The organism is Methylobacterium sp. Leaf125, assembly GCF_001423085.1.
Classification (GTDB): domain Bacteria; phylum Pseudomonadota; class Alphaproteobacteria; order Rhizobiales; family Beijerinckiaceae; genus Methylobacterium.
The window spans coordinates 55826-110568 of sequence record NZ_LMNU01000045.1 but is presented as its reverse complement, the minus strand read 5'-3'; the positions used below and the strand labels follow the sequence as shown (position 1 = coordinate 110568).

Genomic DNA, 54743 nt, shown 5'->3' with positions numbered 1-54743 from the left:
TGCTGGCCCGGGTCGGGCTCGATCCGCGCTTCGCCCAGCGCTACCCGCACCAGTTCTCCGGCGGTCAGCGCCAGCGCATCTGCATCGCCCGCGCCATCGCGCTGAAACCGAGCTTCATCGTCGCCGACGAGCCGATCGCCGCCCTCGACGTCTCGATCCAGGCCCAGGTCGTGAACCTGCTGCAGGACCTGCAGGACGAGCTCGGCATCTCGTACCTGTTCATCTCCCACGACCTGCGCATGGTGCGCTACCTGTGCCAGCGCGTCGCCGTGCTCTGGCACGGCCGGGTGGTGGAGCTCGCCGAGGCGGACGCCCTCTACGAGGACCCGCGCCACCCCTACACCCGGCGCCTCCTCAGCGCGGTGCCGGTGCCGAACCCCGTGGAGGAGCGCGCCCGCCTGCGCGCCGCCTCCCTCCTGCCCACGGCCGACCCGGATGCCACGGGCGGCCTGGTCGAGGTCGCCCCCGGCCACTGGGTCGCCGACACCCGCTACGCCTGATCCTCCAGGATTCGCTTCAAGGACCCGACGCCGTGAGAGATTTCTCGAAACCGGGCCGCTCGCCCGTCTATGCCGCCCAGGCCGCGGTCGCGACCTCCCACCCGCTCGCCTCGCTGGCGGCCATCGAGATCCTGAAGGCGGGGGGCAACGCCGTCGACGCCGCCATCGCGGCGGTGGCGGTGCAGGGCGTGGTCGAGCCGGCCATGACCGGGATCGGCGGCGACTGCTTCGCCCTCTATGCCCCGAAGGACGCTGCCGTTCCGATCACGCTGGACGGCTCCGGCCGCAGCCCCGCGGCCGCGCACGATGCCTGGTACGTGGAGAACGACGTGGCCATCGCGGCAACTTCGCCGCATGCGGTCACGGTACCGGGCGCCATCGCGGCCTGGGCGCGGCTGCTCGCCGACCACGGCACCCGCAGCCTCGGTGAACTGCTGCAGCCCGCGATCCGCTACGCCGAGGACGGCTACGCGGTCCAGCCGCGGGTCGCCTACGACTGGGCGCGCAACCGCGACAAGCTGCGGGCCGATCCGGGCTCGGCCGCCGCCTACCTGATCGACGGGGAGGCGCCGAAGGTCGGCACGATCATGCGCCACCCGAAGCTCGCCGCCACCTTGCGGCGCATCGCCGAGCACGGCGCCGCCGGCTTCTATGAAGGCCCCGTGGCCGAGGACATGGTCGCGCGCCTGCGCGACCTCGGCGGCCTGCACACCCTCGAGGACTTCGCCAGCGCCGCGCCCGAATACGTGACGCCGATCTCGACCCGCTACCGCGGCTACGACGTCTACGAGTGTCCGCCGAGCGGCCAGGGCCTCGCCGCCCTGATGATGCTCAACGTGCTGTCGCAGTACGACGTCGGCGCGCTCAGCGAGCTCGACCGGGTCCACCTCTTCGCCGAGGCCTGCAAGCAGGCCTACCACCACCGCGACGCGCTCTTCGCCGATCCGGTGGTCAACGCCGTGCCGGTCGAGCACCTGCTCTCCCAGGCCTGGCAGGCGCGGGCGCACGGCGCCATCGACATGGCCCGTGCCCAGGCGCCGGTGCTGTGGCCGGAGATCCGCCACACCGACACGGTCTACCTCTGCGTAGTCGACCGCGACGGCAACGCGATCTCGCTGATCAACTCGATCTTCCAGGGCTTCGGCAGCGGCATCACCGCGCCGGAGAGCGGCGTGCTGCTGCACAATCGCGGCTTCTCGTTCCGGGTCGAGCCGGGTCATCCCAACACCATCGCGCCGCGCAAGCGGCCGATGCACACCATCATCCCCGGCATGCTGATGCGCGACGGCGCGGTGGTGGCGCCCTTCGGCGTGATGGGAGGGCACTATCAGGCCATGGGCCACGTCGAACTGCTCACCGGCATCATCGACCGGGGCCTCGACGTGCAGGAGGCGCTGGATGCCCCGCGCAGCTTCGCCTATGGCGGCGGCGTCGAGTTCGAAGCCGGCTTCGCCCCGGGGCTCGCCGAGGGGCTGGCCGCCCGCGGTCACATCACGGTGCCGGCCCCGGTCCAGATCGGCGGCGGCCAGATCATCTGGATCGACCCGGCGACGGGCATGCGTGCCGCCGGATCCGATCCGCGCAAGGACGGCTGCGCCCTCGGCTACTGAGGCGCGGGAAACCAGCTCACGGGTAGCGCACCGGCGCCGGCTGCTCGGGCAGGGGGATGAACTCGGATTCCCCCGGCACGGTGTCGAAGCGGGCTTGGCGCCAATCCTCCTTGGCCTGCTCGATCCGCTCGGGCCGCGAGGAGACGAAGTTCCACCAGAGATGGCGCGGGCCGTCCATCGGCTCGCCGCCCAGGACCATGAAGCGAGCGGTCTCGGTCGCCCGCACGCTGATCCGGTCGCCCGGCCGGAAGACGAGGAGCTGGCCCGGGCCGAACCCGTCCCCCGCGATCGCGATGGCGCCCGAGACCGTGTAAATCGCGCGCTCGTCGTAGGTCGGGTCGAGGGGCAGCACCGCGCCGGCCTCGAGCCGCACGTCGGCATAGACCATCGGGCTCGACGTCCGCACCGGCGATTTCGCCCCGAAGGCCTCGCCGGCGATCAGCCGGACGGTTTTGCCCTCGCCGGTGAGGATCGGCAGCGCATCCGCCTCGTAATGTTCGAAGGCCGGCGCGGTCTCCTCGTCCTTGCCGCTCAGCGCGACCCAGCTCTGGAGACCGAACAGGGTCGAGCCGGTCCGACGCAGGTCCGATCCGGTGCGCTCGGAATGGGTGATGCCGCGCCCGGCCGTCATCCAGTTCAGCTCGCCCGGCCGGATCGGCAGCGCGGTGCCGAGGCTGTCCCGGTGCATGATCTCGCCCTCGAACAGGTAGGTCACCGTCGACAGGCCGATATGCGGGTGGGGGCGCACGTCCATGCCCTGGCCGAGTAGGAACTCGGACGGGCCCATCTGGTCGAAGAAGATGAACGGGCCGACCATCCGGCACTCGGTCGACGGCAGGGCACGCCGCACCGCGAAGGAGCCGAGGTCCCGCGAGCGTGGCACGATCAGGGTCTTGATCGCGTCGCAGCTGAAGGGGTCGCCCGGGATCGGGTCGTCCGCACTGTGCCAGCTCATTCGATGTCCTCCTGCATCAGGGCCGCCAAGCCGGACCGGTCCCGCGCCGACCGTCGCGCCGGGCGTGCCGAGCCTAGCACGCGAGGCGGCTCCGGGTGCGGGCCGGTCACCTGTGGGGCCGGGGGGACGGGATGGATTGTCGAATCCAACTTTGCTTTGAACCTTCGCGCCGTGCCTCAGCGCTGGCGGGTCGCCGCCACGCCGATCTGGTCGGCCATGCGCACGAGGTCGGCCAGGGACCGGGCCTGCATCTTCTCCATCACCCGCCGCTTGTGGACCTTGGCGGTGATCTCGGTGATCCCGAGTTCGGCGGCGATCTGCTTGTTCATCAGGCCGCCGATGGCGCAGCGCAGGACGTCCAGTTCGCGCGGGGTCAGGGCCTGCAGGCGCTCGGCCACGGCCTCCCGGGCGCGATGGGCCTCCAGGGCCGCCGCATCGGCTGCGAGGGCCCGGTGCACGGCGTCGAGCAGAACCTCGGCCACCACCGGCTTCGTGAGGAACTCGCTCGCGCCGCCGCGCATCGCCCGCACCGTCATTGGGATGGTGCCGAAGCCGGTCAGGAAGATGATCGGCACGGTGCTGCCGGCCGAACGCAGGGCTTCCTGGACCGAGAGGCCGTTCTCCCCGGCAAGTCGAACGTCGAGGAGGATGCATTCCGGTGCGGTCCGGACCCGTGTCGCGGCGAGTCCAGCGGCATCTCCGTGACCGACCGCAAGCAATCCGCTCGACCGGCACAGGCGCATCAGCGCGCAGCGCAGGGCCGGATCATCGTCGACGATATGGACGGTCGCTTCGGACATCTTCCAGAGGAGTGCGAATACGCAGGGCTGGCTTACAAGATACGGACCAACCCGGTGCATCATCTGCGGCTTGGCCACTGCTGATCTGGGCCTGCCTATCACGGGTCGCGCGTGATGCCGAGGACGCTGCCCAGGCAGTGTTCGAACTGCTCGGCGTCGAAGGGCTTGGCGAGGTAGGCGAAGGCGCCCGAGGCCAGCGCCCGCGCGCGGCTGGCCTCGCTGGGATAGGCCGTCATCACGATGACGGGCAGCGTCGGCCGGCGCAGGCGCAGGAGGCGCAGGAGGTCGAGACCGCTCAGGCCCGGCATCTGCACGTCCGTGACGACGACGGCGATCCCCGCATCGTCCGCCGCCTTCAGGAGTGGCTCGGCCCCCGCGAAGGGAGCCGGGGCGTAGCCGAGGGAGCGGGCGAGCCGCGACAGGGCCGAGCGGATCGCCGGGTCGTCGTCCACGATGGCGACGACGGGCGCTCGCGGCGCCGAGTTCCGGGTGGAATCGCCCGCGGCGGATTCAGCCATGGGCGGGTCCGGCGACCGGGAGGGTGAAGTGGAAGGCGGCCCCGCCTCCGGGCGCGGCATCGGCCCAGATGTCGCCGCCATGCGCATCGATGAGGTTACGGCAGATCGCGAGCCCCATGCCCATCCCGCCCGCCTTGGTCGAGTGGAACGGCTCGAAGATCCGGGCGCGCCGCTCGGGCGCGATGCCGGGGCCGGTATCGCTGACGTCGACCGCCACCGCGTCGCCCGTGGCCCGGATCGTCACGGTGACGTCGCGCGGTCCGTCCCCCTCCGCCATCGCCTGGGCGGCGTTCAGGAGCAGGTTCACGAAGACCTGCTGCAGGCCAATCGCATCGGCGTCGATCCAGGGGATGTCCCCCTCCGCCGCGATGTGGACGGCGGCCCGGTGCAGGCGCAGCTCGCCCTCGACGAGCAAGTTCGCGTCGCGCGCCGCCTGGAGGAGATCGACGGCGGCGGAGGCGCGCGGGGCGTTGCCGAGATAGGACCGGGTCCGGGCGATCACGTCGCGGGCGCGGGTCGCCTCGGTCACGACGTCGTCGAGGGCCGCCGAGGCTTCGCCGATCTCCGGCACCGGGCGCCGCAGCCAGCGGGCGGCGGCCTGTGCGTTGGCCAGGATGGCCGCCAGGGGCGAATTGACCTCATGGGCGATGGAGGCACTCAGCGCTCCCACGGTGGTGATGCGGGAGGCGCGCGCTAGCGCGGTGTCGGCCAGGGCGAAGCGCTGCTGCGCCTGCTTGAAGGCCGTGACGTCGAGGGCCGTCACGACGATCTCGGAGAAGCCGGCCAGGTCCCGGGGCAGCATGGCGGTGAACAGCATGTCGACCTCGCTGCCGTCGGCGCGCACCACGTGGGCTTCCGAGCGGAAGAAGCGGTCGCCCCGGCCGAAGGCCACCAGCCACTGCACGAAGGTCTGGTCGGTGTCCGGCAGGAGACGGTCCAGGGGACCCAGAAAGGCCTCCTTGCCGGAGGCGCCCGTCTCCTCGACCGTGAAGCCGTTCACGTCGGTGACGATGACCTGCCGGCGCAGGGCACGCAGCGCCTCCGGCCGGCTGGCGAAGTGGGATTCGATGTCCACGGTGCCGGCCCGGCGCAGGGCCATCACCGCCTCGCCCGCCGCCGTCCAGTCCTCGCGCCACATCGAGATGCCGGAGCGCTCGAAGATGGCCGCCAGGCGCGTCTCGCTGATCCGGTGCCGCTGTGCCTGTCGGGCCGCCAGGGTGAGGGCCGCGCCCCCTGCCACGAGGGCGAGCCCGATCAACACCGCGGCCGATGCACCGCCCCCGGCCGCGGCGGCCCAGCCCGCGAGGCCGGCGAGGCCCAGGGGCGGCAGGATCAGCAGGGCCGCCGTGCCGACGGCCGCCGCCCAGGCCCGGCGCGGGCTCGTCGGTGCGGCCAGCATCCAGGCCGGCAGGTCGTCGCTGCCGATGGGCCCGTCATGGGCCGAGGCGGAGGCCCGGCTCGGCCAGCGGGAGAAGACCTGCCGCGACAGCGTCTGTCGCGACAGCATGGGGCCTGAGAACCGTTGCCGCGAGAAACCGTGCCGCATGCACCTCATCCACCGGGGTCCGCCAGGATAGCGGGCCCGCGCCCGGGGGTCTCCGATACACCTGTATAATGGCGCGCCCGGCGCATGGATTGCACGTTGCGGGCATGGATCTGCATCGGCACAGCGCGCACAAGTTTCCCCATGCCGGCCTGCTCGCGACCTCCCGGGGCCGGCAGTGGCAGGGCGTCGCGGCGGAGTTGCGCTCGCACCCGGCCGGCGACCTGCCGGCGATCGTGCCGACCCAGATGGAGATCACCCTGGCGACCCGCCGCATCCCGGGTGCGCATGTCAGTCGCAAGGGCGCCGGTCTCCGCCAGCGGACGGCGGTCGAGGCGGGGACGATCTGGCTCTGCCCCGTCGGCGTCGGGGAGGACGACATCAATATCTCGGCCCCGTTGAGCGAGATCCTGCACATCTACCTGCCGGCCGAGCGTTTCGCGGCCCTGGCGAACCTCTACGGCGATGCCCGCATCCGCGCCGACACCGTGCGTTACCTCGCCGATGTGCCGGACCCGCTCATCCGCCAGATCGGGCTGTCGATCCTGAGCGAACTCATTCAGGAATCCTCGGCCGGCCGGATGATGGTGGAGGCGGCGGCCCTCGCCCTCACGGCCCGGGTGGCACAGGCCTACGGGCATGACCGTCCGGACGGTGCCGATGCGGCCGGTGGCGATCACGACTGTCCCGAGCGCATCCAGCGGGCGATCGCCTTCATCCGCGACAACCTCGATCGCGACCTCAGCGTGACCGAACTCGCCGCCGCCGCCTGCCTCAGCCCGTTCCACTTCGCGCGCCTGTTCAAGCGCGTCACCGGCAAGACGCCCTACGGCTTCGTCAGCGCCGAGCGCCTGGCCCGCGCCCGCCGGCTCCTGGCCGAGCGCAAGCTGCCGCTGGTGGACGTCGCTCTCTCGTCCGGCTTCTCGAGCCAGGCCGCCTTCAGCACCGCGTTCAAGCGGGTCACGGGCTGCACGCCGGGGGAATACCGCCAGCTCTCGCCCTGAGGCGACCCGGCAAACAGCAGGATCGCGGAACGGCCGAGCAAGTCTGCGAAAGACCCTTGCCGCACCCCGCCGGCATGGTGTCCTCACCCGAAGGTCTGGTGTGGAGACGAGGATGCATCGGCCAGCCGACACCCCTGCGGTCCGGATCGCGATCCCGCCGCTGCTACGCAGCCGGCGGCCCGCCCCGGAGCCGGGCCTGCGCCCGCGCACGGTCGAACCCAAGCGTGAGTCCCGCTCCGACCCGGTCCGAACGACCCGTTCGCCGGTTCCGCAAACGGACGGCATCGTGGTCTCGGACCTCCGCGCGCGTGGACGCCCGGCGGCACCGCATCCGCAGCGCTACGGCGCCGGCTTGCTGATCCGGGTGCAGCTGGCGGATGAGGGAGGCTGGCCGGCGGGCGGTTGCTTCCGCCCCGCCCCCGAGCGCGTCTGCACCAGTTCCGTGACGCTCCTCGATCACCGCAACAGGCCCCCGGCCGCCGAGCGGGGCGGCGCGGTCCAGATCTGGCTGTCGCGCCGGATCCTCGCCGAGGTGGCCGAGAGCATGGGCCTCGGGGACATCGATCCGCTCGCGGCCCTGAAGCCGGTCGACGGCAAGGTCCTGGTCGACCCCACGATCCATGACCTCGCCGCCAGCGCCGCCGCCACCCTCGATCGGCCGGACCGCGGCGCGGCCGTCTTTCGCCTGCAGATCGGCCGGGCCATCGGGGCGCATCTGATCGGCCTCCATGCCGATCCGGGCCTCCATGCTCATCCGGGCCTCCTTGCTCATCCGGGCCTCGCCGCCGAGCCTGCCCGGGGCGGGCTCGCCCCCTGGCAGCTGCGCCGCGCCCAGGACCGCCTGCGCGCCGAGCTGGGCGACACGCCGAGCCTGCAGACCATCGCGGCGGAGTGCGGCCTCTCCGTCAGCCACTTCGCCCGGGCATTCCGCCAATCCCTCGGCGTGTCGCCCCATGCCTGGCTCGTCCGGCAGCGCATCGCCCGAGCCAAGATCCTCATGCGCGGGTCCGGCCCGTCGCTGGCCGAGATCGCGCTCGCCTGCGGGTTCGCCGACCAGAGCCACTTCACCCGCGTCTTCGTCCGCGAGGAGGGCATGAGCCCCGGCCGCTGGCGTCGGATGGTCGAGCCGCAGGAGCCGGGCGCGGATCGCCGAGATGTCTCGGCATGACCGTGTTTCGACGCGACCCTGCATCGGCGTCACGGCGTCTCGTCGTGACGGCGACTTGTCCTGGAAAGCGCCCTGGCGCGAGCGGGGCCGCGGCCCCATGATCGCGGAACCACCGGCCGGTCCCGGCACGCCGTGCCCGGCCCGGACGGCGACAGCAGGCAGCGAGGCGCGGACATGAACAGTCCCCTGCACCAGGACGAGACGCGCCGGTTCGCGCGGGCGCAGCTGCGCGGAGAGATGCTCGATTGGCTCCTCGCCGGAACCCGGGGGGAGCGCTTCCTCGACGATATCTTCGTGGCGTTCTGCCGGCGCCTGCGCGAGGCCGGGATCCCGGTGGCGCGGGGCACGATCCACCTGCGGACGCATCATCCCCTCTGGCTCGGAACCCGCATCCTCTGGCGCACCGGCGCGGCAGCCGCCGAGATGCAGAATTTCGAGTACGGCATCGTCGACACCGACCAGTTCAAGCTCAGCCCGGCCGCCGAGATCTTCAACGGCGCGGAGCGGGTCCGGAAGCGCCTGGAAGAGCCGGCGCAGCCGGCGACCGACTACGGGATCTACCGCGACCTGCGCGCGGAGGGCCTGACCGACTACGTCGCCTGGCCCCTGCACTACACCCTCGGCAAGAGCCACATCATCTCGTTCTCGGCCGATCGGTCCGGCGGGTTCGAGCCCGACGACCTCGATTTGCTGGCCTCGCTCCTGCCGGCTCTGTCGGTGGTGACGGAGGTCCGGCACAAGAACCGCCTGACCCGCCTGCTCCTCGACACCTATGTCGGACCGCATGCCAGCGAGATGATCCTCAACGGGGCCACCCGGCGCGGCAGCGGCGTCACCGTGGAGGCCGCCATCATGGTCATCGACCTGCGCGGCTTCACCGAGATCTCCGAGCTCTGGCCGCGCGACGATGTGATCTCCCTGCTGAACGACTACTTCGACGCGATCTCCCTGCCGATCGAGCGGCACGGGGGCGAAATCCTGAAGTTCATGGGCGACGGCCTGCTGGCGATCTTTCACCTCGATACGCCGGCCGCCTGCACCGCCGCGCAATCCGCCGCCCTGGAGGCGCGGGCCGCCATGCGGGCGCTGAACATCGCGCGGGCCGAGCGCGGACAGCCGCGCCTCGGCTACGGCATCGGCGTCAATGTCGGCGCGGTGATGTACGGCAATATCGGCTCGCGCTCGCGCCTCGACTTCACGATCATCGGGCCCGCCGTGAACGTGGCGGCCCGGCTGGAGAGCCTGACCAAGGTCCTCGACGTCAGCGTGCTGTTCTCGGGCGCCTTCGCGGCCCGCTCCAGCGACGGACACCAGCTCGTGCCCCTCGGGACCTTTCCCCTGCGCGGCGTCGGCGATCCCCTGGAGGTGCTGGCCTTTCCGGACGACGCCGAGGCCGATGCGTGACGCTGCGGTCCGTTCGCGGAAGCCGAGCGGTCTCCGGGAAGACACGGGCGCGGGAACGAGAAAGGCCAGCCTCGCGGCTGGCCTTCGGAAGCGTCGAAGCGGGATCGAGGCCGCTGCTTATTCTGCGGCGGTCATCTCGGGCGAGAAGTGGCCGCACCAGTCGGCCGAGCCGACCACCGGCCACAGGCCGTGATCCGACGGGCCCGGCTGGTTCACGGGCGGGTTGAAGCGGCACAGGCCCTCGTCAGCGGCCGCGGCGGCGCCGTTGACCTTGTGCTCGTCGAAGAACTTGCAGCTCTCGCACTTCGCGTTCGCCATGTCGGTGATCTCCATCCTGGGCGGCTCAGCGCCGTTCCTACTTACGAATTAGAACAGATCCAATGTAGGCGTCAATCGTTTTGTCGCGGGACGGTTCCCTGCGGGCGCCGGAGGATCGGGGATCGGAGCCTGAGGACACCGTGGCCGCGGGCGCCTCGGGCAGCACCGCCGCGTATTTCGGCCGGACGCGCTTTGGCCTATCAGGCCCTCATGTCCACCATGCCCGTCGCGCCCGACGACATCGCCCACGTCATCCAGGTCGCCCTCGCGCCCGCGTTCCTGCTGACGGCACTCGCGACACTCCTCAACGTCTTCTCGACGCGCCTCGGCCGCGTGGCCGACAAGGTCGATACCGCGGCAGCCGGCCTGCGAACCGCCGACGCCCACGAAGCCGTGCGCCTCTCCCGGCAATTGTCGTACCTGCGGCGGCGCTCCTTCGTGCTGGACGCGGCCGTGGTCCTGGCCTCCGCCGGCGCGGTGATGACCGGGATCGCGGTGCTGACCCTGTTCGTCGGGGCCTTGCGCGATGCCGCGACCGCCTCGATCCTGTTCGTCTGCTTCGGCGTGGCGCTGGTCTGCACGGTGGTCGCGGTCTGTGCCTTCCTCGTCGAGATCCTGATGGCCGGGCGCGGCATCCGGGACGAGGTCGACCGCCAGCAGGAGCATGCGGAGGAGCGCGGCGCCTCCTGAGCCGCGCGCGGACCGGCCTCGCTGCGGACGAGGGGCAGGCGTGCGCGCCAGCGGTCTCGATCATTGGGCCGCACCCTGATACGCGCCAGTCCGCCGGCAGGGATGGGACGAGGTCCGATGAGCGTCGAGACAGTGAAGGCGGAGGTGGTCGTCGTCGGGGGCGGCATGGTCGGGCTCGCCTCCGCGATCGCCCTGCGGGACCGGGGCCTCGACGTCCTGCTCTGCGACCCCGGGGAGGCGCGGGCCCGGACCTCCTACGGCAATGCCGGCGTGATCAGCCGGGGCTCGATCTTCCCGATGTCGAGCCCGGCCCTCTGGGCCAAGCTGCCGTCCTACCTGCGCAACGCTGACCGGGGCCTGCGCCTGCGCCACACCCACGTCGCCCGTGTGCTGCCCTGGACGGCGCATTTCCTGGCCTCCGCCCGGACCTCCGCCTGGGAGCGCGCCGCCGGTTCCCTCCTGCCGCTGACCAGCGCGGCGCTGCCCGCGCATCTCGCCCTGGCCGAGCGGGCGGGCGCCGGCCATCTGCTGCGCCGCTGCGGCTGGATCAAGCTCTACCGCACCCACGCCGCCTTCGCCGGCGCGGCCCTGGAGCGCGCGATCCTGGGCCGGCACGGCGTGTCCTTCGAAATCCTCGACCCGGACGACATCCGCGCCGCAGAGCCGGCCCTGATCCGGTCCTACGCCCAGGGCATGCTCCTGCCGGAAACCGGCGCGGTGAGCGATCCGGGCGGGCTGCTGGAGGCCTATCAACAGCTCTATCTCGGGCTCGGCGGGCGAACGCTCCGGATGGTTACGACGGGCCTCAAGCCCGAGGCGGAGGGCTGGTGCGTCCGCCACGACGGCGGCACGGTGCGGGCGCGCCAGGTCGTCCTGGCGGCCGGCGCCGCCTCCGGCGAGATCGCCCGCGGCCTCGGCTACCGCTTCGCCTTCGCGGCGGAGCGCGGCTATCACGCCCACTACGCCCTGCACCCCGAGAGCCCGCCCCTGACCCGCCCGGTCCTCGACACCGGCGCCGGCTCGATCATCGCGCCGATGGGGGAGGGGCGCGTGCGCGTGCTCTCCGGGGTCGAGCTCAATGCCCGCGAGGCGCCCCCCGACTACGTTCAGATCGAGGCCGCCGCACAGGAGGCGGGCGGAACGCTGCGCCTGGGCGCGAGCCTCGACAACCGTCCCTGGATGGGGGCGCGCCCCTCGACCCCGGACGGCCTGCCGGTAATCGGCCCGGCGCCCCGGCATCGCGGCCTGATCTTCGCGTTCGGCCACGGCCATATCGGCCTGTCGACGGGTCCGATCACGGGGCGCCTGGTGGCCGATCTCGCCACCGGGGCCCCGCCCGCCGTTCCGGTGGCGCCCTTCGCGCCGCAGCGTCTCCTGGGATGGCCGCGGTGGAACCCGGTGCAGGGGCGCCAGCGCGCGGATTGACGCCTCCCGCCGGAGGCGCCATGCCGGGGGGTAGCAACACTCCCTCGTCCGAGGACATCCGTCTCCATGCGCCTGAGCGTTCGCCTCGACGGGGGCCTGTGCCGCCGTTGGCACCTCCGGCTGATCGAACGTCTCCTGCACCGCCCCGGGCTGTCGGTGTCCCTCGACCTGTCGCCCGGACCCGGCGCCCTTCCGCCCAACGCCGCGCTGTTGTTCGAACTCGAGGCGATGCTGCGCCGGCTGCCGCGCACCGGGCCGGCCCTGCGGGTGGAGCGCGCGGATCTCCTGGCCCGTGCCTCAGCGGCTGTCGGGGCGCCCGACCTCATCCTCGACCTCTGCGGTGACGCGGTGGCCCCGCCCGGCGTCCCGGTCTGGCGGCTGGCCTTCGACGGGGCCAGCGGCGAGGCCGCCCTGCTCGCCTCGCTGCTGGCCGGGCGCCCGCCCGTGGTCAGCCTGACCGAGGGCGGCCGCGTCGTCGCCTCCGGGCGCGTCGGAACCGAGGCGCGGGGCATCATGCTCACCGCCTTCGAGGATGCCCTGGTTCGGACTACGAGCCTGATCCTGGCCGCCCTGGGCGGAGCGGGGCCGCGGCTCGCGTCCGACGGAACCCCCGTCCCGGGGCCGGCGCCGACGGGCTTCGCGGCGGCCGCCCTTGCGGCGCGTGCCGTCCGCACCTGCACCCGGATGGCGGGCCGCCTGCTCTACGCCCTCTGCACCTGGGCGCCCCATTGGCGGGTCGGCTGGCGCCGGCTCGAGGGTCCCGACCTCATCGACCTCCAGGCCCATCCGGAGACCGGCTGGAACACCCTGCGCGATGACGGGCGCCGCTTCTACGCCGATCCGTTCCCGATCACCGATGCCGCCGGCACGGTGCTGTTCGTGGAGGATTACAGCCACGTCCTGCAGAAGGGCGTGATCTCGGCCGTGCGCTTCGGTGCCGACGGCCCTCTCGGGGCGCCGGTGCCGGTGCTGGAGGCCGCCCACCACCTCTCCTATCCCTTCGTGTTCGCGGAGGGCGGCGCCTACTGGATGGTGCCCGAGAGCGGCGCCACCGGAACCCTCGACCTCTATCGCGCCACCGCCTTTCCCGGCGGCTGGGTGAAGGAGGCGACCCTGATCTCCGGCCTGAATGCCAGCGACCCGACCCTCCTCCGGCACGACGGCCGCTGGTGGCTGTTCGCGACGGTGCGGGACGACGGCGAGCAGGACGGCCCCTTCGCGGCCTGGGGGTCGTATTCCGACAGCCTGCACCTCTGGTCCGCGCCGGATTTTCGCGGGCCGTGGACCCCGCATCCCGCAAATCCGGTACTGATCGACATCGCCGCCGCCCGGTCCGGCGGCCGCATCGTCGCCCGGGACGGCGCCCTGTTCCGTCCGGTGCAGGATTGCCGCGACGGCTATGGCGGGGCGCTGGGCCTCGCTCGGATCCGACGCCTCGACGAGGCGGGCTATGCGCAGAGCGTGGAGATGATCCTGCGCTCGGGCCCACGCTTCCCGGGCACCGGTCTGCACACCCTCAACCGGACGACGCATTTTGAATTCATCGACGGTGCCGGACGCGTTCGCCGACGCTTCCGCAGCGGGACGGCCGTCGCTTCCGAAACCTGACGTTTCGCAGTCACTTACGTCATCACGGACATTTTAATCCCGGTCCAGGAACAATCACGTCCGCCCACGCTTGTGCCACCGCTGGTGGGGCGGGGTGTCCGGTCCCCCGCGCGCCCGATCTCACATCGTCCTGCTTCGAACGTCCGGAAGGGCCCCCTCATGGCCGAGCCGCTCTCCCCTCACACGGCTGCGATGCGAAATCCGTCGGCCCGCGCCCTGCGCGGTCTCGATGCCCTCAATTTCTTCCTCGCCGACGTCCGCGACGGCCTGGGTCCCTACCTGGCGATCTACCTGATCGCCGTGCGCGGCCCGGACCAGGGCTGGAACGAAGCGACCACCGGTCTGATCATGACCATCGCGGGCATCGCCGGCCTGGTCGCCCAGACGCCGGCCGGGGCGCTGATCGACCGGACCAACCACAAGCGCGCCATCGTCATCGCCGCCGCCGTGGCGGTGACCGTGAGCTGCCTCGTCCTGCCCTTCATCGCGAACTTCTACGTCGTGGCTGCGACCCAGTCGGTGGCCGGTATCGCCGGGGCGATCTTCCCGCCGGCCCTCGCCGCCATCACCCTCGGCGTCGTTGGCCCGAAGATGTTCGCCAAGCGCATCGGCCGCAACGAGGGCTACAACCATGCCGGCAATGCCGTCTCGGCCGCCATCGCAGGCGGCACGGCCTACTTCTTCGGACCGATCGTGGTGTTCTGGCTGATGGCCCTGCTGGCGGTTTGCAGCATCGGCGCCATGCTGATGGTGCCGGCCGATTCCATCGACGACGACCTGGCCCGCGGCCTCGACCAGACCGAGACGCAGGCCCGCACCGAGGGGCAGGAGGAGCCCTCCGGCCTCACCGCGCTCCTGAAGAACAAGTACCTGCTGGTGTTCGCGGTGCTGGCCGCGCTGTTCCACCTCTCGAACGCCGCGATGCTCACCTCGGTGGGCCAGCTGCTGACGAAGCTGTCCGGCAAGGACAACGCCACCTCGCTGATCGCGATCTGCATCGTGGCGGCACAGCTGGTGATGGTGCCGGTGGCGGTGTTCGTCGGCGCCAAGGCCGATGCGATCGGGCGCAAGCCGATCTTCCTCGCGGCCTTCGGCGTCCTGGCGATCCGCGGCGTGCTCTACACCCTGTCCGACAACCCGTTCTACCTCGTGGGCGTCCAGCTCCTCGACGGCGTCGGTGCGGGAATCTACGGTGCCCTCTTCCCGGTGATCGTGGCCGACCTGACCCGGGGTACCGGTCGCTTCAACGTCTCGCAGGGGGCGGTCGCCACGGCCCAGAGCCTGGGCGCGGCGCTCAGTGCGACACTCGCCGGCGTCATCATCGTCTCGGCGGGCTACTCCACCGCCTTCCTGTCCCTCGCAGCCATCGCGGGCCTGGGCTTCGCCCTCTACCTCTTCGCGATGCCGGAGACGCGGGGCTACGAGCCCGGCCGGTCCGGCGCCGATGGCGGCGGCCTGACGCCCGTCCCCGCGACGGCGGCCTGACCCGCATGAGCGCCACCGACGACATCCTCGCCTTCGCGCATATCGGCGACCTGCACCTGACCGACGCGGACGCCGACAACGCCCGCGACGTCCATGCGATCGTGGACCAGATCAACGCCGTGGACGGGCTCGATTTCGTCTACGTGCCCGGCGACAACGCCGATAACGGAACGCCCGAGCAGTACGCCCTGGTGCGGGCCGAACTCGACCGCCTGCGCCGGCCGGTCCACGTCATCACCGGCGACCACGACATGGAGGGCGGGAGCCTCGACGCGTTCTATCAGGGGCTCGGCGCGCCGCGCCTGCCCTATGCGGTGACGGTGTCGGGCAGCCGCTGCCTGTTCCTCGACATGTGCGGGCCGGGCTCCGGTGGGCCGGATTTCCGCCTCGGCGCCGAGCAGGTCGCCTGGCTCCGCCAGGAGGTCGATGCGGCCGGGGCGGCGGGACAGGACTGTGCCCTGTTCATGCACAGCTACCCCGCCGACCTGACGGGGGAGGGCGAGGCCGCAACGGTCGCCGCGCTCGTGCACGGCTCGCGCATCCGCCTCGTCGAGATGGGGCACACCCACTACAACGAGCTCGCCAATGACGGCCGGACCATCTACGCGGCGACCCGCTCGACGGGGCAGATCGAGGAGGGGCCGGTCGGCTACGCCATCGCGGCGATCGACCGGGGCGTGGTGAGCTGGCGCTTCAAGGAGCTGGCGCAGCGCTGGCCCTTCGTGGTGATCACCGCGCCGGCCGACCGCCGCCTCGCCCATGCCGAGGATCACATCGTCTCGGGCACCACCGAGATCCGTGCCCTGGTGCTCGGCGCCGGGCGGACCGCGGTCTGCGAGTTCAGCATCGATGGAGGTCCCTGGCGCCCGATGCGGCGCGCCGAGGGCGACCGCCGCTTCCGGGCCACCGTCGATTGGCCGGCGGGCGCCGGGCGCCTCACGGTCCGGGCACAGGATGCCGAGGGCGGCGTCGGCGAGGACCGGATCGAGCCGGCCGGCGATGCGAGCGCCCTGGTCACCTCCAAGGGCCTCGGCAGCGACGCCGATTCCGTCGGCGCCTGGCCGGACCGGGGCATCCTCGGCACCCAGCTCGGCCCGAACCGCAACGGGCGCCACTGGTGAGGCGCAACCGCCCCGCCTGACCCTACTCTCTTTCAAGGACGCCGAGCCCGATGGGTGCGCTGACGCTGACCCCGAACCTTGTCACATGGGCGATCGCCGCCGTGGCCACCCTGGGGGTGATCACCCGTCCGTTCTCATGGCCGGAGGCGATCTGGGCCGTGCTGGGCGCCGCGGCCCTCGTGGTGTTCGGCCTGATGCCGGCCGGGACCGCCTGGGAGGGCGTGCTCAAGGGGACGGACGTCTATCTCTTCCTCATCGGCATGATGCTGATGTCCGAGGTGGCGCGGAAGGAAGGGTTGTTCGACTGGCTCGCCAGCATCGCCGTGCGGGCGGCCAAGGGCTCGGCCACCCGCCTGTTCACCCTGATCTACGGGGTAGGCACGGTGGTGACGGTCTTCCTCTCCAACGATGCCTGCGCGGTGGTGTTGACCCCGGCCGTCTACGCCGCAACCAAGGCCGCCAAGGTCGAGAACCCGCTGCCCTACCTCCTGATCTGCGCCTTCATCGCCAATGCGGCGAGCTTCGTGCTGCCGATCTCGAACCCGGCCAATCTCGTGGTCTTCGCCGAGCACATGCCGCCGCTGACCCAGTGGCTGGCGATGTTCGCGCTGCCCTCGGTGCTCGCCATCGTCGCCACCTACGCGACCCTGCGCCTGACGCAGAATTCCGTCCTGCGCGATCAGCAGGTCGCCACCGACGTCCCGGCGTCACGCCTGTCGCGGACCGGTCTCGTCGCCGGCCTCGGCATCGTCGCCACAGGCGGCGTGCTCATCGGTGCCTCGGCCCTGGGGCTCGACCTCGGCCTGCCCACCTTCGTGGCCGGCGGCCTGACCACGGCGGCCGTCCTGCTGATGAAGCGCGGCGGCCTCGTCGAGGTCGCCAAGGACGTCTCCTGGAGCGTGCTGCCCCTCGTGGCCGGCCTGTTCGTGCTGGTCGAGGCCCTGGAGAAGACCGGTGTTCTGCGGATGATCGCCGATGCGCTGAAGCAGTCGGCCGCCGCGTCGCCCGTCGAGACCGCCTGGGGCGCCGGCACCCTGATCGCGGTGCTCTGCAACCTCGTCAACAACCTGCCGGCCGGTCTCATCGCGGGCGCCGCGGTGCAGACCGCTCACGTGCCCGACAAGGTCGCGGGCGCCGTCCTGATCGGCGTCGATATCGGCCCGAACCTGTCGGTGACGGGGTCGCTCGCCACCATCCTCTGGCTGACCGCGATCCGCCGCGAGGGCCAGGACGTCGGCTTCTGGCGCTTCCTCAAGCTCGGGCTGCTCGTCATGCCGCCCGCGCTGCTGCTGGCGCTCGCCGGCCTCCTCCTCGTCTGATCCGTCGCGTCATCAGCCCGAAGTCCCTAGTCCGAACTCCCGCGTCCGAACTCCCTAGCCCGAAGTTTCCAGCCCCAGGTCCCCCGTGAACGCCGCACTGCTCTATCCCTTCATCCTCGTCGCGGGCGTCCTGCAGGCGCTGGGCAATTCGATGAACGCGCAGCTGCGCGGCCGGCTCGTGAACCCCTGGCTGGCCGCCTCGGTCTCGTTCCTGCCCATCGTGTTCGTGTTCGCGACCCTGTTCCTCGTCATGCCGACGCCGCTCCCGACCCTCGAGACGCTCGGCAAGATGCCCTTGTACGCGCCGCTCGGCGGGGTGGCGGGTGCGGTGGCGGTGTTCGGCGGGCTCGCCTTCATCGACAAGGTCGGAGCGGGGCCCTTCAACGGGCTGACGCTGACCGCCAACATCCTGGCCTCGCTGGCGATGGATTCCTTCGGCCTGTTCGGGCTCCAGGGCGGCGGCTTCAAGCTGATGCCCTGGCTCGGGGGCCTGCTGATGGCCGTCGGCGTATTCTTCATCGCCCGGACCACCGCCGACACGGGCGGGGACAAGGATGGCGGGCACGGCCTCAACCCGAAGCTGCTCTATCCCTTCATCGTGGTGGCGGGCATCCTGCAGGCCGTCGGCGTCGTCTGGAATTCCCAGCTGCGCGGCGCCCTGGTGAACCCCTGGCTCGCCGCCACCGTCTCCTTCCTGCCCGTGGTGTTCGTGTTCGTGCTGGTCTTCCTCGTGCGCCCGACGCCCCTGCCGACCCGCCAGGACGTGTCCGGGGTACGCTGGTGGATGCCGCTCGCCGGCATCACCGGGGCGGTGGCGGTGTTCGGCGGCCTGCTCTTCGTCGACAAGGTGGGGGCGGGCGCCTTCAACGGGCTTCTCATCACCGCCAACCTTCTGACCTCGGTGGCCCTCGACCATTTCGGCTGGGTCGGCATGAAGCAGGTCAAGGCCGGGCCCGCCCGGCTCGGCGGCGCCGCCCTGATGGTCGCCGGCATCGTGCTGATCTCGGTGTTTTGAGCCGCACCTACGTATTCGAAAACGCGAAGCTTGAGGACAAGCGGTTGCAGCCGCCGGGAAACGTTGGCCTTTTCGGCGCCCGGCGTGCTAAACCTCCGACGATCCCGCCCGGAGCCGATCCGCGTCAAGGGTGTGTGGACAGCCTCTCGTGCCGCCCGATTGCCGTCTCCCGGCCTAGTCCGGCGCGCGTCACGACCTGATCGGTCACCGAACTCCGGCGCCCGGACCGCCCACGCGGCCGCGCCGACGGGCATCTGCGACGCCGCGCCGAGCGCGTGCGGGAGGGTTCAAGGACAGGAATGCAATGAGCGACGAGACCGACGCCCGGACCCGATCCGAAGAGCGCGCCGAGCGGGCCGAGCGGATGGCCAAGGAAGGCGCCCAGGCCATGGCCGAGCATCTCGCCTCGGTGAAGGCCGTGGACGAGCGGACGGTGAAGCTGCGGGCCCTGCGCCTCGCCAAGGAGGCTGCCGACGCCGAGGCGAAGGCCGCTGCCCCGCCGCCCGCGCCCAAGCGCAAGCGGTCCTGAGTCGGTCCGGCGGAGGAGAAGCCATGGCATTCGATCGCTCCCGTCGACCGAGCGACCCGCGACAGGCCGCCGAGGCGGCCTTCAAGGCCGCCACCACCAAGCCCGTCGAGACCGCCAAGCCCGTCGGAACGGCCAAGCCGGTCTCCGCCACGTCGGCCGCCCCGGCCTCGGCCGTGCCCGGTGCCCGCGAGATGGTCAGCCTGCGCCTCGATCGCGCCGTGCTCGAGCATTTCCAGAAGGACGGTCCCGGCTGGCAGGACCGCATCAACGCGGCACTCAAGGCTGCCGCCGGGCTCTAGAGTTTGTCGGGGATCAGCGGGAGCCGGTTACCCCGAAAAGCCAAACGTAAACACAGGAACAAGGGTCTGCCTGGCTCGAGACGAGCCCGACAGACCCTCGGCCGAGCCGCTTCGCGCAGCGCGGCCGCGCGTCCCGGTCGCCGGGCATCGTCTCTGCCGCACCGGTCGCCGGTTCGGCCCATGAGCCCTAGCCGAATCCGCCCCGCTTCAGCCGCATCACGGTTCGGTCGAGAGCGCCGAGGAACGCGGAGCGGTCCCGGGCCGAGAACGGCTTCGGCCCGCCGGTGACCGCTCCGGCCTCGCGCAGGTCCTGCATCAGGTTGCGCGTGGCCAGCGCCAGGCCGATGCCGCTCTCGCTGAACGGCTTGCCGGTGGGCGCGAGCACCTCGGCGCCCGCCTTCACGCAGCGGCTGGCCAGGGGCACGTCGGCCGTGACCACGATGGCGCCGGGCCGGGCCCGCTCGGCGATCCAGTCGTCGGCGGCGTCGAACCCGTCGCTCACCACCACCCGCTCGATCCACGTCTCCCGGGGCAGCGCCAGGAAGCTGTTGGCCACCACGTAGACGTGCAGGCCATAGCGGCCGGCGACCCGGTAGGTCTCGTCCTTCACCGGGCAGGCATCCGCGTCGATGTAGACGACGATGGACCGGGGCGGTGCGATCTCGGTCATTGCGCGGCGACCGCATGCGGCGGCACGCCCGTTTCCCCCGTCTCCGCCCCGACCCGCTCCAGGGTCGAGACGCTCAGGGGCTGGCCGCGCCCGCGGAGGGCGTGCGCGCCGAGGGCCCGGGCGCGAATGCCCGCGGGCAGGCGCGCGATCCGGGCGAGCAGGTCGTCGGAGACGAGGATCTCGGTGCCGAGGGGCCGGCACAGGGATTCGATGCGGGCGGTGACGTTCACCGCATCGCCGAAATACGCGATCTTGTGCCGGTCGACGCCGACTTCCGCCGTGACGATCGAGCCGCCGTGCAGGGCGGCGCGCAGACGCGGCACGGTGCCGAACCGTGCCATCCAGGCCTCGGATTCCGCATCCAGTCGATCCATCACGTCGAACACGCAGGCGACGCAGCGCGCATCCTTGAGGCCGCGGGCCATCGGCCAGGTGATCATCGCCATGTCGCCGATGTAATCGTCGATGGATCCGGCGTTGCGCCGGACCGGTTCGGCGAGCGCCGCGAAGACCGCGCCGAGATAGGCCTGGGCCTTCAGGTCGCCGTGGGTCTCGGCGAAGGCGGTGGAGCCGACGACGTCGAGGAACAGGAAGATCCGCTCCTCGCGCACCGGCTGGTGGTAGCGCCCGACGAGGAAGTTCACGAAGACCTCGCCGCCGATGAGATCGCGCATGCGGATGACGAAGACGAGCATCGCCGAGACCGCGAGGCAGTACGCCAGCACCCGCGGGGTGATCCGCACGGCGTGGCTGAGGTCGTCGTCGGTGAGACCGAGGGCCCAGACCAGCAATCCGCCCAGCGCGATGCCGGCCGCGATCATCAGCACGTAGGCGAGCTCGGCCGCGGGCACGTAGAACTTCGCCGGCATCCGGCGCATCCGCGCCTGCAGGCCCCCCAGGATCATGCCCCGGTCGAAGGCGAGCGTCGTGCCGCCCACGGCCAAGCCGTAGGTCAGGCCCGCGAGGGGCGTCGCGCCCCCGGCGAACAGCACGTTGTAGAGGAGGCCCGCGCCGCCGCAGGCGATGAGGATGAGGAGCCAGAACCAGCGGTGCTGCGGCAGCATCAGCGGCGTCCCCCGTGCGGTGTCCCGGCGGGGGCCGGCGGCGGCGATCCGGCAGGGGTGGGGGAGGATGCAGCGCTGCGCAACGGATTGGCCCCTTCGGGGATGGGTCCGCAGGCGGCGCAGCCCCTTGGCGCGCCGAGCTTCGAACCCCGTCCTGATCACCGTCCCATGATGGCGCGAGTAAGGCCAAGGTGACGCAGGCCGGCGGATCGGGGACCGGTGTGGCCGCCATGCGTTGGCAGGGACGGTCATCATCATGGGAGCACGCGGCAGATGCGGAGCAGGACTTTCGGTGCGGCGGGGCCGGCGGTGCCCATCATCGGACAGGGTACCTGGCACCTCGACCAGGCGGATCACGCCACCGCCGTCGCCACATTGCGGGCGGGCCTCGACGCCGGCCTGACGCATATCGACACCGCCGAGATGTACGGCGAGGCCGAGCCCCTCGTGGGCGAGGCCATCGCGGGCCGGCGCGCGGAGGTGTTCCTGGTCTCGAAGGTCGTGCCGGGCAATGCCAGCCGGGCGGGGGTGGTCGCCGCCTGCGAGCGCTCGCTGAAGCGCCTCGGCACCGACCATCTCGACGCCTACCTGCTGCACTGGCCGGGCCGCATCCCGCTGGAGGACACCATCGCGGGCTTCGCCGCCCTCAAGCAGGCGGGCAAGATCCTGTCCTGGGGCGTGAGCAACTTCGACGTCGCCGATCTCGACGCGGCCCTGTCGATCGCGGGACCGGGCCAGATCGCCTGCAACCAGGTGCTCTACCACCTGCAGGAGCGCGCCATTGAGCACGCGGTGCTGCCCTGGTGCCGTCGCAACGGGGTCGCCCTGGTCGGCTACTCGCCCTTCGGCAGCGGCGACTTTCCCGAGGCCGGAAGCAGCGGAGGCCGGGTGCTCGCCCGTCTGGCGGAGGCGCACGGCACCACGGCGCGGGCCATCGCCGTCGCGTTCCTGACACGGGAGGAGGGCACTTTCACGATCCCGAAGACGGCGCGGCCCGAGCGGGCCCGGGAGAATGCGGCGGCGGGCGCGATCACCCTGACGCCGGAGGATTGCGCCGCCCTCGACGCGGCCTTCCCGCGTGGTCCGCGCCCGCGCAGCCTGCCGATGCTGTAGCGGCCCGGGCGAAGTTGTGGCCAATGGCCGGGGATGATCCGGCGCCGACGGTCGGCGCCGGGTACAGGTGAGGAGTGCGAGCGATGGCGCGATGGCTGGGTCCGGCATTCCTCGGGCTGTTCTGCCTCGCCGGGACCCCGGCGCTGTCCGAGGACGCCGAGCGCGACACGCGCAATCCCGACCAGCCCAACGGCGAGACCCTGACGATCGACGAGAAGGGCATCACCCTGCGCTTCCCCGATGTCGCCAAGCTGCGCATCGGCGGCAAGCTGCAGCTCGATTACGGGGCCGCGGCCATCCGGCAGGCGGGTTTTCCCGAGCCCTTCCCGGAGAATTTCGCGGTGCGCCGGGCCTGGATCGAGAGCTATCTCACCCTCGGCAAGAGCCTGGAACTCGCCTTCCAGTATGATTTCGCCGACCCGATGCGGCCGATCAACGATGCCGCCGCGGCCTATACGGGCCTGGAGAACACCCTCCTGACGGTGGGCAACATGAAGGAGCCCTTCAGCCTCGACCAGCTGACCAGCGACAACAACACCTTGTTCACCGAGCGCTCGCTCGCCGACGCCTTCGCGCCCGCCCGCAATTTCGGCTTCGCGCTCGGCCGCCACGGGGAGGACTGGACGGTGGTCGCCAGCGTCTTCGGCGGCAACGCCAATACGGGGATCGGCAGCGAGGGGGTCGCCGCCACGGGGCGCGCCACCTACGCGCCGATCCACGGGGACGATCGGGTGCTGCATCTCGGCCTCGCCGGGAGCTTTCGCGATCTGCCCCGCGACGGGCAAGGGCTGTCGCTGTCGAGCCGGTCCGAGGCGTTCCTGTACCAGCGCGACTTCGTCGACACCGGCGACATCCGCGACGCATCGGGCGTCCGCCGCATCGGCCTCGAGGCGGCCTATCGGGACGGCCCCTTCCTGGTCCAGGCCGAGTACATCCGCACGGAGGTGGAGCGCTACGGAGGCGCCCGCACGGTCGGTTTCCAGGGCGGCTACATCCAGGCCAGCGTCGTCCTCAACGGCAAGGGCCGCGCCTATAAGCTCGCTCCCGATTACGGCGCCACCTACGCGGTCTTCTCCGGCGTGCAGGTGGCGGAGGCCGACCGTGTCTCGCGGGGCGGGATCGGCGTGTTCGAACTCGGCACCCGCTTCAGCGCCATCGACCTCGACGATGCCGGTATCCGCGGCGGCATCGAGCGCGACGTCACGGTCGGGCTGAACTGGTACCCGGACCGCAACATCCGCGTGGTCGCGGACTATGTCCGCTCGCACACCAGCCCCTCGGCGGTGCAGGGCGGCCGCACCATCGACGCGGACAGCTTCATCGGGCGGTTTCAGCTCTACTGGTAGGCGGCCCGGGGCGGCCTAAGCCCGTTGGGCAGGCTTGCGGCCGGCCCCCGGGGCGGTGCTACGATGAGATCGCAGTCCGGGCCGCGCCCGGCGGTCCGGGTCGGCGCGACGATCGATGGAACGCACGGAAGTCCTGATCGTCGGCGCCGGTCCCACGGGCCTGGTCCTCGCCCTCTGGCTGACACGGCTCGGCATCCGCGTCCGGATCGTCGACCGGGCGGAGGCGCCCGGCACCACCTCCCGGGCGCTCGGAATTCAGGCGCGCACCCTCGAACTCTACCGCCTCCTCGACCTCGCCGATGCGGTGGTCGGCGCCGGGCACCGGGTGCCCGCCGTCAATCTCTGGACCGCCGGCACCCGGCGCGCCCGCCTGGCCTTCTCCGCCGACCCACGGGACCCGACGCCCTATCCCTTCCTGCTGATCTACCCGCAGGACGCGCACGAGCGTCTCCTGATCGAGCACCTCGCCGCGGCCGGAATCCGGGTCGAGCGAGGCACCGAACTCGTCGGGTTCACGCAGGACAGGGCGCGCATTGTCGCCACCCTGCGCACGACCGAGGGGGCGCAGGTGCAGGTGGCGGCCGCCTACCTGGCCGGGTGCGACGGCGCCCGCTCGACGGTGCGCGAGACCGTGGGCATCGGGTTCCCGGGCGGCACCTACGAGCGCTTCTTCTACGTCGCCGATATCGCGGCGGACGGCCCGGCCGTCGACGGCGAGATCCATCTCAACCTCGATAGGGCCGCCGACGTCCTGGCCGTGTTCCCCCTCGCGGAGCGCGGGCGGGTACGCCTCGTCGGGACGGTGCTCGATGATCATGCCGGCCGCCGCGAGAGCCTGACCTTCGACGATATCGCCGCCACGGCGCTGGAGCGGCTGCGGATCGCGCCGCGGACCGTGAATTGGTTCTCGACCTACCGGGTGCATCACCGGGTCGCCGCTCGCTTCCGGGACGGGCGCGCCTTCCTGCTCGGCGACGCCGGGCATATCCACAGCCCGGCCGGCGGGCAGGGCATGAACACCGGCATCGGCGACGCGATGAACCTCGGGTGGAAACTCGCCGCCTGCCTGCGGGGGCGGGCGGACGATGCCCTGCTCGACACCTACGAGACCGAGCGGATCGGCTTCGCCCGCCGCCTCGTCGCGACGACGGACCGGGTGTTCACCCTGGCGACGTCGGAGAACCCCCTGGCGCAGCTCTGGCGGACCAGGCTCGCACCCCTGTTGGCGCCGCTCGTCGCCAGATCCCCGGCCCTCCGGCGCTCCCTGTTCCGAACGCTCTCGCAGATCGCTCTGGCCTATCGGCACAGCGCGCTCAGCGCGGGCCGGGCGGGCCGGATCCATGGCGGGGATCGGCTGCCCTGGGTAGCGGGCGCGGACGTGGTGGGGTCGGAATGGCGGGTGCACGTCCATGGGGCGGCGGCACCGGACCTAGCGCGCTGGTGCGCGCAGCAGGGCCTGGGCCTGCACGTCTTCGCCTGGAGCCCCGAAGCCGAGCACGTGGGCTTCGCCCGGGACGCCCTCTACCTCGTGAGGCCCGACGGCTACGTTGCCCTCGCCGATGCGGAAGCCTCCGTCCCGACGCTGGCCGCCTTCCAGGCGCAGCACGGGCTGAACTGGGGAGCGGACGGCTGACACGGGTCCGGCTGGACGGCGGCCGGACCCGCATCAGCAGGTCCGCGCTCAGCCTGTACGAAGCCCGCACCCGTCACCCCGCGAGGATCGTCCGGACCCGGGCCAGGGGCTGGCGCTACTCGCCGACCCCGAACAGCTTCTCGAGGAAGTTGCGGTCGTCCTGGCTTGGGCCGCGGCTTGCATCCGCGTGGCGGGCGGCCGGGCGCGGCGGGGCGGCCGCCTGCGGCTCGCCCAGGAGGGCGCCGATCAGGCCACCCGGGGTGCTGTTGGTGACCGCCGGTTCGGCGGGACCGCGGTTGCGCCAGCGGTTGGCGCCGGGGAGCATCACCGGGCTCTGGCCCTTCAGCGCCACCGTCATGTAGGCCTTCCAGATCTCGCCCGGCAGGTTGCCGCCCGAGACCTTCTTCGTCGGCTCGCCGTCGTCGTTACCGAGCCAGACGCCGGTCACCAGGGTGGCCGAGTAGCCGATGAACCAGGCGTCGCGGAACTCCTGGCTGGTGCCGGTCTTGCCGGCGAGGTCCCAGCCCGGAACCTCCGCCTTCTTGGCGGTGCCGGTGACGAAGGTCTCGTGCATCATCGCGTTCATCATCGAGACCGCGTTGGCGTCGATGACGCGGCCGAGCCCGCCGTCCTTGCGCTTGTAGAGCACCTTGCCGTCCGCGCTCTTCACGCTGGCGATGATGTAGGGGATCACCCCCGTGCCGCCGTTGGCGAAGGCGGCGTAGGCGCCCACCATCTCCAGGGGGGTCACCTCGGAGGTGCCCAGTGCGATCGAGCCGTTGGCCTGCAGCGGAGAGGAGATGCCGAGGCGCTGGGCCGTCTGCACCACGGTCTTGGGCCCGACTTCCTGGCCGAGGCGGACCGCCACGGTGTTGAGGGAGAGCGCGAGGGCGTCCCGCAGGGTCACCGGTCCCCGGTAATCGCGGGAATAGTTCTCCGGGCTCCAGCCCTTGATGCTGATCGGTGCGTCGTCCCGCACCGTGTCGGGGGTTAGGCCGTGCTCGACCGCCGCGAGGTAGACGAAGGGCTTGAACGACGAACCGGGCTGGCGCTTGGCCGTGGTGGCACGGTTGAACTGGCTCTGCGCATAGTCGCGCCCGCCCACCAGGGCGCGGATCGCTCCGTCCGGCTTCATCGAGACGAGGGCGCCCTGGGCGACGTTGTAGCGGCCGCCCTTCTGGTTCAGCTCGTCCACCAGCGCCTTCTCGCCGGCGCCCTGGAGGCCGGTATCGACGGTGGTGGCGATGACGATGTCGCTCTCGAACTTCGGCACGAAGTCGTCGAGGACGTCCATCACGAGGTCGGCGACGTAGTTTGCCGAGCCGCCGCCGCGCACGCCGGCGGGCCGGGCCGGGCTCGCCAGGGCCAGCTTGGCCTCGGCGGGCTTGGCGAAGCCCAGCTCCTCCATGGCGGCGACGACCTGGGCGGCGCGGGCCTGGGCCGCGGGCAGGTTGCGGTTCGGCGCCAGGCGCGAGGGCGCCTGGACGAGGCCGCCGAGCATCGCGGCCTCCGCCAGGGTCACGGATTTCGCCGGCTTGCCGAAGTAGCGCTGGGCTGCGGCCTCCACCCCGTAGGCGCCGGCGCCGAAATAGACGCGGTTCAGGTAGAGCTCGAGGATCTCGTCCTTGCTGTACTTGTGCTCCAGCCAGAGGGCGAGGATCGCCTCCTGGATCTTGCGCGAGGCCGAGCGCTCCGGCGTCAGGAACAGGTTCTTGGCGAGCTGCTGCGTCAGGGTCGATCCGCCCTGGGAGACGCCGCGGCGGGTGACGTTCTGGGCGACCGCGCGGGCGATGCCGACGGGATCGACGCCGAAATGGCTGTAGAAGCGCCGGTCCTCGATCGCCACGAAGGCGCGCGGCAGGTAGGGCGGCAATTCCTTGATGCTGACGACCCGGCCGCCGGTCTCGCCGCGATTGGCCAGGAGCGAGCCGTCGCTCGCCAGGATCGCGATGTTGGGCGGACGCTTGGGCACCGCCAGCTGGTCGATCGGCGGCAGCTGCGAGGCGTGATAGGCCACGAGCCCCGCGATGCCGATCACGCCCCAGAGGCCGAGGACGAGGACGCCGTAGACGAGCCGGCCGAGGATCGAGCGGCGGGCCCGGCGCGGCGCCTTGCGCAGCGCCCGCGATGGGGCGGGGGCACGGCTCTTCGCGCCGCGGCCGCCCTGTGAACCTGACCCGCCTCGTGCCACGCCGCCTCCCGCGCGATCGGCGCGCGAGAGCCGCAGGTCGAGATCGGCCGGGTCTCCGACGCGGCCCTCGGGCACGTCGAAGTTCGGCTCCCCTCGGCCTGTGCCGCCACGTCCCTTCGCCATGCGTCCCGTCTGCCCCAAGGTTCGTTCGCGATTCGAGCGACCCTGCTTGCGCACGGTAATTGCGGCGGGTTTAAGGGGTGTTAACCGGCTCGTTTTTCAAAGCTTTGAAAAATCAGGGGAAATTCGACGAGCCTCGCGGTTCGTGCACCGGATGTTCAGGGGGTGGCCGCGGTGGCGAGACCCGTGGAGGCAACCCCGCCGGCCGCCGCCTGATCCCGCGATCCGGCGGCACCGCCCGGCTCCGCTCACGCCTTCTTGCGGAGGGGCCGGACCGACACGGCGCCTTGATCGCTGAATCCGGTGGCGGCGCCGAAGGCCTGCAGGTCCGTCCGATGGAGTCCGGTCAGCAGCTCGATCTCGCCGCACCCGGCCGAGCGCGCCGCCTGCGAGGCCGCCTTCAGGAGGAGTCGACCGAGGCCGCGCCGTCGCGCGTCGGGGTCGACCAGCAGCGTGGTGATCTGCGCCGTCGGCAGATTGGCTGCGAGGGACGCATACCAGTGCAGGACGACGAGGCCGCTCGGCGGCCCCCACTCGACCGCGACGAGGGCCGCGCTCGCGCCGTGCCGCACGGCCTCGATCCGTTCGGCCAGGGTCTCGGCGGCGACGGGGTGGCCGGAGCCGCGCAGGAGTTCGGCGAGGCCCGCCGCGTCGCCGACAGTCGCCGCCCGGATCTCCAGCCCGTAACGGCTCGCCACGCATCACTCCGGTCGGCTCCCCCGGCCGGAGCCGGTGGAGCGAGGATCCTGCAGGTCCGCTTAGTCCCGGCGCATCAGGCCGAACAGGGCGAAGCCTGCCAGGGCGGCGAGACCGAGAGCGAGACCACGATTGTCCTGGAAGCGGCTCGCTGCCGCCTGTCCGGCGGCCCGCAGGTCGTTGCCCAGGGGCGAACCGCTGAGGATGCGCTCGGCCCGGGCATGATTCTCCGGCCGGGTCGCGATCGACACCGCGAAGGCGTCGTCGTCCAGGCGGTCGATCTCGATGCTGTTCCGGGCGAAGCCGGCGCGCGACAGGCGATCCCGCGCCACGCGGGCGGCTCTGAGAGACGGAACGGTCACGGTCGCCAACACGCTGTCAGACATCAAGTATTCTCCCTGTTCGGCAGACCAAACCCCGCCCGCGGGAATACGGTTCCGTGATCGTGGGTTCCGGGCATGGCGGGCAGCCCGGCCTTAAGCTTCCGGCAACCACCGTGGACCTAAGCCCGGGCCTCGCTCGGCGGGCTCAAGCCCGCGCGAGCCGTGACGAGGAGCCTGCCGGACTTGCGCGATCCGTTCGTTCCTGCCGCCCTTGCCGATCGCCTGCGGGAAAAGCGCCGCCGGCCGCGGTCCCGGGAAGCCCTGGCCTACGAGCCGGCCAAGCCGGTCTTCGCCGAACTCCTCGACGCGCGCGGGCACGGCACCGGCCAGTTCGTGCGGCTGTCGCAAGGCATGGTGGAGGCGATCACGCGGGGCGCGCGCGCGGAATCCTGAGCGAAATCCCGATCGACCTGGGGTCAGCGGTCGCAGCCGATGCAGATGTCGCGCACCACGCGCTCGCGTCCATGCCCCGTGCGCTGGTTCGGCAATGATCCGTTGAAGGCGTGCTCCGCCGCGCGGGTCGGCGGCGGAACCGGCTTCGGCGGCTCGGGCGCGGCCGGTCTCGGCGCGGGGGCGGTCAGGGCCATGTACTGGGCCGCGGCGGGCACCGAAGCGAGGCCGGGCACCAGCCCGGCGAGGGCGAGAACCAGGGACGCACAGCGCGGGCGAGCACGAACGCGCGGGGCGGTCTCGGGACGTCGCATGGCCATCGAAGCCTCCGATCGTGTGCGCTCGGTGCGAATCGACGCGGAGCGCCATGCGGCGATCCGGCGTCCGGCCTGACGGGAACGAGGGCGGGAAGGGATCGTTCCCCGTCCCTTTGGCCGGCCCCCGGGCCGGGTGGGACCGGATCCATGCTGCACCTCCTCGTGGCCGATGGGAACGACCGGTCCGGACGGGCCGATCACGTTTCGGGCACCGGCGTGACCTCGGCCGAGGCCTATGCGGAGGTCCTGCGCCAGATCTCACCGGGCGTCGGCTGCACCCTGATCAACCCGGCCGACGCCGACGCGGCCCTGTCCCCCGGGACCACGCTCGCCGGCTTCGATGCCCTCTTCCTCACCGGATCGACGCTCCACGTCTGCAACGAGTCCGAGGCCGTGCGGCGCCAGATCGCCCTCGTGCGCGACGCCCTCGCCGCCGGGCTCCCGATCTTCGGTTCGTGCTGGGGCGTCCAGGTCGCCGCGGTCGTGGCGGGCGGCCATGCGGCCCGCAATCCCAAGGGGCCGGAATACGGGTTCTCGCGCGATCTCGTACGCACCGAGGCCGGACGGGCGCACCCACTCCTGGCCGGGCGGGGCGAGCGCTTCGATGCTCCCGCCCTGCATCTCGACGCCGTCATCACGCCGCCGGCCCACGCCACCGTGCTGGCGGGCAACGGGGTCCTGTCGGTCCAGGCGATCGAGATCCGGCACGGGGCCGGCGTGTTCTGGGGCACGCAGTACCACCCCGAACTCGACCTCGACGCCCTGGCCGCGATGCTGCGCCTCAGCGCGGACGCTGTGGTGGCGGCCGGCGCGCTGCCCGACCGCGCGGCGGTGGAGGCCTATGCGGCCGACCTCTGCCGCATCCATGCGAATCCCGAAGGACAACGGGACCTGATCGCCCGTCACCGGCTCGGCCCGGAGCTGCTGGAGCCGGCGCGTCGGCGGGCGGAGATCGGGAACTTCCTCGATCGCCTCGTGCGCCCGCGGGTCGAAGCCGCGGCTTGAGCGTTCAGACCGCGCGCAGGGCGGGAGCGTCCGGCCGCGGGCGGGCGCCGACGATGTGAAAGGCGCGCGGTCGCACGAACAGGAACGCCAGGCGCGTGTGACGGATCATCCGCTCGAAGGCCAGCGGAACCAGGATCGCCACCACCGTGACGACGAGGCTGGCCCAGCCGATATCGGTGATCGCCCCCGACTTCACGATCAGCGTGCGGGTGAGGGCCATCGGCAGGAAGAACGCGAGGTAGATCACGATCGAGCGCTGGCCGCAGGCCCTGAGCGCCGCCGTCACCGGCCCGCCGGCCCGGGACATCAGGGCCCCGGCGGCGACGATCGCCAGGGCGCCGGCACCGCTGAGGATGAGGGCGAGCCCCGGGAGGTTCGCCAGCGCCGGCACGGCCCGGAAGCCCGTGGGCACGAAGACCAGGGCGGCGTTGACCACGGCCCAGAGCGCCAGTCCGAGCATCGCGGCGCGGGCGTGGCGCTGCACGAGATCGGCGAAGGTGAAGATGCGCGCGGCAAAGAGGTAGCCCACCAGGAACCAGACGTAGCGGTCGCAGAACTCGTCGATCAGCTCGAACCCGGTGTGGAGCGGCAGGACCTGCAGCAGCGCCGCACCGCCGAGGAGCCAGGCCGCCGGCACCGACCGCAGGGCCTTGGTCAGCACCGAGAACACCGCCAGCAGGTAGATGAACCACAGGGTCGAGTAGGGTTCGACGACCGCCAGGGCGAGATGGGCGACGAACGCGCCCGGCCCGGCTCCGTCGGTGATCGCGCCGTACTTGAAGGCCGACTGGATCAGCACCCAGAGGACGTAGAAATAGACGAAGTGCACGAGGCGCCGGTCGAGGAACAGGCGCCAGTCGCGGTCGATGACCCGGCCGAGGAACAGGCCCGACAGCAGGAAGAAGTCCGGGATCCGGAACGGGCGCGCGAAAGCCACGACGGTGTGGAGAAAGCCCTCGCCCTCCATCGCGATCCCGGTGCCGAGGGTCGAGTGCATCATGACCACGAGGATGATGCAGAGGCCCTTGGCGACATCCACCCAGGCGAGCCGGGCGGAATCCTCCGCGGATCCCGCCATCCGCGGCCCCGTTCCCTGCGCCGCACCTTGCCCCACCGCGACCGCCGCCATGATCCGTCCCCGCCCACAGGACCGCGATCCTTGGGCGCCAGGTCTTAAGGATGGCGATACGCTGGGAGCCGCCGGCCGATCATGCCGAACGGAAGGTAAAGGCCGGGCCGCGCCTTCTCGCACTCCGGGCAATGCCGCGTTTCCCTGCGCTGGGCCCCTGCCGCAGGGCCGGCTGCGCCCCGCAGGCCTCAGTGCGGGTCGCGCTTGGCGCCCCGGCGGTCGCGGGTCATGCGGGTCGCGGCGTGAAAATCGTCCGGCTTTGTGCGGACCCAGGCCAGGAACTCCGCCAACTCGGGCGCCGCCCGCAAGGCCTCCACGTCGGCGAGGCGGCGGGCGATCTCGGCTTCGCTGAAGCGGGCGTGGATCGCCGAATGGCAGATCTGGTGCAGGCGCACCGTGCCCGCGCGCGCCCCGCCCTTCAGCTTCGGGGTCAGGTGGTGCAGGCTGGATTTGGCATGGGGCGGGATCGGCCGCTCGCAGAGCGGGCAGATCACCGGAGGCTTGGCCTGCGGACCATGCGTCGCCGGGTCGTCGTCGCGCCAGAGCCGGGCTCGTCGTCCCAAGGGTGTCTCCCGTCGGATGCGTGCGTCAGTGGTCTGCTGCCGGAACAAGCGTCCGGCAGGCGGGGTCGTTCGGTTGGAACAGGGCCGCGGCCTCGCGGTCCCGGGTCCCGAGAATGGAGACGTGGTCGCCGGGGATGACCATCAGGCGCGCCCGCGGACCGGCCTGCGCCGCCAGCCGCTCGGCATGGGCGAGAGGCACCACCGGGTCGTCCCGGCCGTGCACGATGACGAGGGGACCGCCCTCGGCGGCGATGCGCGCGTCGGACCGGAAGGTATCCCGAAGGAGCAGGCCGGTCGGCAGGAAGGGGAAGCGCCCGGCGACGATGGCGGAGAGGGAGTCGAAGGGCGCCTCGAGATACAGGCCGAGATGCGGCCGGGTCTCGGCCAGGGCCACCGCCACCGCAGCCCCCAGCGAGTGGCCGTGCAGCAGCACCGGAGTTCCGGGGACCCGCGCCTGGATCCACGCATAGGCCGCCTGTCCGTCGGCGATCAGCCCCGCCTCGCTCGGACTCCCGGTCGAGCCGGGATAGCCGCGATAGGCGATGGCGAGGACGCCCCAGCCCGCCTTGCGCCAGGGCCCGCCGGCAAAGCGCGCCGCAGCGGGCTCCGGCCGCGAGCCGTTGCCGTGGAAGCTGAGCACCACGGGACAGCCCGGCTCCGGCGCCCGCCAGAACCCGAGCAGGCACTCGCCGTCGGCCGTGGGCAGGCTGATGGCTTCCGTGCCCGTCGGCGCCGGCCGGGCGGGGGCGGGCGCCTGGCTGCGGAAGGCGCCGGGATAGATCAGGTGCCGCTGGAAGACGGTCAGCAGCGTCATGGCCAGGACGGCGAGGCCGAGGAAGGCGGTGGCCACGAGGGAGGCGAGAAGACGCATGCGCTCGATGAAGGTGAGGCCGCGACCGAGCGACGACCCGGAACAGTCGCGGCGGGGCGCCGAACCGCGCCGGACCCTGGGGAGGAAGGGGACACTGGGGCGTCCCCGAGAGGTAGGGCTGGACTTTGGCGTGTCACCAGCGATGTTGCGTCGCGTGAATGCTCCTGCGCCCGTTCTTCCCCGAAGCTTCCTCTTGCTCGCAAGCCTCCTCTAAGAGCCTCCTCTTGCCCAAGAGCCTCCTCTTGCCCAAGAGCCTCCTCTTGCCCAAGAGCCTCCTCTTGCCCAAGAGCCTCCTCTTGCCCAAGAGCCGCCCCCTGAGGACCCGTCACCGGTCCGCCGCGCCCGCACCAGTCCGGCGCGCCGCGGCATGAGGGACGCGTCCGGTCGCGCGGAGGTCATGGGCGCTCCTCGCATCAGCGCGAACGCGCTCCTCGTCGGGCTGATCTTCTGCGGGGTCGGCTTCGGCATCGGTGCCGGTGCGCTCGCGGGCTCGGGTGCGGCCTTCGTCTTCCTGATGTCCGGCTGGGTGCTGGGCCTCTGCCTGCACGAGTATGGCCATGCCCGGGCCGGGCTGCTCTGGGGCCTGCCCCGGACCGGCGCGCTCACCCTCGATCCCCTGCGGGCACCCAACCCCGTGGCGACCATGCTGTTGCCGGCGCTGTTCACCATCATGGGTGGCGTCGGATTTCCGGGCGGCGTGGGAATGCCAGGCAGCCTCGGTCGTCCGCCGGAATCCGGGCTGAGCCGGGGACGGCAATCGGCGGTGGCCGCCGCCGGCCCGGCGATGAGCGTCCTCTTCCTCGTCGTGCTCGCGCTGCTTTACGCCCTGGCCAGCCCGGGCGCGGAGACGCTGCGTGCGGTGCTCGCCGTGTCGGTGCTGTTCCAAGGCACCGCCCTGGTGCTCGGGCTGATGCCGATCCCGGGGCTCGACGGCTACGACATCGTCCGACCCTGGCTCTCCGGCCCGCCGGCTTCGCCGCCAACCGCGCCCTGGACCTTCGCGGACCAGATGGCCCGGCATTCGGGGCTGGTGCTGCTGGGCCTCTTCCTGATCTCGGCGGCCTTCACCCGGCCGCTGTTCCGCGCGAGCCTGCTGGTGACGACGGTATGCGGCATCGATCTCGCAGACGTGATCGCGGGGTTTCGGTTGGTGCGCCTGTGGTGATCCCACCGATCAGAGGGGGCACGACGCACGGGAGATTTGACGGCGTGGCGGCGGATGGGTCGCGGCGGTGTGTCCGTCAACGCGCTGAGCCGGACGGTTGCGGCGCGTGCGGAGGTGCCGCGTGGTTCGTCTCGCGTGCGAGGCGGCGCCCCGGCTCGTCGCGATCGTCGAGGCGGGCGCGGGTCATGCGGGACGATGCGCCGGGGCAGGGAACGCCATCGGCCTACCGCGTGCAGCTGCTGGACCAGGCCGGCCGCGTCCTTCGCACCGAGTCCCCTTGCGGGCTGTCGCCAGGCGGAGGTCCCGGAGCGGGCGCGGGCCTTCCTGGATGGCCGCTCGGTCGAACTCTGGGACGGGGCGCGCCTGATCCAGCGGCGCGAGGCCCCTCACAACCTGTCGGCCCGAGCGGAGGCGGCCGGTCCCGGCCAGACCGCGGCGTTCGCGCCGCGTAGGAAGCGGGCTTTCGTGCTAGGTGCGCTCGGCCTCCGGATCCGACGCGATCCGGCGCGGCCCGGTGGAGAGACCCTGCGATGGCCCTCAAGACGACGTTCCTGGTGCAGACCTTCGTGCTCAAGCGCAAGCGGCTCTCGCCGGGCGACCGCGAGGTGGCGGTGACGGAGAGCGGGGCCTTGAAGAAGGCCGAGGCGATGGCCGCCCGCTTCCCCGGCACGGCGGCGATCAAGGTCGTAGCCGATGACGAGACGGGCGAACTGGAGAGCGCGTCCATCCTCGGCAGCTTCGGAGAGGTGCCGGACGATTTCGCCGAGAGCCTGCAGGGCTCCTGAGGCCGGATCGCCCTCGGCGCCCACGAATCTGGGGCCCGAAACGCGAAAAGGACCCGAAACGCGAAAGGGCCCCGCCTCGCGGCGGAGCCCTTCGATCCTGCTGCGACGCGTCAACCGTTACGGGCAGGCGTGACGCTGACCGTCATTGCCGAGATAGGTCCCGGTGCGGCGGTCATAGGACCGGAAGCGCTGGACACAGTAGGCGACGTCCTCGCCGCTGGTCGCGACCTCCGGGACGGCCTCGTAGCCCGTCGCGGCATAGCCGCCACCGTAGGGCGCGGAGCCGCCGTAATAGGCCGGCGCATAGCCGCCGGCATAGTAATCGTCGCCGTAGTAACCTCCATAGGCGCTGCCGAGGCCGTAGCCGATCCCGGCGCCGGCGAGACCCAGGCCGAGCCCGAGCCCAACACCACCGTAGCCGCGGCGGTAGCCGTAGCCGCGCCCGGCATAGGCGCCGCCCCGGTTGTATCCACCGCGGTTGAAGCCGCCGCGATCACCCCGGAAGCCGTTGCCAGCCGCGAGGCCCGCTCCGGCGCCGACGGCACCCGCGCCGACGCCGATGGTCCCACCGCGGTTGAACCCGCCCCGGTTGAAGCCACCCTGCGCGAGGCCGCCGCGGAAGCCGCCGCCGCCGCCGAAGTTGCCCCCGACATTGCCGCCGCGGAACCCGCCGCCCTGCGCGAGACCACCGCGGAAGCCGCCACCACCGAAGTTGCCGCCGCGGAATCCGCCGCCGCCGCCAAGTCCACCGCCGTGGAATCCGCCGCCACCGCCACGGAAGCCACCGCCCGGACGTGCGTCCGCGGATGCGGGAATCATCGAGAGGGCCCCGACCAGGGCGGCCGATGCCAGGAGTATGCGCTTCATGGGAGAGCCTGTCGTTCGCATGTCGATCCCGAGGACCGAACTTCTGGTAACCGAACGCGGGGCCTGACGATAAAGTTCGGTTTGCACCCTATTCCGCCGCACTTCATCGGGCCGGCGATTGACAAAACCGCCGCAGACCTCGAATCTAGAAGCATTCCGAGGGGGGCTCCGAGTGCGGGGGCTGAGATTGGGCGCGTCGCCCTGACCCTTGAACCTGATCCGGTTCGTACCGGCGGAGGGACGGGAATTCGTAGCAGCGGCGCGCAAGATCCAGGCGTCGTCCCATCCAACACCGCTCGACGCGAGTCCGGATCGTCTCCCACGCCAGGAGCGAAACCGATGAATGCACCCGTTCTCCCGAAGGATCTTCCGCAGGGTCAGCCCCAGGCGGTGACCACCGGCCCGATCATGGGCTCGCGCAAGGTCTACGCTCCCGTGGCCGGGCACGACGACATCCGGGTGCCGTTCCGCGAGATCACGCTCAGCGATCCGAAGGAGGCCCCGGTGCGGGTCTACGATCCGTCGGGCCCCTACACCGAGACGGATGCCAAGATCGACCTGCATGCCGGCCTGCCGCTGGTGCGCGAGCCCTGGATCGCCCGGCGCGGCTACGCCACCGTGACCCCGCGCGTGGTCAAGCCCGAGGACAACGGGTTCGTGCCCGAGGACAAGCTCGTGGCCCCCTGTCCGGCCACCCGCGAGATCCGCAAGGCCGGCCCGAGCCAGATGGTGACGCAGTACGAGTTCGCCCGCGCCGGGATCATCACCGAGGAGATGATCTACGTCGCCAACCGCGAGAACCTCGCCCGCCAGACCATGCTGGAGGGCGCGCAGGCGGCGCTGGCCGACGGCAACAGCTTCGGCGCCGCCCTGCCGGCCTTCATCACGCCGGAATTCGTCCGGGACGAGGTGGCCCGCGGCCGCGCCATCATCCCGGCCAACATCAACCACCCCGAGGTGGAGCCGATGGCGATCGGCCGCAACTTCCTGGTGAAGATCAACGCCAACATCGGCAATTCCGCCGTGACGTCGTCGGCCGCCGAGGAGGTCGAGAAACTGGTCTGGGCGACCCGCTGGGGCGCCGACACGGTGATGGACCTCTCGACGGGCCGTAACATCCACAACATCCGCTCGTGGATCGTGCGCAACTCGCCCGTTCCGATCGGCACGGTGCCGATCTACCAGGCGCTGGAGAAGGTCGGCGGCGACCCGCTGAAGCTCGACTGGGAGGTCTTCAAGGACACCCTGATCGAGCAGGCGGAGCAGGGCATCGACTACTTCACCATCCATGCGGGCGTGCGCCTCGCCCACGTGCCGCTCACCGCGCGCCGGGTCACCGGCATCGTCTCCCGCGGCGGCTCGATCATGGCGCGCTGGTGCCTCGCCGGTCACCGCGAGTCGTTCCTCTACGAGCGCTTCGACGAGATCTGCGACATCATGCGGGCCTACGACGTGTCGTTCTCCCTGGGCGACGGCCTGCGCCCCGGCTCCATCGCGGATGCCAACGACGCGGCGCAGTTCGCCGAACTGGAGACCCTGGGCGAGCTCACCAAGATCGCCTGGGACAAGGGCTGCCAGACCATGATCGAGGGCCCCGGTCACGTGCCGATGCACAAGATCAAGGTGAACATGGAAAAGCAGCTCGTGGAGTGCGGCGAGGCGCCGTTCTACACCCTCGGCCCGCTGACCACCGACATCGCCCCCGGCTACGACCACATCACCTCCGGCATCGGCGCCGCGATGATCGGCTGGTTCGGCTGCGCCATGCTCTGCTACGTCACCCCGAAGGAGCATCTCGGCCTGCCCAACCGCGACGACGTCAAGGAAGGCGTGATCACCTACAAGATCGCGGCCCATGCCGCCGATCTCGCCAAGGGCCACCCGGCGGCGCAGCTGCGTGACGATGCCCTGTCGCGGGCCCGGTTCGACTTCCGCTGGGAGGATCAGTTCAACCTCTCCCTCGACCCGGATACGGCCCGCGCCTACCACGACGAGACCCTGCCGAAGGACGCCCACAAGGTCGCGCATTTCTGCTCGATGTGCGGCCCGAAGTTCTGCTCGATGAAGATCACGCAGGACCTGCGCGCCGAGGTGCTGGCGATGGAGGCGGCCGGCCAAGTGCTGGGCGAGGCCGCGCCCCTGAGCGCGGCCGAGCGCGAGGCCGGCATGGCGGCGAAATCCGCCGAGTTCCAGGCCGAGGGTGGCAAGCTCTACGTCGACGCGGCCGAGTAGGGGACCGTGTCCCGGGCCGGTCTCAGCCGACCGGCCCGGGACAGGTGGCGCGTCGAAGAACCGCTCGCGGCGTGTCGAAGAACCGCCCGCGGCGCGCGGATTTCCAGAGTCGTGTCCGCGTGAAGCTTCCGACGCCTCTCCCGGGGGCCTCTCCCGCTCACATCACGCGAACAGCCCGTGCACGAACCAGCGCGCGGGCGTCTCCATCGTGGGGAAGCCCTCGCGATAGACCCAAAGGCGGCGCCCGGCCTCGTCCTCGACCACGTAGTAGTCCCTGAGCGGACCCGGCGCGCGCCACCACTCGTCGGCGATGCGCTCGGGCCCGTCCGCATGGGCGACGCGGTGCAGGCGCCGGCGCCAGCGGAAGCGGTGCGGAGGCCCGTCGGGGGCGAGGGCGATGACGTCCTCGGCGGCCTCGCCCCGGCTGAGCAGCACCAGCGGCCGGGGCTGCAGGCGCGGCCGGGACGCCGGATCGGACCGGCCGGCCGGCGTGGGGCGATCCGCCCGCCAGGGCTCCACGAGGTCGGCCCGCTCGGGCAGGTGGCTTGCGCGGAAGCCGAGCCGCATCATCCGCCGGCCGAGGCGCTGGCGCAGGGCATCGCCCAGATGCTCGGCGCCTCCGCCCTCGGCGGGCGTCTCCACCAGCGTGCCCTGACGCGCCGCGATCGTGCCCGTGGCGGTGACGGCGAGGCCCACGGTCTCGAAGCCGAAGCCGGCATCGAGGGCCGGGCCGAGGCGATCGAGGCGCAGGGTCAGCAGGCGTGCGAGCTGGACCGGGCAACGGCTCGGCAGGCTCATCCCGAGGTCGAGGGTGCGCACCACCCCGTCGACGCGGGTCAGGGACAACCGCAGCGCCCGGGCGCCGAGGCCGGCCGCCTCCAGCCGGGGCGCCAGCCGCTCCATCAGGCCCGTGGCCGTGGCGACGATGGTCTCCGGCTGTCCGATCGGTTCGAGGAAGCCGCGCAGGGCCTCGAAGTCGCGCGGGTCCTCCGCCGAGACGAGGGGCTCGGGCCGGCGGCCGAGGGCCTGGTCGAGGCGCAGCAGCAGGGTCTCGCCGAAGCGCCGGGCCAGGGGCGCCCGGGGCGCGGCGGCGAGGTCGCCGATCCGGCGCAGGCCGAGGCGGGCCAGGGCCTGCGCCGTGCCCGGATCGAGGCGCAGGGCGGAAACCGGGAGGGCCTGCAGGGCCTCCCCGTTGCATCCGGGCGCCACGAGGCCACCCCCGCCGTGGCGCGCCAGGGCGAAGGCGCAGGCGGGCGTGTCCGCGAGGGCGATCCGGGCCGGAATCGCGCCCGCGCACAGGCGTCGTGCGAGGTCCGCCAGCAACTGCGCCTCGCCTCCGAAGAGGTGGCTCGCCCCCGCGATGTCGAGGAAGAAGCCGTCGGCGCCCTCTGCCGGACCGTAGGGCGCCACGACGGGGGTGTAGCGCTTGGCCCAGAGGCAGAGCCGATGCAGGGCGGCCTCATCCGCCTCCGGGTCGGCGGGATGGACGGCCACGGGCGTGCCGATCCGGGCCGGGGCCCGGGCGAGGGTCTCGCCGGGCTCGAGGCCGAGGGCGCGGGCGGCGGCGTCCACCGCGACCAGGCGCAGGCCGTTGGCCTCCATCGCGGCCACCACCAGGGGGCCGTCCCCGTGAGCGCCGTCGTCCTGGGTGCCGTCTTGCTGGGCGCGGTCTTGCTGGGCGCGGTCTTGCTGGGTGCCGTCTTCCCGGCCGCCGTCAGCCCGAGCGCTGGACGCGCCGGTCGGACAGGGCCGCGCCCGGGCCCGCCTCAACCGTGTGACCGGCCAATGCTCCAGCCAGACCGAAACGATGCGCGGCATGATCCCACTCCAGAAGCCAATGTCCGGTCCGCCCGTTGCGGCTTCGGTCGAGGGTCACCTGCCAGCACGGCCGCTCGATGCAGCCGAAGCGGTCGCGCAGGGCCTTGCCGGCGGCGATCCGCCAGCGGGTCGCGGCCACGTTGGGGCTCTCCGCCTCGGGAGGCCGCAGGACGAGGAGGAGCAGGTCGGTTCGCCTGGCCGCGAGGTGGAGCCGCCGGCTCTGGGCCAGGGGCAGGGCGGCGTCGACGAGGCCCGCCACGGCGGCCAGCCCCTGCGCGCGTAGGGATTCCTCCAGGGCCCGGTAGGCGTCGCCGTCGCTGGCGACCTCGAACAGCAGGAGCCGCCCCGGGTCGAGGCCGAGGCCGGCGAGCCCGTGGCCGTAGGGGAGGGGGTGGCCCTGGCCCACCACCAGCAGGGCCTCGCCCCGCACGCGGGCGAGGTGGCGCGCCACCAGCGCCAGGGCGAAGCCGAGGGCCGCCGGCTCGTCGCCCGCCTGGTCGGGGGCGATCTCGTGCAGCTGCCCGAGGGCGAGCCCACCCTGCGCGAGGCGCGAATCGACGTCGTGGATGCCGAAGGGCAGGGCACCTCGGAGGACCGAGCCCCCTCCGTGCCCGGCCACGAGGTCGCGCAATGCGGCCAGATCCACGGGCTCCGCGTCCCGGGACGGAGATCCCACGTCCGGGTGGTCCGTCGACGCCATCGCGGTCTCCAGATCGGGAAGGTCTTCAGGGCTCTGTCTCATCGGCTCCGCTCCATCCCTCTACGCTAAGAACAAAACAGGAACAGACTCAATCGGTTTCCGGGGGGATTCGGAATTTCGTCGCCGCTCAAGGACTTGGCCTGTGGAAGGCTGTGGATGCTTGTGGATGGCGTCCCGCGGGCCGGCATTTGCGCCACGCTTGACCCTGTGGCGAGGGCAGGGCAGCACTCCTCACCTGCCGCGCATAAGACGCGGATCAGCCGGGAGAACTCCATGCGTCTCGCTCGTGCCCTCGTGGTCCTGTCGGGCCTGATCACCGTCGCGGGAGGGCTCCCCGCCGCCGCGCAGACGGCGGCCCAACCCAGGGGCGAAGAGCCCCGGGCCGCGTCCAAGGTGCGCCGGCCCCAGGTCGCGTCGCAGCCGATCCAGGTCTACGATGCCCGCTTCGAGAACGGTGACCTCCGCATCTCCGGCAGCGTGCGCAAGCCCGGCACGGTGGTGGTGCTCGACGAGGACATCTCGATCATCGCCGACAGCCGGGGCCGCTTCGTCTTCCGGCTGCCCTACGTGCCCACCAACTGCATCGCCACCCTGAAGGCGGGCGAGGACGAGCGCGAGGCGGTCATCGCCAATTGCGGACCTGCCGGCCAGCCCGGCCCGAAGGGCGAGACGGGGCAGAAGGGAGACGCGGGAGACAGGGGCGAAACCGGCCCCGCCGGCCCGCAGGGCGTCGCCGGCCTGCCCGGTCCCCAGGGACCGAAGGGCGAGCCGGGTCCCCGGGGCGAGACCGGTCCGAAGGGCGAGACCGGACCCAAGGGGGAAGCCGGACCCAAGGGCGAGGCAGGTCCCAAGGGCGAGGCGGGTCTCAAGGGCGAGACGGGTCCGAAGGGAGATGCCGGACCGAAGGGGGAGACGGGCGCGAAGGGGCCGGCCGGCGAGCGCGGCCCGGCGGGTCAGAAGGGCGAGGCCGGTCAGGCCGCCCTGGCCGCCGCCGCACCCGCATCGCCGTTCCGGGTGGTGCGCCAGGACACCTGCCCGGCCTCCGGCTGCAGCATCACCTGCGAGAGCACCGAGATCCTGGCCTCGGCCCTCTGCCTGAAGGGGGGCAGCGCCATCGTGACGGCGGGGGGCGACGGAAGCTTGAGTGCGACCTGCCCCACCGAGAGCCAGGGGCTCGTCGGCTTCTGCGCCCGGCGCTGAGGCGCCGGACAACCCGGGCGATCGCCCCTCGCCGAAACGGAGGCGTCCGGTGTAAGGACGCGCTTCGTTTCGCGCCGAAGTCGATCCCACGTGTCGCTACCGTCCATGCTTCCTGACCCTTCCAGCCCCGTTCCCTGCACCCGCGGGGTTGCCCGATGAGCGTGGGCATCTGGGGCAAGCTCGGCGGGGCCGGCCTCGGCCTCGCCATCGGCGGCCCCCTCGGCGGCCTCATCGGCGGGGTGGCGGGGCACTTCCTGGTCGACCGCGAGGGCGCCCTGTTCGGCACCACGCCGCGCGACGTGGTCTTCACCACCGGTCTCGTGGCCCTGGCCGCCAAGATGGCCAAATCCGACGGCGTGGTGACGCCGGCCGAGGTCGAAGCCTTCGCCAAGGTGGTGCAGGTGGACGAGCGCGCCCGGCCCGGCGTGCAGCGCCTGTTCGACCTTGCCAAGGGTACGGCGAACGGCTTCGAGGCCTATGCCCGGCAATTGGCCACCACCTTCCACGACGAGCCGGCCCTGCTGGAGGACGTGCTCGACGGCCTGTTCCACATCGCCAAGGCGGACGGCGCCATCCACGAGGCGGAGGAGCGCTACCTGCGCGCCGTGGCGGAGACCTTCGGCTACGACGAGGCCGCGTTCCGCCGCATCGCCGCCCGCCACGTCCGGCTCTCCGACGATCCCTATCTCGTGCTCGGCCTCGACCACGCTGTCGACGATGCCGGGCTGAAGGCGGCCCACCGCGCCCTGGTGCGGGAGAACCATCCCGACCGGGCCATCGCGCGCGGCCTGCCACCGGAGGCCGTGGCCATCGCCACCCGCCGGCTCGCGGCCATCAACGCCGCCTATGACCGGATCAGCACCGAGCGGGGCCTCACGTGAAACCGACGCCCGAAAGTCCCGTCGCCACCAGCGTCCACCCGTCGCCGAACCACGGCGAGCGCCGGTCCGGTCCGGTCGACCTCCTCATCCTGCACTACACCGGGATGGAGAGCGCGGCCGCCGCCCTGCAACGCCTCGCCAACCCCGTGGCGGAGGTCTCGGCCCATTACGTGGTGCTGGAGGATGGCCGCGTGGTGCAGATGGTGCCCGAGGGGCGCCGGGCCTGGCATGCGGGCCAGGGCTCCTGGGCCGGGATTAGCGACGTGAACTCGCGCTCCCTCGGCATCGAGATCGTCAATGGCGGCCATGCCGGCGGCCTGCCGGCCTATCCGCCGGCACAGATCGAGGCCGTGATCGCCCTGTGCGGCGATCTCGCGAAGCGCTGGAGCCTCGCCCCGCACAGGATCCTCGCCCATTCGGACATCGCCCCCGAGCGCAAGGAGGATCCGGGCGAGCACTTCCCCTGGGAGACCCTCGCCCGCGCCGGCATCGGCCACTGGGTGCCGTCGGCCCCGATCCGCGACGGCCGCTTCTTCGCGCAGGGCGATGCCGGACCGCCGATCGAGGCCCTGCAGGCGATGTTCGCCCTCTACGGCTACGACCTGCCGGTGAGCGCCAGCTTCGATGCCCGCATGGGCGCGGTGGTGACGGCGTTCCAGCGCCACTTCCGCCCGGCCCGCGTCGACGGCGTCGCCGACGCCTCGACGATCACCACCCTGCGGGACCTGATCGCGGCCCTGCCGGGGCGGTAGCGCGCGAGGGTGCGGTAGCGTGCAACGGAGTGGCTCCCTCCCTCACAGAGGGGGAGGGAGGCGCCCGTGCAACCCTCCGAACACCGGCTGCCGGTTACACCCGGGGCTGCACCGCCTGGGCGCCATGCCCATGGGCGCCATGCCCATGCGCGCCATGCCCATGCGCGCCATGCCCATGGGCGCCATGCCCATGCGCGCCATGCCCATGCGCGCCATGCCCATGCGCGTCATGCCCGTGCACGTCTGCCGTGACCGTGCCGCGGGTGCGCCACAGGCTGTAGGCGATGCCCGCCACCAGGAACACGACGGTGACTGCGAGGGAGACCCACGGCGGCACGTGGACGAGGCCGAAGGTGTCGGCGACCACGATCTTTCCGCCGATGAAGATCAGGATGAAGGCCAGCGCCGTCTTGAGATAGGCGAAGCGGTCCACCATCGCCGCCAGGGCGAAGTAGAGCGCCCGCAAGCCGAGGATCGCGAAGATGTTCGAGGTGTAGACCACGAAGGTATCGGTGGTGATGGCGAAGATCGCCGGCACGCTGTCGACGGCGAAGATCACGTCGGCACCGTTCACCAGGATGAGCGCCAGGGCCAGGGGCGTCAGCCAGAGGGCGGTCTTCCCGGTCTTCGGGTCGGCTTTTCGCACCATGAAGCGCTGCCCGTGCAACTCGGGCGTGATGCGCAGGATCCGCTGCAGGAACCGGACGGCCCGGTTCTCGCGGATATCGCCCGGCTCCTCCTCCTTCGAGACCAGCATCTTGAGGCCGGCGAAGATCAGGAAGGCGGCGAAGATCGACAGAACCCAGGCGGCCTGGTGCACGAGGGCCGCGCCGAGACCGATCATCAGGCCGCGCAGCAGGACGGCCGCGAGGATGCCCCAGACCAGGACCCGGTGCTGGGCGGCGCGGGGAATGCCCAGGGCCGTGAGAATGACGGCGATCACGAAGACGTTGTCCATCGACAGCGACTTCTCGACCACGAGGCCGGCGACGTATTCCTGGCCCGCCTGGGGCCCGAGATACCACCAGACCCATCCGCCGAAGATCATGCCCAGGGTGAAGTAGAACAGCGTCAGAAGGAGGCTCTCCTTCACGCCGATCTCATGATTCTTGTCGCGGTGCAGAAGTCCGAGATCGAAGGCCAGCAACCCGGCCACGAGGGCGTGGAACCCGAGCCACATCCACACGGGCTTGCCGAGCCACTCGTAATACAGAAAATCAACCATGACGCAGGACCGTCGATGCTTCTTGAGGAGAGAAAGCATCGGCTCCGACATCACGGAACGCATCATGCAGCATCCCGCCAGAGGGGCCCGCAGCCGATGAGGCGCAGTTGGGGCTCTGAACCGGGCGAATCAAGGGCATCGCCCTGTCACGCTTGACAGGGCCGACCCCCGCCGGCTTCCCAGGACGCATGACTGACAGTGTACGCAACGGCCCGGACATGGACGGACCCGCCGTGATCGGTGGTGGCCCGGCCGGCCTCGCGGCGGCGGAGGTGCTGGCGCAGGCCGGCCACGCCGTGACCCTCTACGACCGGATGCCGAGCGTGGGGCGAAAGCTCCTCATCGCCGGACGCGGTGGGCTTAACCTCACGCATTCCGAACCGCTGCCGGCCTTCCTGGCGCGCTACCAGCCGGAGGAAAACGCCCTCGCCGGGGCCATCGCGGCGTTCTCGCCCGGCGACCTGCGCGCCTGGTGCGACGCCCTCGGCCAGCCGACCTTCGTCGGGTCGAGCGGCCGCGTCTTCCCGGAGGCCTTCAAGGCCTCGCCGCTCCTGCGAGCTTGGCTCCAGCGCCTCGAGGGGTTGGGCGTCCGCATCCGCACCCGCCACCGCTTCACCGGCTGGTCGGACGCGGGTGGCCCGGTCTTCGAGACCCCGGAGGGGCGGGTCGAGACCGCGCACCGCCCGGTGCTCCTGGCCCTGGGAGGCGCGAGTTGGCCGCGCCTCGGCTCCGACGGCGCCTGGGTGCCCGTGCTCGCGCGCGCGGGTGTCGCGGTGGCGCCGCTCAAGCCCGCCAATGTCGGGTTCACCGTCGCCTGGTCGCCGATCTTCGCCGAGCGCTTCGCCGGCACCCCGCTGAAGCGGATCGCCCTCAGCCTGGACGGCCTCCGCGTGCGCGGCGAGGCGGTGGTCAGCGCCGACGGCATCGAGGGCGGAGCGATCTACGCCCTGGCGCACCGGATCCGGGCCGCCACCGAGCGGGGTGAGGCCCGGCTGACCCTCGACCTGCGGCCCGATGTCGACGAGGCGGCCCTGGCGCGGGCGCTCAGCGATCCGAAGCCCGGCCTGTCCCTGGCCAACCGCCTGCGCAAGGCCGCGGCGCTGACGCCCGTGGGGATCGGTCTTCTGCGCGAGGCGGTGCATCCGCTGCCGGTCGCCGCCGCGGCCCTGGCGGCCCTGATCAAGGCGGTGCCGCTGCGCCTCCTCGCCCCGCGCGGCCTCGACCGGGCGATCTCGACCGCGGGCGGCGTCCGCTTCGGCGAGCTCGACGCCGGCTTCATGCTGACCCGGCGGCCCGGCACCTTCGTGGCGGGGGAGATGCTCGATTGGGAGGCCCCGACGGGGGGCTACCTGCTCCAGGGGGCCTTCGCCTCGGGCCGGGCGGCGGCGGCGGGCATGCTCGCCTGGATGGAGCGGGACCCGGTCCGGGGCGCGTGAGCCTTCGTCCCACGAAAAAGGCTCCCTCTCCGGAGAGAGGGAGCCCGATGGTCCGGCGCGGCCGTTCCGGGCCGCGCGGTGCCGGGTCTCAGCGGCAGTACACGTCGCCGTAGGCGTCGCGGTAGGTGCCGTAGGGACAGCGCGGAGCGGTGGAGGCGCCCACGATGGCACCGCCGGCGCCGCCGATGGCCGCACCCGCGAGCGCGCCGCCGGCGCGGCCCGTGGCGGCGCCACCGATGGCGGCACCCGCGAGCGCGCCGAGGCCGGCGCCGCCGAGGGCGCGGTCCTGCGGGGTGTTGCAGGCGCCGACCGAGAGGGCGAGGACACCCGCGAAGGTGGCGGCAATGAGCTTCTTCATGGTTCCGAGACTCCCTTGTGCGTCGTGACCCGGCCTTCGGCCGTGATGTTCGTGCCGCCCGAGCTTAAGCATTCCGCGCGAGAAATGCACGCCGAACGGCTAAGGTTCCGTCCCGCCTTTCCGTTTCGCCGAAAAACCCTCTAGTGATGCGCCGATCAGGGTCCATCCGGGCGGCGCCGGCCGCCCATTCCGCCGCGAGGAATCCATGCAGCGCGCCACCGCCATCGTCCGCAAGGTCGCCGTCCGCGCCGATGCGATCGTCGACACGATCGTTCTCGACCACGCCGCCCGTCAGGCCCCGCCGGAGAGCCTGACCGGGGAGGGCGGGCTGACCCTGTCCCTCGCACTCGCCAAGGCCGCGTCCCTGGAAGACGGCGATGCCCTGCGCTTGGAGGACGGGCGCCTCGTGGCGATCCGCGCCGCCGGGGAGCCGCTGCTCGAGGTCCGGGCCGAGAACCCGGCCCGGCTGCTGCGCCTGGCCTGGCAGCTCGGCGGCAGCCACGTGCCGGCCGAGATCGCCGCCGACGTGCTCTACGTGCCCCGCAGCGCCGCCGAACTCGTCCGCGGCCAGGGCTGCGCCGCCACCCCGGTGACCCGGGCCTTCAAGCCGGAGCGCGCGGCCCACGACCACAGCCAGTGCGGTCACGACCACCATGATCACGGGCATCACGCACACGACCACCACGATCACGGGCATCACGCGCACGACCACGCGGGCCACGATCATACGGGCGACGATCACGGCCATTCCCATGCGGGGCATGACCATGGGCATTCCCACGGGCACGACCAGGCTCACGACCACGGCGCGCACGGCCACGTGCACGGGCCGGACTGCAAGCACGAGCACTGAGCCGACCCGCCCCGCGTTGAAGCCGGCGGCGCGGACGGTTATGTCCGCCGGATGATCGCCCGCGACCTCCGCTTCTCCGTCGCCCCGATGATGGACTGGACCGACCGTTACTGTCGGGCCTTCCATCGGACCCTGTCGCGGCACGCCCGGCTCTACACCGAGATGGTCACCACCGGGGCCGTCATCCACGGGCCGCGCGACCGTCTGCTCGGCTTCGACGCGCTCGAGCATCCGGTGGCGGTGCAGCTCGGCGGCTCGAACCCGGCCGACCTTGCCGAGGCCGCGCGCATCGCCGAGGGATACGGCTACGACGAGGTCAACCTCAATGTCGGCTGCCCCTCCGACCGCGTGCAGGACGGACGCTTCGGCGCCTGCCTGATGCGCGAGCCCGCCGTGGTGGCCGCCTGCGTCGCCGCCATGAAGGCGGCGGTGTCGGTGCCGGTCACGGTGAAGTGCCGCATCGGCGTGGACGACCAGGACAGCGAGCAGGCCCTCGACGCCCTCGCGGACGCCGTGATCGCGGCCGGCGTCGACGGCCTCGTGGTGCATGCCCGTAAGGCCTGGCTCCAGGGGCTCTCGCCCAAGGAGAACCGCGACGTGCCCCCCCTCGACTATCCGCGGGTGGCGCGGCTGAAGCGGGCCCATCCCGACCTGCCCATCGCCATCAACGGCGGCATCGCCACCATCGCGGATACGGCCGCCCACCTGGCGGAGGTCGACGGGGTGATGATCGGCCGGGTGGCCTACAGCGATCCGGCGATCCTGCTCGACGTCGATCCGGTCCTGTTCGGCGAGCCCGCCCCGGCCGCCGATCCGTTCGCTGCGATCACGGCCTTCGAACCCGTCCTCGCCGGATTCCTGCAGGACGGCACCCGCCTGCACGCGGTGACGCGGCACATGCTCGGCCTTTTCAACGGCCGCCCGGGTGCCCGCGCCTACCGCCGGCACCTCTCGACCTTCGGCCTCCAGCCCGAAGCCGGCCTCGCGACCCTGCGGGAGGCGGTGGAGCTGGTCGGCCGCGCCCATCAGGCCGCCGATCCGGCCATTCCGGGCAGGGACAGGGCACAGGATGCCGCCTGAGCCCCGCTCGCCGGAGCCGCGATCAAGTTAGGAGCCTCCCTCAATATAAACGGCCGCCCGATCGTTCGGCGGCAGTCTATATCGGAGGTAGATCAGGGTTTTTGCTGATCGCGCACGGGGCTGGGCGCCTTATAGGGTGAGAGAGCCATGAGCACTTTGGAACTGTAGGGTTCGTTATTCAAACCGTCGGTCCGACGAACGGATTCGCGGGGGCGAACGATGCGGTTCCGTTGCGGTGTTTCCCGTGCAGCCATCATCCTGGCGGCGACGGGTCTGGCCGCCGCACAGGCACAGATCGCGACGATCACGCCGTCTGATGCCAACGTGCGGACCCTGCTCGCGCCGTTCCTGTCCCTGAATGCCAGTGCGATCGGCCGGGCGACATTGCCGGACAACCTCGCGCAAGCCATCGCCGTCAACGACCGTTCGACGCCGGACCAGCGCGCCCTAGCCATCAGCGGCCAAGTCCGGCCGGGCGCCGCCCCCTATCTCGGCGCGCTCACCCTGGTCGACGGATCCGTGGGGAAGCTCGGACCGGCCGACAACCTGGCCGGCGGCCTCCCGCTCCAGGCCATCCAAAGCAATCCGGGAAGGCCGGGCACGATCAACCCGATACCGCCGGTGGGCGGGTACGGCCCGGTGCCGGGTCCGCTCCATCAGCAGGGCATCCGCGCCAGCACGGACATGACGGGACCGCTTGCCCGGACCGTTTGATCTGCTGGACCGGGCCTACACGTTCACCAGCGCCGATCTGGGCGTCGCGAAGAACGACTTCGCCGACGGCGCGGCCACCCACCCGAACGTGACGCCGGCCGGCTACGTCGCGATTCCGGCGGTTGCGCCGGCCGGCCGGCTACACCTTGCCCCGCTTCAACGGGTTGCCCAACACGACCACGAGCGTCCTCGATATCGCCGCCGGCGTGACCAACCCGCAGGCCTGACAGGACGTCTCCGGATGTTCGCGCCTGGTTGCCGCCGGGCTTACGGCGACGTGGTGCCCAGGGCGCTCCCGAGCTTCGGCACGGGCCCACGCTTCCGGGTGGCCGGCACGCCGATCAGCCGGACCTATCGGTTCTGAACCGGTCCGACGCGCGAGGGATCCAGGACGCCGCCTTCCGGGCGGCGTCTCGCCTTTCAGGGCTGCCCCATCGGGGCGGCGTCGCGTGTTTCAGAGCCGGGATCTCAGCGGTCCCGCAGGATGAGACGGTCGCCGCGAACCTCGAAGGAGCCGAGGCGATCGAGGAAGCTCATGCCGAGCAGGTTTTCGCGGAGGGCTCCGGGCCGGCTCACCAGGGCCGGCACCCGCCGCTCGACGATGCCGCCGACCCGGAGGCTGTCGAGGAAGGCCGGGGCCGCCACGGTGACGCCGTTGGCAGTCGAGACCCGGACGCTGAATTCGGAGTCCGCCGGGCGGATGCCGAGGGCCGCCGCGCTCTCGGCGGTCAGCACCACGGAGCTGGCGCCCGTGTCGAACTGAAAGCCCTGGGGCTGGCCGTTCACCTCGGCCCGGACGTGAAAGTTGCCGTCGCTGCGCCGGATGATCGTCACCGTGCCGTCCGATCCCGTGACGGCGCTGCCGGGACGCACCGCCCCGAGCATCCGGTCGCCGATGACCCGGGCGTCGTCGCGGTAGGCGTAGCCGGCGACCAGGGCGGCCCCGAGGGCGCCCCAGAGCAGCAGGGCCGTCAGGTTCGCGCGCATCCGGCCGCGGAACTGGTGCCAGAATCCCGCCGCCACCACGGCGAGCAGTCCGGCGCTCATGGCGAACTGGGCGAACTGATCCGGCTCCATCCCGGCGATGCGCTGGGTGTCGTCGGACAGGAGCAGCACCGCCAGGGCGCCGCCGAGGATGACGAGGCCGACCAGGATCATGATGCCGCCGCGGTCGGGGCCCGCGTCGGGAAGGCGGCCCGCAGGCGTGCGTCGAGCGTGGCCATCACCGCCCGGCGCTGGGGCTCCGGCATCGAGCCCCACAGGGCGATCTCGTCCCGGGTCCGGCCGCAGCCCTCGCACAGGCCGGTAGCGGCATCGAGGAGGCAGAGCTTCGTGCAGGGGCTGGAGGGTTTGGGGCGGGGCTGGGTCATCGTCCCCGTCCATGCCAGCGCCATGGCGTCGGGATCAAGTCCGGCCGCGGATCAGGTGGGGACCGCCGCCAGGAGGCCGACGAGGGCGGCGATCTCGGCCGCCTGCTGCGCGGCGCCGACCACGTCGCCGCTCTGCCCGCCGATCATCCGGCGCGCCAGGGCGGTGACCGCGAGGGATGCGCCGAGGCCGAGGCCGAGCATCAGGACGAGGCCCCGCAGTGGAAGGCCGAGGGCCAGGCCCCCCAGGGCGACCAGGAGCGTGAGGGCCCCGGCGGTGGCCAGGGTCTGCCGGCTCGGACATCCCACGGCGGCGCCGGCCCCGTCGGGACGGGCGGGCGGCAGCAGGGCGAGGGGCGCTAGGGCGGCGCTGCGCGAGAGCGCGGCGGCGAGGAGCAGGGCTGGAGCCGCCAGGAGGTCGATCCGGTCGAGGAGCGTCGCCAGTGCGCCGATCCGCAGGGCCAGGGACAGCATCAGGGCGACGCCGCCATAGGCGCCGATGCGGCTGTCGCGCATGATCTCCAGGCGCCGGGCCGGCGTGGTTCCGCCGCCGAAGCCGTCGGCGACGTCGGCGAGGCCGTCCTCGTGCAGGGCCCCCGTCACCAGGACGCCCGCCGTCACCGCCAGGCCGGCGGCGAGGAAGGGCCCGAGACCGAGGCCCCAGGCGGCGAGCAGCACCCCGGCGCCGGGCAGGCCGAGGAGGACGCCCGCCAGGGGCAGCATCCGGGGGAGGGTGCGGAAGTCCGGGACCGCGTGCGGATCGCCCTCGCCGGGCAGCGGCGGCACGGGCAGGCGGGAATAGAAGCGCAGGCAGCCCGCGAGGTCGTAGGCCAGGCGAGCGCCCGGAAAGGCGGGTTCGGCCTCCTCGTTCATCGCGACCCTGCCTCGCCTTCACCACCCGTGCCCGGACCGTTATAGCTCCCGCGACGGGCGGCCCGCCATCCTGGCGCCGGGCCGACCACCGGAATTACTCCATGACCTCCGAGACGACTCCTCCCGAGACGACTGCCCCCGAAACGACTGCTCCCGAGACGCCTTTCAGCGACATCCGCCGCCTCGTCGCGTCCCTGCCGGGGCCGGACCGGGACGCGGTGGCGATGGTGGCCGAGCGCGACGCCACTCTGACGAAGCCCGCCGGCTCCCTGGGGCGCCTGGAACATCTCGTCGCCTGGCTCGCCGCCTGGCAGGGCAAGGGCCAGCCGACCCTCGACCGCCCCCTCGTCTGCGTCTTTGCCGGCAGCCACGGCGTCACCGCCCGGGGCGTCTCGGCCTTTCCGGCGGAGGTGAACCGCCAGATGCTCGACAACTTCGCGGCCGGCGGCGGGGCGATCAACCAGATCTGCGCCGCCTACGGCCTCGGCTTCAAGGTGTTCGACCTCGCCATCGACATGCCCACCGGCGACATCACGGTCGGGCCGGCCTTCGACGAGAAGGCCTGCGTCGCCACCATGGCGTTCGGCATGGAGGCGGTGGCCGCTGGGACCGACTGCCTGGCGCTGGGCGAGATGGGCATCGGCAACACCACCGTGGCGGCGGCGATCTACGCGGCGCTCTACGGCGGAGAGGCTGCCCACTGGGTCGGGCGCGGCACCGGCGTCGACGCCGCGGGGCTCGCCCGCAAGGTCGCCGCCGTGGAGGCGGCCCTGGCCCACCATGCGGGCCATCTCGACGATCCCCTGGAGATCCTGGCGCGCCTCGGCGGCCGCGAGATCGCCGCCATGGCGGGGGCGATCCTGGCGGCGCGCCTGCAGCGGGTGCCGGTGGTGCTCGACGGCTACGTGGCGACGGCGGCGGCGGCTGTCCTGCACCGCCTCGACCCGACCCTGCTCGACCATTGCCTCGCCGGCCACGTCTCGGCGGAGGGCGCCCATGCGGACGTGCTGGAGCGCCTGGGCCTCGTGCCGCTGCTGGCCCTCGGCATGCGCCTCGGCGAGGGCTCCGGCGCGGCCCTGGCCCTGGGCCTGCTCAAGGGCGCGCTCGCCTGCCACCGGGACATGGCGACCTTCACCCAGGCCGGGGTCTCGGAGCGCAGCGCGGGCTGACCCCTCAGGCGGCGCGGGCGCGCTTCTCGGCGGGGGCGGCCTGGGATTCGCCGGGCACTTCCAGCGCCGGCAGGGTCTCCATGACGCGGCTCGCGGGGAAGATCACCACGACCTCGGTGCCCTCGCGCGGCCTCGACTTGAGCTGGAAGTTGCCGCCGTGGAGGTCGACGAGGCCCTTCACGATGGGCAGGCCGAGGCCCGAGCCCTGCTCGGCGGTCTTGATCGCCAGCGAGCCGCGCCCGAAGGACGACATCACGGTGCCGATCTCGTCCTCGGGGATGCCGGGCCCGCTGTCCTTGACGCTGACGTACTGGCCGCCCGACGAGGTCCAGCCGACCTTGATGGTGATCTCGCCGCCCGGCGGCGTGAACTTCACGGCGTTCGACAGCAGGTTCAGCACGATCTGGCGCAGGGCGCGCTCGTCGGCCCAGAGCCGGGGCAGGCTGCCGTCGATGAACTCGTGGATGACCTGGTTCTTGCCGCGGGCGCGCAGGGCCATCATGTGGCGGCATTCCTCCACGGTGTGCCCGAGCTGAACCGCTTCCTCGTTGAGCTCGTAGCGCCCGGCCTCGATGCGCGAGAGGTCGAGGATCTCGTTGATCAGGTTGAGGAGGTGCATCCCGCTGTCGTGGATGTCGGAGGCGTATTCCTTGTACGAGGGGGCGACGTGGACGCCGAACACCTCGTTCTTCATCACCTCGGAAAAGCCCAGGATGGCGTTGAGCGGCGTACGCAGCTCGTGGCTCATGGTGGCGAGGAAGCGGGACTTGGCGAGGTTGGCCTCCTCGGCGCGGCGGCGGGCCTCGTCGGAATTGGCCTTGGCCTGCTCGAGTTCGCCGAAGATCGAATCCTTCTCCGCCTGGGATTGCAGCGCCTCGACCGTGGAGGCGTAGACGCGGCGTCCGAGGCCGAGGAAGAACAGCTGCGCGCCGACCACCATGGTGACCAGCATCATCGTGTTCATGTCCTGGGACACCGCCAGGAGCGACAGGGCGGCGATGCACAGGGGCACCAGGGCCGCCCCGGCGGCGGCCGGCAGGGTCGCGGCCAGCATCGTCGCCATGGCGGCCACGATGACGAGGCCGAACAGCACGAAGGTCCGCGCCCCGGAGGCGCCCACCAGCACCATCATCGCCCAGGCGGTGCTCTGGAGGAACTCCGCGGCCATGAAGGTGCGGCGCCAGCTCCGCACCGAGACCGTGTCCGGATCCTGCGCCAGGAAGCGGTGCGTCAGCAGCTTGGAGACCGCCACCGTCGCCAGGAGGCAGAGGCCCCAGCCCGCCGCGATGGCCGGCGGCGTCCAGATTGCCGCGATGCCCGCCACCGCGAGGCCGAGCAGCGCCAGGGGGATGACCGCACCCGCCCGGTACTGCGCGTAGACCCGGATCAGCTCGTAATCGAAGGCACGTTCCAGCCCGCTCGTCGACGTGAGCTTCTCCCGCGCCGACCGCATGTCGCGCGCGACTTCGCGGCGGCGGGCCGCCTCCTGGGCGGAGGGGCCGCGGCCACGCTGAATCATCTCGGCAGTCAGGTCGGTCATCACCGTCTTGAAGCGTCGGAGGGGACATCGCGGTCGAGATCGGGACCGCCGAGAGGCCGGGATACAACCGCTCAGAACCTGCGCCGGATGTGTTAAGAACCGCCTGCCGGAACCGGGCGGATTGTCGGAATCCACATCCCAGTGCCGCCGGGCGAACACGAATCCGCGAAGGATCGCGGGGGCAGCGCGCAGGGCAGGGGGCTGGGCCCCCGGAATGGCCTTCGGTCTACCAGGGTGTGCTGCCGCACATGGTTACGATCGGGCAACGATTAGCGTCGTTCCAAACTGCGATCGGGAGGCCGAGATGCTGAAACTCACCGTCAACGGGGTCTCCCACGAGGTCGATGCCGACCCGGAGATGCCGCTCCTCTGGGCGCTGCGCGACCACCTCAACCAGACCGGGACCAAGTACGGCTGCGGCATCGCCCAGTGCGGCGCCTGCACGGTCCATCTCGACGGCCAGCCCGTCCGCGCTTGCCAGACCCGCATCGGCGATGTCGGCGCGGCCAAGATCACCACCATCGAGGGTGTCTCCGGCAAGGTCGCCGAGGCGGTGCGCACCGCCTGGCGCGGCCTCGACGTGGTCCAGTGCGGCTACTGCCAGTCCGGCCAGATCATGTCGGCGATCGGCCTGCTGTCCGAGAACCCGAAGCCGACCGATGCCGACATCGACGGGGCCATGGACGGCAACGTCTGCCGCTGCGGCACCTACCAGCGCATCCGCGCGGCGATCCACGAGGCGGCGCGAACCCTCGCCTGAGCCTCGGCCCGCTACGCCACCGCAGTCCCCGATCTCCCGACCCTCGCGTCTGAACTGGAGCCCCCCATGCTGAAGGTCCGTCAGGCCGCCCCGCCCGTGCCGTCCCGCCGCGCCTTCCTGGGCGGCGCCACCGTGGCCGCCGGGGCCCTCGTCATCGGCTTCACCC

Annotated in this window: 56 protein-coding genes and 1 riboswitch (2 of these 57 running past the window's edge); of the genes, 33 read left to right on the top strand and 23 right to left on the bottom strand. The window is 71.9% G+C overall.

All coding sequences use genetic code 11. The features are described 5' to 3' along the window. Window positions 1-500: the 3' portion of an ATP-binding cassette domain-containing protein gene (locus ASF58_RS20675; RefSeq protein WP_055957011.1), read on the top strand. It extends 430 nt beyond the left edge of the window; the window shows 500 of its 930 coding nt (coding positions 431-930); the start codon falls outside the window, past its left edge; the stop codon is at window positions 498-500. A 32-nt stretch (window positions 501-532) separates the two neighbouring features. Continuing rightward, the gene (ggt, locus tag ASF58_RS20670) at window positions 533-2110 is read left to right on the top strand and encodes a gamma-glutamyltransferase (protein ID WP_055957009.1); all 1578 of its coding nucleotides are present in this window, start codon (window positions 533-535) and stop codon (window positions 2108-2110) included. A gap of 16 nt (window positions 2111-2126) precedes the next feature. Here the strand turns inward: ggt and ASF58_RS20665 are convergent, their stop codons facing one another. From ASF58_RS20665 to ASF58_RS20650, 4 genes are all read right to left on the bottom strand, one after another. Further along, window positions 2127-3065: a pirin family protein gene (locus ASF58_RS20665; protein ID WP_055957006.1), complete on the bottom strand. Its 939-nt coding sequence runs from the start codon at window positions 3063-3065 to the stop codon at window positions 2127-2129. Between the two features lie 176 nt (window positions 3066-3241). Beyond that, a complete protein-coding gene (locus tag ASF58_RS20660; protein ID WP_055957004.1) occupies window positions 3242-3865 on the bottom strand; it encodes a response regulator in 624 nt (207 codons plus the stop codon). Window positions 3866-3963: 98 nt separating this feature from the next. Beyond that, the gene (locus ASF58_RS20655; RefSeq protein WP_055957002.1) at window positions 3964-4383 is read right to left on the bottom strand and encodes a response regulator; all 420 of its coding nucleotides are present in this window, start codon (window positions 4381-4383) and stop codon (window positions 3964-3966) included. Continuing rightward, on the bottom strand, window positions 4376-5890 hold the full coding sequence (locus ASF58_RS20650) for an ATP-binding protein (protein ID WP_156375822.1): 1515 nt from the start codon (window positions 5888-5890) through the stop codon (window positions 4376-4378). Before ASF58_RS20650 ends, ASF58_RS20655 begins: the two co-directional genes overlap by 8 nt. A gap of 143 nt (window positions 5891-6033) precedes the next feature. Between ASF58_RS20650 and ASF58_RS20645 the strand changes: the two genes are divergently transcribed. The 3 genes from ASF58_RS20645 (at window position 6034) to ASF58_RS20635 (ending at window position 9502) form a co-directional block, all read left to right on the top strand. Further along, complete coding sequence (locus ASF58_RS20645; RefSeq protein ID WP_055956997.1) at window positions 6034-6930, top strand: AraC family transcriptional regulator; 897 nt, start codon at window positions 6034-6036, stop codon at window positions 6928-6930. Window positions 6931-7042: 112 nt separating this feature from the next. Next, window positions 7043-8098 (top strand): AraC family transcriptional regulator, encoded by a 1056-nt coding sequence (locus ASF58_RS27305; RefSeq protein WP_055956995.1) that lies wholly within the window; start codon window positions 7043-7045, stop codon window positions 8096-8098. Between the two features lie 174 nt (window positions 8099-8272). Further along, window positions 8273-9502, top strand: a complete 1230-nt coding sequence (locus ASF58_RS20635) for an adenylate/guanylate cyclase domain-containing protein (RefSeq protein WP_055956993.1) — start codon at window positions 8273-8275, stop codon at window positions 9500-9502. A 117-nt stretch (window positions 9503-9619) separates the two neighbouring features. Here ASF58_RS20635 and ASF58_RS20630 read toward each other — a convergent pair whose 3' ends face one another. Continuing rightward, window positions 9620-9820 (bottom strand): hypothetical protein, encoded by a 201-nt coding sequence (locus ASF58_RS20630; RefSeq protein ID WP_055957159.1) that lies wholly within the window; start codon window positions 9818-9820, stop codon window positions 9620-9622. Window positions 9821-10030: 210 nt separating this feature from the next. Here ASF58_RS20630 and ASF58_RS20625 point away from each other — a divergent pair, with 210 nt between their 5' ends. The 9 genes from ASF58_RS20625 (at window position 10031) to ASF58_RS20585 (ending at window position 19311) form a co-directional block, all read left to right on the top strand. Beyond that, window positions 10031-10510, top strand: coding sequence for a DUF2721 domain-containing protein (locus ASF58_RS20625; protein ID WP_055957157.1), 480 nt, complete (start codon window positions 10031-10033; stop codon window positions 10508-10510). A 117-nt stretch (window positions 10511-10627) separates the two neighbouring features. Beyond that, window positions 10628-11935 (top strand): FAD-binding oxidoreductase, encoded by a 1308-nt coding sequence (locus ASF58_RS20620; protein ID WP_055956990.1) that lies wholly within the window; start codon window positions 10628-10630, stop codon window positions 11933-11935. A gap of 66 nt (window positions 11936-12001) precedes the next feature. Next, a complete protein-coding gene (locus ASF58_RS20615; RefSeq protein ID WP_055956988.1) occupies window positions 12002-13543 on the top strand; it encodes a hypothetical protein in 1542 nt (513 codons plus the stop codon). Window positions 13544-13702: 159 nt separating this feature from the next. After that, window positions 13703-15028 carry an MFS transporter gene (locus ASF58_RS20610; RefSeq protein ID WP_055956986.1) on the top strand — a complete coding sequence of 442 codons (1326 nt, stop codon included), beginning with the start codon at window positions 13703-13705 and terminating at the stop codon, window positions 15026-15028. A 5-nt stretch (window positions 15029-15033) separates the two neighbouring features. Then, entirely contained in the window at window positions 15034-16149 is a 1116-nt protein-coding gene (locus ASF58_RS20605; protein WP_055956983.1) for a metallophosphoesterase, read from the top strand. Between the two features lie 50 nt (window positions 16150-16199). Continuing rightward, on the top strand, window positions 16200-17468 hold the full coding sequence (locus tag ASF58_RS20600) for an arsenic transporter (RefSeq protein ID WP_055956981.1): 1269 nt from the start codon (window positions 16200-16202) through the stop codon (window positions 17466-17468). Window positions 17469-17553: 85 nt separating this feature from the next. Next, window positions 17554-18483, top strand: coding sequence for a DMT family transporter (locus ASF58_RS20595; RefSeq protein ID WP_055956979.1), 930 nt, complete (start codon window positions 17554-17556; stop codon window positions 18481-18483). Between the two features lie 304 nt (window positions 18484-18787). Continuing rightward, window positions 18788-19012 (top strand): hypothetical protein, encoded by a 225-nt coding sequence (locus ASF58_RS20590; RefSeq protein ID WP_055956977.1) that lies wholly within the window; start codon window positions 18788-18790, stop codon window positions 19010-19012. Window positions 19013-19035: 23 nt separating this feature from the next. Further along, on the top strand, window positions 19036-19311 hold the full coding sequence (locus ASF58_RS20585; protein ID WP_055956975.1) for a BrnA antitoxin family protein: 276 nt from the start codon (window positions 19036-19038) through the stop codon (window positions 19309-19311). A gap of 187 nt (window positions 19312-19498) precedes the next feature. Here the strand turns inward: ASF58_RS20585 and ASF58_RS20580 are convergent, their stop codons facing one another. After that, entirely contained in the window at window positions 19499-19981 is a 483-nt protein-coding gene (locus tag ASF58_RS20580) for a YaiI/YqxD family protein (RefSeq protein ID WP_055956974.1), read from the bottom strand. Further along, window positions 19978-21045: an adenylate/guanylate cyclase domain-containing protein gene (locus ASF58_RS20575; protein WP_055956972.1), complete on the bottom strand. Its 1068-nt coding sequence runs from the start codon at window positions 21043-21045 to the stop codon at window positions 19978-19980. Before ASF58_RS20575 ends, ASF58_RS20580 begins: the two co-directional genes overlap by 4 nt. A gap of 273 nt (window positions 21046-21318) precedes the next feature. Here ASF58_RS20575 and ASF58_RS20570 point away from each other — a divergent pair, with 273 nt between their 5' ends. From ASF58_RS20570 to ASF58_RS20560, 3 genes are all read left to right on the top strand, one after another. Continuing rightward, the gene (locus ASF58_RS20570; RefSeq protein ID WP_055956970.1) at window positions 21319-22158 is read left to right on the top strand and encodes an aldo/keto reductase; all 840 of its coding nucleotides are present in this window, start codon (window positions 21319-21321) and stop codon (window positions 22156-22158) included. Window positions 22159-22241: 83 nt separating this feature from the next. Next, window positions 22242-23504: a porin gene (locus ASF58_RS20565; RefSeq protein ID WP_055956968.1), complete on the top strand. Its 1263-nt coding sequence runs from the start codon at window positions 22242-22244 to the stop codon at window positions 23502-23504. Between the two features lie 115 nt (window positions 23505-23619). After that, window positions 23620-25137, top strand: a complete 1518-nt coding sequence (locus tag ASF58_RS20560) for an FAD-dependent oxidoreductase (protein WP_055956967.1) — start codon at window positions 23620-23622, stop codon at window positions 25135-25137. Between the two features lie 115 nt (window positions 25138-25252). Here ASF58_RS20560 and ASF58_RS20555 read toward each other — a convergent pair whose 3' ends face one another. The 3 genes from ASF58_RS20555 to ASF58_RS20545 form a co-directional block, all read right to left on the bottom strand. Next, entirely contained in the window at window positions 25253-27451 is a 2199-nt protein-coding gene (locus ASF58_RS20555) for a PBP1A family penicillin-binding protein (protein ID WP_055956965.1), read from the bottom strand. 245 nt (window positions 27452-27696) lie between these two features. After that, window positions 27697-28146: a GNAT family N-acetyltransferase gene (locus ASF58_RS20550; protein ID WP_055956964.1), complete on the bottom strand. Its 450-nt coding sequence runs from the start codon at window positions 28144-28146 to the stop codon at window positions 27697-27699. Window positions 28147-28206: 60 nt separating this feature from the next. Then, complete coding sequence (locus ASF58_RS20545) at window positions 28207-28530, bottom strand: hypothetical protein (protein ID WP_055956962.1); 324 nt, start codon at window positions 28528-28530, stop codon at window positions 28207-28209. A gap of 180 nt (window positions 28531-28710) precedes the next feature. Between ASF58_RS20545 and ASF58_RS20540 the strand changes: the two genes are divergently transcribed. Then, entirely contained in the window at window positions 28711-28920 is a 210-nt protein-coding gene (locus ASF58_RS20540; protein ID WP_055956960.1) for a hypothetical protein, read from the top strand. A 23-nt stretch (window positions 28921-28943) separates the two neighbouring features. Here ASF58_RS20540 and ASF58_RS20535 read toward each other — a convergent pair whose 3' ends face one another. Next, a complete protein-coding gene (locus ASF58_RS20535; protein ID WP_055956958.1) occupies window positions 28944-29237 on the bottom strand; it encodes a hypothetical protein in 294 nt (97 codons plus the stop codon). A gap of 144 nt (window positions 29238-29381) precedes the next feature. On the opposite strand from ASF58_RS20535, the gene ASF58_RS20530 reads away from it, so the two are divergent. Next, the gene (locus tag ASF58_RS20530) at window positions 29382-30239 is read left to right on the top strand and encodes a gamma-glutamyl-gamma-aminobutyrate hydrolase family protein (RefSeq protein WP_055956956.1); all 858 of its coding nucleotides are present in this window, start codon (window positions 29382-29384) and stop codon (window positions 30237-30239) included. Between the two features lie 4 nt (window positions 30240-30243). Here ASF58_RS20530 and ASF58_RS20525 read toward each other — a convergent pair whose 3' ends face one another. The 3 genes from ASF58_RS20525 to ASF58_RS20515 all read right to left on the bottom strand — a co-directional run bounded on the left by ASF58_RS20525 (window position 30244) and on the right by ASF58_RS20515 (window position 32802). After that, window positions 30244-31317 (bottom strand): acyltransferase family protein, encoded by a 1074-nt coding sequence (locus tag ASF58_RS20525; RefSeq protein WP_055956954.1) that lies wholly within the window; start codon window positions 31315-31317, stop codon window positions 30244-30246. A gap of 239 nt (window positions 31318-31556) precedes the next feature. Beyond that, window positions 31557-31931 carry a hypothetical protein gene (locus ASF58_RS20520; protein WP_055956951.1) on the bottom strand — a complete coding sequence of 125 codons (375 nt, stop codon included), beginning with the start codon at window positions 31929-31931 and terminating at the stop codon, window positions 31557-31559. A gap of 25 nt (window positions 31932-31956) precedes the next feature. Next, window positions 31957-32802, bottom strand: coding sequence for an alpha/beta hydrolase (locus ASF58_RS20515; protein WP_055956949.1), 846 nt, complete (start codon window positions 32800-32802; stop codon window positions 31957-31959). 397 nt (window positions 32803-33199) lie between these two features. Between ASF58_RS20515 and ASF58_RS20505 the strand changes: the two genes are divergently transcribed. After that, window positions 33200-33967, top strand: a complete 768-nt coding sequence (locus tag ASF58_RS20505) for a site-2 protease family protein (RefSeq protein ID WP_244477422.1) — start codon at window positions 33200-33202, stop codon at window positions 33965-33967. A 530-nt stretch (window positions 33968-34497) separates the two neighbouring features. Then, window positions 34498-34752 carry a hypothetical protein gene (locus ASF58_RS20500; protein WP_055956943.1) on the top strand — a complete coding sequence of 85 codons (255 nt, stop codon included), beginning with the start codon at window positions 34498-34500 and terminating at the stop codon, window positions 34750-34752. Window positions 34753-34869: 117 nt separating this feature from the next. Here the strand turns inward: ASF58_RS20500 and ASF58_RS20495 are convergent, their stop codons facing one another. Then, the gene (locus ASF58_RS20495) at window positions 34870-35619 is read right to left on the bottom strand and encodes a BA14K family protein (protein WP_055956941.1); all 750 of its coding nucleotides are present in this window, start codon (window positions 35617-35619) and stop codon (window positions 34870-34872) included. Between the two features lie 149 nt (window positions 35620-35768). Continuing rightward, a riboswitch (TPP riboswitch) is annotated at window positions 35769-35877 on the top strand. Window positions 35878-35958: 81 nt separating this feature from the next. Here ASF58_RS20495 and thiC point away from each other — a divergent pair. Further along, window positions 35959-37851, top strand: coding sequence for a phosphomethylpyrimidine synthase ThiC (gene thiC / locus ASF58_RS20490; protein ID WP_055956939.1), 1893 nt, complete (start codon window positions 35959-35961; stop codon window positions 37849-37851). 162 nt (window positions 37852-38013) lie between these two features. On the opposite strand, the gene ASF58_RS20485 is transcribed toward thiC, so the two are convergent. Together ASF58_RS20485 and ASF58_RS20480 are read right to left on the bottom strand one after the other, a co-directional pair. Next, window positions 38014-39669: a DNA polymerase Y family protein gene (locus ASF58_RS20485; RefSeq protein ID WP_055956937.1), complete on the bottom strand. Its 1656-nt coding sequence runs from the start codon at window positions 39667-39669 to the stop codon at window positions 38014-38016. Further along, window positions 39566-40411, bottom strand: coding sequence for an ImuA protein (locus ASF58_RS20480; protein ID WP_244477421.1), 846 nt, complete (start codon window positions 40409-40411; stop codon window positions 39566-39568). Before ASF58_RS20480 ends, ASF58_RS20485 begins: the two co-directional genes overlap by 104 nt. Window positions 40412-40642: 231 nt before the next feature. Here ASF58_RS20480 and ASF58_RS20475 point away from each other — a divergent pair, with 231 nt between their 5' ends. The 3 genes from ASF58_RS20475 to ASF58_RS20465 all read left to right on the top strand — a co-directional run bounded on the left by ASF58_RS20475 (window position 40643) and on the right by ASF58_RS20465 (window position 43202). Then, window positions 40643-41569 (top strand): collagen-like protein, encoded by a 927-nt coding sequence (locus ASF58_RS20475; RefSeq protein WP_055956935.1) that lies wholly within the window; start codon window positions 40643-40645, stop codon window positions 41567-41569. Window positions 41570-41724: 155 nt separating this feature from the next. Next, entirely contained in the window at window positions 41725-42450 is a 726-nt protein-coding gene (locus ASF58_RS20470; RefSeq protein WP_055956932.1) for a TerB family tellurite resistance protein, read from the top strand. Beyond that, entirely contained in the window at window positions 42447-43202 is a 756-nt protein-coding gene (locus tag ASF58_RS20465) for an N-acetylmuramoyl-L-alanine amidase (RefSeq protein WP_055956930.1), read from the top strand. The genes ASF58_RS20470 and ASF58_RS20465 overlap by 4 nt, the downstream gene beginning before the upstream one ends. 94 nt (window positions 43203-43296) lie before the next feature. On the opposite strand, the gene ASF58_RS20460 is transcribed toward ASF58_RS20465, so the two are convergent. Beyond that, complete coding sequence (locus ASF58_RS20460) at window positions 43297-44427, bottom strand: TerC family protein (RefSeq protein WP_200930232.1); 1131 nt, start codon at window positions 44425-44427, stop codon at window positions 43297-43299. Between the two features lie 188 nt (window positions 44428-44615). Here ASF58_RS20460 and ASF58_RS20455 point away from each other — a divergent pair, with 188 nt between their 5' ends. Continuing rightward, on the top strand, window positions 44616-45863 hold the full coding sequence (locus tag ASF58_RS20455; protein ID WP_082513209.1) for a TIGR03862 family flavoprotein: 1248 nt from the start codon (window positions 44616-44618) through the stop codon (window positions 45861-45863). A gap of 88 nt (window positions 45864-45951) precedes the next feature. Here ASF58_RS20455 and ASF58_RS20450 read toward each other — a convergent pair whose 3' ends face one another. Beyond that, complete coding sequence (locus tag ASF58_RS20450) at window positions 45952-46221, bottom strand: hypothetical protein (RefSeq protein WP_055956926.1); 270 nt, start codon at window positions 46219-46221, stop codon at window positions 45952-45954. 205 nt (window positions 46222-46426) lie between these two features. On the opposite strand from ASF58_RS20450, the gene ASF58_RS20445 reads away from it, so the two are divergent. From ASF58_RS20445 to ASF58_RS26265, 4 genes are all read left to right on the top strand, one after another. After that, the gene (locus ASF58_RS20445; RefSeq protein WP_055956924.1) at window positions 46427-47074 is read left to right on the top strand and encodes an urease accessory protein UreE; all 648 of its coding nucleotides are present in this window, start codon (window positions 46427-46429) and stop codon (window positions 47072-47074) included. 51 nt (window positions 47075-47125) lie between these two features. Then, complete coding sequence (dusA, locus tag ASF58_RS20440) at window positions 47126-48154, top strand: tRNA dihydrouridine(20/20a) synthase DusA (RefSeq protein ID WP_082513208.1); 1029 nt, start codon at window positions 47126-47128, stop codon at window positions 48152-48154. Window positions 48155-48373: 219 nt separating this feature from the next. Beyond that, the gene (locus ASF58_RS20435) at window positions 48374-48868 is read left to right on the top strand and encodes a hypothetical protein (protein WP_055956922.1); all 495 of its coding nucleotides are present in this window, start codon (window positions 48374-48376) and stop codon (window positions 48866-48868) included. Continuing rightward, the gene (locus ASF58_RS26265; RefSeq protein ID WP_156375821.1) at window positions 48852-49232 is read left to right on the top strand and encodes a hypothetical protein; all 381 of its coding nucleotides are present in this window, start codon (window positions 48852-48854) and stop codon (window positions 49230-49232) included. Before ASF58_RS20435 ends, ASF58_RS26265 begins: the two co-directional genes overlap by 17 nt. 104 nt (window positions 49233-49336) lie before the next feature. Here ASF58_RS26265 and ASF58_RS20430 read toward each other — a convergent pair whose 3' ends face one another. From ASF58_RS20430 to ASF58_RS20420, 3 genes are read right to left on the bottom strand one after another with little or no spacing between them, the layout of a single operon-like run. Beyond that, entirely contained in the window at window positions 49337-50026 is a 690-nt protein-coding gene (locus ASF58_RS20430) for a TIGR02281 family clan AA aspartic protease (RefSeq protein WP_055956920.1), read from the bottom strand. Then, a complete protein-coding gene (locus ASF58_RS20425) occupies window positions 50023-50238 on the bottom strand; it encodes a DUF1289 domain-containing protein (RefSeq protein WP_055957153.1) in 216 nt (71 codons plus the stop codon). The genes ASF58_RS20430 and ASF58_RS20425 overlap by 4 nt, the downstream gene beginning before the upstream one ends. 51 nt (window positions 50239-50289) lie before the next feature. After that, window positions 50290-51108 carry an adenosylcobinamide-GDP ribazoletransferase gene (locus ASF58_RS20420; RefSeq protein WP_055956918.1) on the bottom strand — a complete coding sequence of 273 codons (819 nt, stop codon included), beginning with the start codon at window positions 51106-51108 and terminating at the stop codon, window positions 50290-50292. 101 nt (window positions 51109-51209) lie between these two features. Here ASF58_RS20420 and cobT point away from each other — a divergent pair, with 101 nt between their 5' ends. Continuing rightward, entirely contained in the window at window positions 51210-52277 is a 1068-nt protein-coding gene (gene cobT / locus ASF58_RS20415) for a nicotinate-nucleotide--dimethylbenzimidazole phosphoribosyltransferase (protein ID WP_055956916.1), read from the top strand. A 4-nt stretch (window positions 52278-52281) separates the two neighbouring features. Here cobT and ASF58_RS20410 read toward each other — a convergent pair whose 3' ends face one another. Then, the gene (locus tag ASF58_RS20410; RefSeq protein WP_055956913.1) at window positions 52282-53817 is read right to left on the bottom strand and encodes a HAMP domain-containing sensor histidine kinase; all 1536 of its coding nucleotides are present in this window, start codon (window positions 53815-53817) and stop codon (window positions 52282-52284) included. A 304-nt stretch (window positions 53818-54121) separates the two neighbouring features. Here ASF58_RS20410 and ASF58_RS20405 point away from each other — a divergent pair, with 304 nt between their 5' ends. Then, window positions 54122-54577, top strand: coding sequence for a (2Fe-2S)-binding protein (locus ASF58_RS20405; RefSeq protein WP_055956910.1), 456 nt, complete (start codon window positions 54122-54124; stop codon window positions 54575-54577). A 66-nt stretch (window positions 54578-54643) separates the two neighbouring features. Next, window positions 54644-54743 carry the beginning of a xanthine dehydrogenase family protein molybdopterin-binding subunit gene (locus tag ASF58_RS20400; protein WP_055956907.1) on the top strand. Its footprint extends 2108 nt past the window's final position, so the window shows 100 of its 2208 coding nt (coding positions 1-100); it begins with the start codon at window positions 54644-54646; the stop codon falls past the right edge of the window.

Coding starts and splice junctions, on each gene's coding strand:
- ASF58_RS20625 (WP_055957157.1), top strand. CDS start 10,031: ATGTCCACCATGCCCGTCGCGCCCGACGACATCGCCCACGTCATCCAG.
- ASF58_RS27305 (WP_055956995.1), top strand. CDS start 7,043: ATGCATCGGCCAGCCGACACCCCTGCGGTCCGGATCGCGATCCCGCCG.
- ASF58_RS20655 (WP_055957002.1), bottom strand. CDS start 4,383: ATGGCTGAATCCGCCGCGGGCGATTCCACCCGGAACTCGGCGCCGCGA.
- ASF58_RS20565 (WP_055956968.1), top strand. CDS start 22,242: ATGGCGCGATGGCTGGGTCCGGCATTCCTCGGGCTGTTCTGCCTCGCC.
- ASF58_RS20575 (WP_055956972.1), bottom strand. CDS start 21,045: ATGCTGCCGCAGCACCGCTGGTTCTGGCTCCTCATCCTCATCGCCTGC.
- ASF58_RS20470 (WP_055956932.1), top strand. CDS start 41,725: ATGAGCGTGGGCATCTGGGGCAAGCTCGGCGGGGCCGGCCTCGGCCTC.
- ASF58_RS20615 (WP_055956988.1), top strand. CDS start 12,002: ATGCGCCTGAGCGTTCGCCTCGACGGGGGCCTGTGCCGCCGTTGGCAC.
- ASF58_RS20610 (WP_055956986.1), top strand. CDS start 13,703: ATGGCCGAGCCGCTCTCCCCTCACACGGCTGCGATGCGAAATCCGTCG.
- ASF58_RS20485 (WP_055956937.1), bottom strand. CDS start 39,669: ATGCCGCGCATCGTTTCGGTCTGGCTGGAGCATTGGCCGGTCACACGG.
- ASF58_RS20535 (WP_055956958.1), bottom strand. CDS start 29,237: ATGGCCATGCGACGTCCCGAGACCGCCCCGCGCGTTCGTGCTCGCCCG.
- thiC (WP_055956939.1), top strand. CDS start 35,959: ATGAATGCACCCGTTCTCCCGAAGGATCTTCCGCAGGGTCAGCCCCAG.
- dusA (WP_082513208.1), top strand. CDS start 47,126: ATGATCGCCCGCGACCTCCGCTTCTCCGTCGCCCCGATGATGGACTGG.
- ASF58_RS20430 (WP_055956920.1), bottom strand. CDS start 50,026: ATGATCCTGGTCGGCCTCGTCATCCTCGGCGGCGCCCTGGCGGTGCTG.
- ASF58_RS20600 (WP_055956981.1), top strand. CDS start 16,200: ATGGGTGCGCTGACGCTGACCCCGAACCTTGTCACATGGGCGATCGCC.
- ASF58_RS20505 (WP_244477422.1), top strand. CDS start 33,200: ATGGGCGCTCCTCGCATCAGCGCGAACGCGCTCCTCGTCGGGCTGATC.
- ASF58_RS20480 (WP_244477421.1), bottom strand. CDS start 40,411: ATGAGACAGAGCCCTGAAGACCTTCCCGATCTGGAGACCGCGATGGCG.
- ASF58_RS20515 (WP_055956949.1), bottom strand. CDS start 32,802: ATGCGTCTTCTCGCCTCCCTCGTGGCCACCGCCTTCCTCGGCCTCGCC.
- ASF58_RS20620 (WP_055956990.1), top strand. CDS start 10,628: ATGAGCGTCGAGACAGTGAAGGCGGAGGTGGTCGTCGTCGGGGGCGGC.
- ASF58_RS20435 (WP_055956922.1), top strand. CDS start 48,374: ATGCGGTTCCGTTGCGGTGTTTCCCGTGCAGCCATCATCCTGGCGGCG.
- ASF58_RS20460 (WP_200930232.1), bottom strand. CDS start 44,427: ATGGTTGATTTTCTGTATTACGAGTGGCTCGGCAAGCCCGTGTGGATG.
- ASF58_RS20445 (WP_055956924.1), top strand. CDS start 46,427: ATGCAGCGCGCCACCGCCATCGTCCGCAAGGTCGCCGTCCGCGCCGAT.
- ASF58_RS20420 (WP_055956918.1), bottom strand. CDS start 51,108: ATGAACGAGGAGGCCGAACCCGCCTTTCCGGGCGCTCGCCTGGCCTAC.
- ASF58_RS20410 (WP_055956913.1), bottom strand. CDS start 53,817: ATGACCGACCTGACTGCCGAGATGATTCAGCGTGGCCGCGGCCCCTCC.
- ASF58_RS20555 (WP_055956965.1), bottom strand. CDS start 27,451: ATGGCGAAGGGACGTGGCGGCACAGGCCGAGGGGAGCCGAACTTCGAC.
- ASF58_RS20425 (WP_055957153.1), bottom strand. CDS start 50,238: ATGACCCAGCCCCGCCCCAAACCCTCCAGCCCCTGCACGAAGCTCTGC.
- ASF58_RS20570 (WP_055956970.1), top strand. CDS start 21,319: ATGCGGAGCAGGACTTTCGGTGCGGCGGGGCCGGCGGTGCCCATCATC.
- ASF58_RS20500 (WP_055956943.1), top strand. CDS start 34,498: ATGGCCCTCAAGACGACGTTCCTGGTGCAGACCTTCGTGCTCAAGCGC.
- ASF58_RS20450 (WP_055956926.1), bottom strand. CDS start 46,221: ATGAAGAAGCTCATTGCCGCCACCTTCGCGGGTGTCCTCGCCCTCTCG.
- ASF58_RS20455 (WP_082513209.1), top strand. CDS start 44,616: ATGACTGACAGTGTACGCAACGGCCCGGACATGGACGGACCCGCCGTG.
- ASF58_RS20475 (WP_055956935.1), top strand. CDS start 40,643: ATGCGTCTCGCTCGTGCCCTCGTGGTCCTGTCGGGCCTGATCACCGTC.
- ASF58_RS20525 (WP_055956954.1), bottom strand. CDS start 31,317: ATGGCGGGATCCGCGGAGGATTCCGCCCGGCTCGCCTGGGTGGATGTC.
- ASF58_RS20495 (WP_055956941.1), bottom strand. CDS start 35,619: ATGAAGCGCATACTCCTGGCATCGGCCGCCCTGGTCGGGGCCCTCTCG.
- ASF58_RS20530 (WP_055956956.1), top strand. CDS start 29,382: ATGCTGCACCTCCTCGTGGCCGATGGGAACGACCGGTCCGGACGGGCC.
- cobT (WP_055956916.1), top strand. CDS start 51,210: ATGACCTCCGAGACGACTCCTCCCGAGACGACTGCCCCCGAAACGACT.
- ASF58_RS20405 (WP_055956910.1), top strand. CDS start 54,122: ATGCTGAAACTCACCGTCAACGGGGTCTCCCACGAGGTCGATGCCGAC.
- ASF58_RS20665 (WP_055957006.1), bottom strand. CDS start 3,065: ATGAGCTGGCACAGTGCGGACGACCCGATCCCGGGCGACCCCTTCAGC.
- ASF58_RS20630 (WP_055957159.1), bottom strand. CDS start 9,820: ATGGCGAACGCGAAGTGCGAGAGCTGCAAGTTCTTCGACGAGCACAAG.
- ASF58_RS20650 (WP_156375822.1), bottom strand. CDS start 5,890: ATGCTGTCGCGACAGACGCTGTCGCGGCAGGTCTTCTCCCGCTGGCCG.
- ASF58_RS20605 (WP_055956983.1), top strand. CDS start 15,034: ATGAGCGCCACCGACGACATCCTCGCCTTCGCGCATATCGGCGACCTG.
- ASF58_RS20660 (WP_055957004.1), bottom strand. CDS start 3,865: ATGTCCGAAGCGACCGTCCATATCGTCGACGATGATCCGGCCCTGCGC.
- ASF58_RS20560 (WP_055956967.1), top strand. CDS start 23,620: ATGGAACGCACGGAAGTCCTGATCGTCGGCGCCGGTCCCACGGGCCTG.
- ASF58_RS20580 (WP_055956974.1), bottom strand. CDS start 19,981: ATGACCGAGATCGCACCGCCCCGGTCCATCGTCGTCTACATCGACGCG.
- ASF58_RS20635 (WP_055956993.1), top strand. CDS start 8,273: ATGAACAGTCCCCTGCACCAGGACGAGACGCGCCGGTTCGCGCGGGCG.
- ASF58_RS20545 (WP_055956962.1), bottom strand. CDS start 28,530: ATGTCTGACAGCGTGTTGGCGACCGTGACCGTTCCGTCTCTCAGAGCC.
- ASF58_RS20585 (WP_055956975.1), top strand. CDS start 19,036: ATGGCATTCGATCGCTCCCGTCGACCGAGCGACCCGCGACAGGCCGCC.
- ASF58_RS20645 (WP_055956997.1), top strand. CDS start 6,034: ATGGATCTGCATCGGCACAGCGCGCACAAGTTTCCCCATGCCGGCCTG.
- ASF58_RS20590 (WP_055956977.1), top strand. CDS start 18,788: ATGAGCGACGAGACCGACGCCCGGACCCGATCCGAAGAGCGCGCCGAG.